The organism is Flavobacterium solisilvae, from assembly GCF_012911605.1.
GTDB classification, from domain to species: Bacteria; Bacteroidota; Bacteroidia; order Flavobacteriales; family Flavobacteriaceae; genus Flavobacterium; species Flavobacterium solisilvae.
On the sequence record NZ_JAAMPT010000208.1, the window covers coordinates 173014 to 230684 of the forward strand.

Genomic DNA, 57671 nt, shown 5'->3' on the forward strand with positions numbered 1-57671 from the left:
AAAACTGATTATAGAAACTGAACCAGGAAAGTATTTAGTTAAAGCTACAAGTCAAAAATACTACGAAGGAAAAATCGATATGACCAGTCGAAAAACAGGTTATTTTGTTTCTGATGAACTAGAAAATGACGTTTTTGTTCCTTTTGTAAACTTAAATCACGCTTTGGATGGCGATACCGTAAAAGCATATGTTTATGACCGAAGAAGTTCTAGAAAACCCGAAGCCGAAGTGCTTGAAATTTTGGAACGTGCCAAAGAAGAATTTGTTGGAGTTATTGATATTCAAAAGAATTTTGGATTTGTAACCACTGCAAATGCTAAAATGTACACCGATATTTTTATTCCAAAAAATAAATTAGCCGATGCTGAACATGGTGATGTTGTTTTAGTTAAAATGGAAGATTGGCCAGCAAAAGCTGATTCTCCTTTTGGTTCCGTGATTAAAGTTCTTGGAAAACCAGGCGAACATAATACCGAAATTCATGCGATTTTAGCCGAATATGGTTTGCCGTATGATTTTCCTATTGAAGTTGAAGCTTATGCTAATAAAATTGATACTTCGATAACTGCCGATGAAATAGCGAAACGACGTGATATGCGCGATGTTTTGACATTTACCATTGATCCAAAAGATGCAAAAGATTTTGATGATGCGTTGTCATTTCAGGTTTTAGAGAATGGAAATTTTGAAATTGGAGTTCATATTGCCGATGTTTCTCATTATTTGAAAGAAGGAACAATTTTAGACGATGAAGCTTATAAAAGAGCAACTTCGGTATATTTGGTTGACAGAGTTGTTCCAATGTTGCCTGAAGTTTTATCAAATTTTGCTTGTTCACTTCGTCCACATGAAGAAAAATATACGTTTTCGGCTGTTTTTGAATTAAATCCAAAAGCTGAAGTTGTCAATCAATGGTTTGGTCGAACTGTGATTTATTCTGATCAACGATTTGCTTATGAAGAAGCACAAAGTATAATTGAGACAAAATCGGACGTTATTCCGGCTGAAATTTCACTTACTGGAAGCAAATATCAAGTTCCAAAACCAATAGTTGAAGCTACTTTAAAACTGGATGAATTGGCTAAAATTCTTCGTAGAAAAAGAATGTCAGCTGGTGCAATTTCATTTGATAAAGTAGAAGTCAAATTCAATTTGGATGAAAATGCCGAACCTGTTGGAGTTTTCTTTAAAGTTTCTAAAGATGCTAATCATTTGATTGAAGAATTTATGCTTTTAGCCAATAGAAAAGTGGCTGAATTTATTGGGAAGCAAAAGAAAACTTTTGTGTATAGAATTCACGATGAACCTAATGAAGATAAGTTAATTAACCTTCAAACGGTTATTTCGAAATTTGGATATTCCATCAATATGAAATCCAAACAAGATATTTCAAAATCGTTGAATAATTTATTGAATGAAGTAAACGGTAAAAAAGAGCAAAATTTAGTTGATACATTAACTATTCGAAGTATGAGTAAAGCTAAATATTCTACAGATAATATTGGTCATTATGGATTAGCATTTGATTATTACAGTCATTTTACATCGCCAATTCGAAGATATCCAGATGTAATGGTTCATAGATTATTACAATTTTACTTAGATGGAGGAAAATCTGCTGATGCTGAAATTTACGAAGAAAAATGTGCTCATTCTAGTGATATGGAAGGTTTAGCTGCACAAGCCGAAAGAGATTCAATAAAATACATGCAAGTAAAATACATGCAAGATCATAAAGATCAGGAGTTTTTAGGTGTAATTTCTGGTGTAACCGAATGGGGAATTTATGTTGAAATCGTTGAAAATAAATGTGAAGGAATGGTTCGAATTCGTGAAATAAAAGAAGATTATTACACGTTTGATGAAAAACAATATGCTTTAGTTGGTCAAGCAACTCAAAGTATTTTACAACTTGGAGATGAAGTTTTTGTAAAAGTAAAAAGTGCCGATTTAGTTAAAAAACAACTAGATTTTCACTTTATTAGAAGAAATGAGTAAGTGGTATAAAATAGTTGGAATTATTACATTGGTAATTTTGTTTTTAGTTATCAATTTTTTATGGTTTTTATATGGAGCATCAAGTCATAAAATTCCAGAATATATACATGATAGATTTAAGATAACTAATGTAATCTTTATTTTAATTTTTGTATTTATAATCTACCTAAATAAAAAAAATAATGAAAAAAATAATTTATAGTTTATTAGTATTCAGTTCAATAGCATTTGGACAAACAGAAAAAAATGTGGGTGATTTTATTAAAGTTACTTCATTTGATCAAATAGATGTTTTCTTGGTTAAAAGCAATGAAAATAAAGCTGTAATCGATGGAAAAGGAGCAAACGAAGTGGAATTTGTGAATAAAAACGGCGAATTAAAAATCAGAATGCCTTTAAGTAAAATGCTGAAAGGTGATAATATTTCGGTAACACTTTATTATAAAAATATCGAAGCTGTTGAAGCTAATGAAGGTTCAAGAATTGCTTGTGGCGATGAAATCAAAACTGTTGCATTCGATATAAAAGTAAAAGAAGGTTCAGAAGTAAAATTGAAACTTGATGTTCAAAAATTAACAGCCAGAGTGGCAAACGGTTCAAAAATTGAAGTTACAGGAAATGCTGTAAATCAAGATGTTTTAGCTAATTCAGGCGGAATTTATGATGGTAAAGATTTAAAGACAAATCAAACTACTATTACTGCAAATGCTGGTGGTGAAGCCGATATTTTTGCAAGCGATTTTGTTGATGCAAAAGTCCGTGCTGGTGGTGATATTTCCATTTATGGAAAACCTAAACAAATTAACCAAAAAGTTGTTGCTGGCGGAAATATTTCAGAAGCAAAATAAGATAACTAAAGAGTAATTAGTGATTAGTAAATAGTTTTTTTAATTTTGTTTTTACATTAAATTTGCTATTCACTAACCACTTTTTACTAATTACTAAATAACAGTCACTTGATATTAAACGATATTTTATCTGCCATTCCGCTTGGTTTTCTACTTAGTTTTATGATTGGTCCGGTGTTTTTTGTACTACTGGAAACCAGTGTAGTAAAAGGATTTAGAGCTGCAGTTGTCTTTGATTTAGGAGTTGTTTTTGCTGATATTGTATTTATTTTAATAGCTTTTTTTAGTAGTTATCGATTGATACAAAGTATAAAAGATGATCCAGCATTGTTTATTTTTGGTGGATTAGTTATGCTTACTTATGGTATTATTTCATTTGTTAAAAATAAAAAAGAATCAAAGAAAAGCTTAGATGAAATTGACCCGAAAGAATTAGCAAAAACTAATTATTTTTCACTTTTTATCAAAGGTTTTTTCCTGAATTTTATCAATATCGGAGTACTTGGGTTTTGGTTGGCAATTCTAATTACAATTGGTCCACAATTGGAGTTAAAAGCATCTCGAATGATTACTTTTTTCTCTACATTAATTGTTAGTTATTTTATTACTGATATTTTTAAAATATTGTTAGCTAAACAATTACGTAATAAATTAAACCCAAAAAACATTCTTTTAATCAAAAAATTTATCAGTATTGTTTTGATTATTTGTGGTGTAGTTTTACTATCACAAGCTTGGTTTCCACAAGAAAGAAAGATTGTAAATTCTGCTTTTGAAAACTTAGAACAGAAGAAATAATATTTTTTTTTGTCATTCCGACGAAGGAGGAATCTTATCATTATTTTAAAATCAAAATTACTTAGTAAATGAGATTCTTCGTTCCTCAGAATGACAATTTTACAGCTAAATATTTAACTTTAATTAATTTTTACTAAAAATTAAAAACAAAAAAAACCTCCTAATTTCTTAGAAGGTTTTTGAGGCATCGTCCGGATTCGAACCGGAGTATACGGTTTTGCAGACCGGTGCCTAGCCGCTCGGCCACGATGCCAGTTGGACGGCAAATATATAAAACAATTAATAATTAATAATTAAAAATTAAAAATTAATTTCGATATTCTTCCATTTCAATAGTAACTGCTTCAACATCACCTCCGATTGGTGGATTTAGTTTTGAAACCGCTAATAGAATTCTAGAAACAGAAGGTATTTCATCAAAAATTCTTTTTATAATTCGATGCGCAACATGTTCTAATAATTTAGAACGAATTGCCATTTCTTCTTCCACAATTTTGTTTAAAAGCACATAATCAACGGTATCTTTTAACTCGTCTGATAATGCAGATTTTCTCAAATCGGTTTTAATTTCAAGATCAACGCGATAGTCTGAACCTATTCTTCCTTCTTCTTCCAAACAACCATGAAATGAAAAAGTTCGTATGTTTTGTAGTTTAATTGTTCCCATTTTTTTAGTTTTCAGTCTCAGTTTTCAGTCTCAATTACAAGTTTATAAAAGAAAACTATAAACTGTAAACCGAAAACTGTAAACTTTTTTATCTTTGCTAAAATTACAAAATATCTATGTCAACAGAAGAAAAATCACTGAATTTCTTAGAACAAATTATCGAGGAAGATTTGAAAAATGGTTTATCAAATGATAAGCTGCGTTTTCGTTTTCCGCCGGAGCCAAACGGTTATTTACACGTTGGTCATGCTAGTGCAATTTGTTTAAATTTTGGTTTAGGAATTGATTATCAGTCACCTGTAAATTTACGTTTTGACGATACCAATCCAGCTAAAGAAGAACAGGAATATGTTGATGCTATCAAAAAAGACATAGAATGGATGGGTTATAAATGGGCAAACGAATGTTATGCTTCCGATTATTTCCAACAATTATACGATTGGGCTGTTGAATTTATCAAGAAAGGAAAAGCCTATGTTGATAGCCAATCTTCTGAAGAAATGGCAAAACAAAAAGGAACGCCAACGCAAGTTGGAACCGATTCACCTTATAGAAATCGTTCTGTTGAAGAAAATTTAGACCTTTTTGAACGCATGAAAAACGGCGAATTTGAAGAAGGAACACATATTTTACGTGCTAAAATTGATATGTCACACAACAATATGTTGATGCGTGATCCAATTATGTATCGTATTTTGAAGAAACACCATCATAGAACAGGAAATGATTGGTGTATTTATCCAATGTATGATTGGGCACATGGCGAAAGTGATTATTTGGAACAAATTTCGCACTCGTTTTGTACACTTGAATTTTTGCCTCACAGAGAATTATATGATTGGTTTTTAGATCAAGTTTATGATGATACAAAAGTTCGTCCAAAGCAAAGAGAATTTGCTCGAAGAAATCTTTCTCATACCGTAGTTTCTAAACGAAAATTATTACAATTAGTTGAAGAAAAGCATGTTAACGGTTGGGATGATCCACGAATGAGTACGATTTCAGGAATGCGTCGTAGAGGTTATCCGCCAATGGCAATTCGTAATTTTGCTAAAACTATTGGTATTGCAAAACGAACTAACTTGATTGATGTTTCACTTTTAGAATTTTGCGTTCGTGAAGAATTGAACAAAACAGCGCCAAGAGTTATGGCAGTTTTAAATCCGGTGAAATTGGTAATTACTAATTATCCTGATGGTCAAGAAGAATGGCTTGAAGCCGAAAACAATCCGGAAGAAGAAGTAATGACGTACAGAAAAGTACCTTTTTCTAAGGAATTATATATTGAAAGAGAAGATTTTCAAGAAGAAGCAAACAAGAAATTTTTCCGATTGACATTAGGAACAGAAGTACGTTTAAAAAATGCGTATATCATTAAAGGTGAAAGTGTTATCAAAGATGAAAACGGAAATATTACCGAAATTCATTGTACGTATGATGTTGATTCTAAATCGGGTAGTGGAACCGAAGCTTCACAACGAAAAGTAAAAGGAACCATTCATTGGGTTTCAATAAATCATGCTATTCCGGCTGAAGTTCGTGTATATGATCGCTTATTTACCAATGAAAATCCGGATGGAAACAAAGAAATTGATTTTAAAGAATTTATCAATCCAAATTCTTTAGAAATTATTACCGGATATGTTGAACCAAGTTTGCAATCGGCTAAAGATTTAGACCAATTTCAATTTCAACGTTTAGGATATTTTTGTGTTGACAAAGATTCATCTGCTTCCAACTTAGTTTTTAACAAAACAGTTGGTTTGAGAGATACTTGGGCAAAAATTGAAAGTAAAGAATAAAAAAGTAAACTATAAGTTTTATAAATCAAAATCCCTAAATTTTTAGGGATTTTTCTATTATAGATATTTATGATTATTTTTTAAAAATCATTTTTATAAACTATTAAAAGTGACTTTCATATTTTGGATGTAATTGATTTTTAAAAATCGTTAAAGTGTTTTTACATAAATTTTATAAAGTTCTTTTATTTGGCTTTAAAATCAATTTTTACTCTTTAACGACATCTTAACAGCAAAAATTATATTTTTTTATTAACTTTAGTAAAATTTAAAATTCAAAGTTATGTCAGGAAGAAATAGTGAAAGCATTTTGGCACTTTTAGCTGGTGCAGCAATAGGAGTTGGACTCGGAATTTTATTTGCTCCGGATAAAGGTTCAAAAACGAGAGTAAAAATTAAAACAGGTTTTGATGATTTGAAAGATGAAGCCAAAGAAAAATTTTCGGGTTCCAAAGAAGAACTAAAAGAAGCCGTTGATAACTTACTTTCAAAATCAAGTTATAAAGCTGAAGAAGCAATTACTTTTTTGGAAGAGAAATTGGCCGAGCTTAAAAAACAAAATGCCAAATTGCAGAAATAATGCCTTTTGAAGAGTTAAAAGACAATGTAAACGATATTCAGGAAAATGCTAAAGCTTATGTAGAAACCAGTTTGGCTTACTACAAACTTTGGGGTTTTAAAGTTGCCATGAAATCTACAACAATGGTACTCAAGTTTTTCTTGATAGCCATTTGTTTAACTATTTTTCTGTTGTTTGTTTCGGTTGCCGGAGCTTTGTTTTTAGGTGAAATTTTAGACAGTTATGTACTTGGTTTTCTTAGTATTGCCGGAATTTATTTGGTTTTGGCAATATTAATTTATTTGGTAAAAGACAAAATTGTAGAAGGTACGATTTTGGAAAAATTCTCCGAAATATTTTTTAATGACAATGATTAAATATGGAAACTAAAAAATATACTTCGTATGCCGAAATCGACCGAGATTTAGAAATATTGAAGCTTGAAAGAGAAATTCAGTATAAAAAAGTTCAATTAAGTGTTGAAAAAATAAAAGATGATTTTTCACCTTCAAACTCCGTTTCGTTTGCTGGAAAATTATTCAAAAACACTTTTTCAGGAACATTAGGAACGGTTTTACGAATAGCAATTCCTTATCTAATTAATTGGTTAATAAATAGAAAAAGAGGCGATTAAGCCTCTTTTTTTTTTCTGATATAAATAAAATCTTAAACTTCTTCAGTTGGATTACTTGTATCATTCGGATTGTAATCAGTAGAAGTATGATCGTTTTTAGATTTAACTCGTTTTGGTTGATTTTTAATGGTTTCACCAATTTGGTTACTTGCCGTGAAACTTGCCACCATATTGTTTAACATATCACTTCCGGCTTGAGGTGAATTAGGTAACAAAATCAAGTTAGAATTAGTATCAGCACCAATCGCTTGTAATGTATCATAATGTTGCGTTACTACAATCAATGCCGAAGCTTCTTGCGAATTAATTCCAACATTGTTCAACACTTCAACACTTTCTACCAATCCGCGAGCAATTTCACGTCTTTGATCAGCAATACCTTGACCTTGAAGTTTTTTACTTTCGGCTTCGGCTTTAGCTTTTGCAACAATTCTAATTCTTTGAGCTTCCGATTCAAATTCAGCAGCTGTTTTTTCTCTATCGGCAGCGTTAATTCTATTCATCGCATTTTTTACTTGAATATCAGGATCAATATCGGTTACTAAAGTATTGATTATATCATATCCATAAGTTGTCATCGCATCGTTTAACTCACGTTTTACAGCAATAGCAATATCGTCTTTTCTAACAAAAACATCATCCAAAATCAGTTTTGGAACCTCTGCACGAACTACGTCAAATACATATGAAGTGATTTGGTCATGCGGATATTCTAGTTTATAAAATGCTTCGTAAACTTTCTCCTGAATAACTTTAAACTGTACTGAAACTTTCATTTTGATAAACACGTTATCTTTTGTTTTGGTTTCGATAACAACGTCAAGTTGCTGAATTCTTAAATTAACTCTTCCAGAAATACTATCGATAACAGGAATTTTAAGTTGTAAACCCGAGTTTCGAATACTGTGAAATTTTCCAAAACGCTCAACGACAACTGAACTTTGTTGCTTTACTGTAAAGAATGAAGCAAATAATAAAAACAGCCCGAAGACCATAAAGACAATAAAAATTACCATATTTATATTTTTTAATTGGTTATATTAGTTATTGTACGATAAAAATGTATGTTTGTTACAAATTAACAGTTATCATTTTATGAACAAAAAAATTAGTATCCTTTTATTGCTAGTTTCAACAATAGGTTACAGCCAATATGGTTACAGAGACGGAAATAGAATTGGTATTTCTGCAGGAGTTTCTCAAACAACTTTATTTACAGATAATTTTACTGCCAATCCTGAATTATGTTTTGCTGGCGGACTTTCGGTTCGTGGAAATTACTACAATAATTGGAGTATGATTTATGGCATGCAGTTTTTTTCTAATAATTTTTCATTGGAATCTAATTTTAATGAAAAAATTAAATACAATCTTCAAGGTGTAAAAGTTCGATTATTATTAAGTTATAATGTAGTGGAAGACCATGTTTCGCTTGATTTTGGACCAGTTTTACAAGTAAACGGGAAAATGAAAGTAGCAACTTCTGATGAAAATAAAATTCTAAAAGGAACATTGTTACAAGCAGACCAAATTGCAGATATTTCTACCGTAAGCGGAAACTTTTACCTTGGTGTTTCTGCTGGAAGTAGAACAATTAGAGCAGTTCTTTTCTACGAATACGGATTTACCAACATTCTGAACAAACTCAACAAAGACGATGCTTTAAAACTCTTGAATAACGGTGATAAATTCAAAGGAAACCTTGGATGTATAAATGGTCAAGTGATTATTAATTTGTAAAAAAATAAACCGCAAATTCACAAATTGATTTATCTTAATTTGCGAATTTGCGGTAAAATTTTTAAAAAGCTAACTATAAACTAGCAATCGCTTTTTCCAATCGCTTGATGGTTTCTTCTTTTCCGATTAATTCTACAATATCAAAAAGATGCGGACCTTTTAAAGCACCAACTAAACTCAAACGAAAAGGTTGCATTACTTTACCCATTCCAATTTCGTTTTGTGTCATCCAGTCTTTTACAATAGTTTCAATAGTTACTGATGTAAAATCTTCAATAGTTGACAAAACTGAAATTAATTGTTGCATTAATCCTGGCGTTTCTTCTTTCCAATTTTTTGTTGCTTTTTCATCATAAGATGTTGGCGCAACAAAGAAATAATCTGCTAAATTCCAAAATTCAGAAACAAAATTAGCACGTTCTTTTATCAAGGAAACGATTTTTGTCATTTCGACGAAGGAGAAATCACACTTGCCATTTTTCTCAATTACATTTTTTTCAAACGCTTCTGCCAAACTTTCATCGCTTTGCTTTTGCAAATACTGATGATTAAACCATTTATTTTTTTCTGGATCAAATTTTGCTCCAGCTTTATGAACTCTGTTTAAATCGAATTTTTCACAAAGTTCTTCCAATGAAAATATCTCTTGATCAGTTCCGTCATTCCATCCTAATAATGCCAAAAAATTAACAACAGCTTCCGGGAAAAATCCGTTTTCTCTATATCCAGACGAAATTCCTTCGTCGGTTTTCCATTCTAGAGGAAACACTGGAAATCCCATTTTATCGCCATCGCGTTTGGATAATTTTCCGTTTCCGATTGGTTTTAAAATCAATGGTAAATGAGCAAATTCCGGTGCTTCCCAACCAAATGCTTTGTATAATAAATGATGTAACGGTAAACTTGGCAACCATTCTTCTCCACGAATAACATGCGACGTTTCCATCAAATGATCATCCACAATATTCGCTAAATGATATGTTGGCATTCCGTCAGATTTAAACAAAACTTTATCGTCTAATAAATTGGTGTCAAATTTTATATTACCACGAATGATGTCTTTTAATTCTAAAATTTCATTCACAGGCGTTTTAAATCTAATTACATATTCTTCTCCTTCTGAGATTCTTGTTTTTGGATCTTTTCTAATACCTAAAGCATCTTTTTCAGAGAGATTTAATGAATTATCAAGTAAATTTCTGGTTTGCCAATTGTAAATAAAATTGCTACCACTTGCTTCGGCCATATTTCTTCTAAACTCAAGTTGTTGGTTTGTATCAAAAGCATAATAAGCCCAACCATTTTGAATTAATTGATCAGCATATTGCTTATACAAATGTTTTCTTTCGCTTTGACGATATGGACCAAATTTTTCGTTTTTCCCAATCGTTTCACTTGGAGCAATTCCAAGCCATTCCAACGCTTCAAAAATATATTCTTCAGCTCCAGGTACAAATCGATTTTGGTCGGTATCTTCAATTCTCAGATAGAATGTACCGTTATGTTTTTTAGCAAATAAATAATTGAATAAAGCGGTTCTAACGCCACCAATATGCAATGGTCCAGTTGGACTTGGAGCAAAACGAACTCTAACAGGTCTTGACATTTTTATTAAATTTTTGGCAAAGATAAACAGAAGTTAGAAGTCAGAAGTCAGAAGTCAGAAGTTTTTAAGATAGCTTTTTAAAATTGCTTTTTGAAATTGACTTTTGAAGTTGCTTTTTGAAGTTGTTTTTTGAAGTTGCTTTTTGAAGTTGTTTTTTGAGATTGAATTTGACTTTTTTTTAACGCTTTGATATTCGGGAAAAATTGTACATTTATCGGTTATTAACAAAAGAGTAGAAATTTTGAACAAATCGGGCATTATTTACGACAAACTGGAAGCTTTCATCAAAAAGTTTTACACCAATGAATTACTTCGTGGAACAATTTTCTTCGTTGGAATTGGATTGCTATACTTTTTGTTTACACTTTTTGTGGAATATTTTCTTTGGCTAAAACCAACAGCCAGAACCATTTTGTTTTGGTCGTTTATTGCCGTGGAACTTTTTCTTTTATTGCGATTTATCCTTTTTCCATTATTCAAATTGTTCAAACTCCAAAAGGGAATCGATTATAATGAAGCGTCAAAAATTATTGGAAATCATTTCAGTGAAGTAGGCGATAAGCTGACTAATTTTTTGCAACTTTCTCAAGATAAGAATAAATCAGAATTACTTTTAGCATCAATCGACCAAAAGGCAAATACGCTTCAGCCAATTCCTTTTAGTAATGCCGTTAATTTTGGCAAGAACAAAAAATATTTGCCTTTGGCGATTATCCCGATTTTGTTTTTCGCTTTTTTCTACATTTCTGGTAATAGTAATTTGATTACGCAAAGTTTAAATAGAGTTGTCAATTACAAACAACAATTTCTTCCGCCAGCGCCATTTGAATTTCAGCTTCTGAATTCAGTTTTGCAAACCGAACAAAACAAAGATTTTTTGGTAAAAGTGAAAACCGTTGGTAAAATCGTTCCCGAAAACACGATGATTTTCATTGGTAACGAAAGTTATTTTATGGAAAAAATCAATGCCGATGAATTTCAGTTTGTTATTCCGAAGCTTACAGAAGACACTGAATTTCATTTTGAAGCCAATGAAGTTTCGTCTCACGATTATGAATTGAAAGTAATCACAGTTCCGTCGATTGCTAATTTTGAAATGGTTCTAAATTTCCCAAGTTATCTCAATAAAAAGTCGGAAACGATTAAAGGAACAGGAAATGCTATAATTCCCGAAGGTACAAAAGTGACTTGGCGAATGAACACATTGGCAACGCAAAAAGTGGATTGGCTTGATACTAACGGAAAGCAAACATTCGCTAAAAATGACAATCTGTTCTCTTTTTCAAAAAATATTCTTCAAAATACTGAATATCAAATACTAACATCAAATAACAAAGTTCAGAATTACGAAAAACTAAACTATCAGATTTCTGTTATCAAAGATCAATTTCCAACAATAACGGTGAATAATGCGCCTGATAGCTTGAAAATTGGTAAAAACTATGTCTTAGGTCAAGTTTCAGACGATTATGGCTTATCGAAGCTGCAAATAGTCTATTATCCTAAAGATTTGCCAAGCAATGCCAAGCGTGGAACAATTGCTGTTAAGAAAGATATTTACGACCAATTTGTATTTGCTTTTCCAGCAAATCTTCCGGTTGAAGAAGGCGTGAACTATGAATATTACTTTGAGATTTTTGATAACGATGCCGTTCATAATTTTAAAAGCACCAAGTCAACAGTTTTCAGTGATAGAATTGCAACCGAAACAGAAAAGGAAGATGAAATTCTAAAGCAACAAAACGATAATATTAATTCGTTGGCCAAATCTTTAAAATCGCAAGAAAAGCAACTTTCTGAAATGGATAAGTTGAAAAAAATGGGTAAGGAGAAAGATAATCTCGAATATAAAGACCAACAAAAGGTAAACGACTTCATCCAACGTCAAAAGCAACAAGACGAATTGATGAAGGAGTTTTCAGAGAAGATGAAGGACAATTTGGAACAATTCAAATCAGATAAAAAAGACGAGAAAAAAGAATTGCTTCAAGAACGTTTAGAAAAGTCGCAAAAGGAATTGGAGAAAAATCAAAAGCTTTTGGATGAACTTCAAAAACTGAATGAGAAAATCAGCAAAGATGAACTTTTCGATAAAATGGAAAAGTTTCAGCAAAACAGCAAAAACCAAAAGAAGAGTTTAGAGCAATTGGTCGAATTAACGAAGCGTTATTATGTGGAAAAGAAAACACAACAAATCGCTGACAAGTTAAATAAATTGGCTGAGAAGCAAGAGAAGCTTTCTGAAAAAACTAACGAAAATATAACCGATAAGCAAGACGAAATCAATAAGGAATTTGATGAACTTCAAAAGGAATTAGATGAATTAGAGAAAGAAAATAAAGACTTGAAATCTCCAATGGATTTGCCTAAAACGGAAGAGAAAGAAAAAAGTATCAAAGAAGATTTGAATTCTGCCAAAGACCAATTACAAAAACAGCAAAAGGATAAAGCAAAACCAAAGCAAAAAAACGCATCTAAGAAAATGAAGCAAATGAGCCAAGACATGATGGAGATGATGGCTGGTGCTGAAAAGGAACAAATGGATGAAGATATTGCCATGTTGCGTCAAATTTTGGATAATCTTTTGGCCTATTCGTTTTCTCAGGAAGATGTGATGAACCAATTTAAAGGGTTGAAAAGAGGTTCGCCATCGTTCAATAAAAATCTAAAAAAACAGCAAGATTTAAAACAACAGTTCAAGCATGTTGACGACAGTTTATTTGCAATGTCTTTGCGTAATCCAAAAATTGCCGAAAACATCACAACAGAAATTGGGAACGTTCAGTACAATGTTGATAAAGCACTTGAAAATTTAGTTGAGATGAATATTTCAAAAGGAAATTCGCATCAACGTTATTCGGTTTCTGCATCTAATAAATTGGCTGATATGTTGAGCGATATTTTAAACAGTATGCAAAACCAAATGCAAATGTCGGGTTCAGGTATGGGCAAACCAAAACCAGGTCAAGGTCAAGGCGAAATGCAATTACCAGATATTATTCAAAAGCAACAAAGCTTGGGTGAAAAGATGAAGAAAGGTCAAAAGAAAGGTGAGAAACCTGGCGAAGGTGAAGAAGGCGAACAAGGTGAAAAAGATGGCGGAAGTCAAGGTCAAAAAGAAGGAAGTTCTGGTAAAGATGGAAAATCGGGTAAAGAAGGTTCAGGTAAGAACGGCAAAAATGGTAAAAGCGGACAAGGTGGCGGAAACGGAAATTCTCAAGGAAATCGTGATGGTGAAAATGGCGAAGATGGAGAAGGAAATGCTCAACAAATAATGGAGATTTACAAAGAACAACAACAACTTCGTGAGGCGTTGCAAAAAGAATTGAATAAACAAGGTCTTGGCGGAAGCGGTCAAAACGCATTAAATCAAATGAAGCAAATCGAGAAACAATTGTTGAACAAAGGTTTCAATAACGAAGTGATACAAAAAGCACTGAATTTGAAATACGAATTATTAAAACTCGAAAAAGCAATTCAAGAACAAGGCGAAGATAAAAAGCGTCAGTCCGAAACTAACAAAAAAGAGTTCAACAATCAAACCAATGCGTTACCGGCGCGTTTGCAAGAATATTTGAATAGTATTGAAATTTTAAATAGACAAAGCTTACCTTTGCGCTCCAATTTTAACCAAAAGGTTCAAGAATATTTTAAAACCAATGATTAGTTTTAATTACGAATTAGATTTTGCTCTCGAAAACGAGCAAGTATACGAAGATTGGCTTTCAGAAGTAATCACTTCTGAAAACAAAACTGAAGGCGAAATTAATTATATATTTTGTGACGACGATTATTTGCTCGAAATCAACCAGCAGTATCTCGATCACGACACGTTAACTGACATTATTAGCTTCGATTATTCTATAGGAAACGATTTACACGGTGATATTTTCATTTCTATCGACAGAGTGAAGGAAAATGCTCTAGATTTCAACGTTTCTTTTGAAGAAGAATTAAAAAGAGTTTTAGTTCATGGTATTTTGCATTATTGTGGTTATAAAGATAAATCCGAAAGTGATGAAAAATTGATGCGACAAAAGGAAGACGAAAAAATTAAAATGTTCCACGTGAAACATTGATTAAACAACTGAAAAATTTGAAGCTAAACGGTTCGGATTTTTTGTTGTCGTCTTTCCCGCTTTTCGTTTCAATCTGTCATTGCGAGAAATAAATCAATCACATTAAACTTGTTTTTTTGCAATGTCAGGATTTTCACTTCAATCGGGGCTAAAAGAAAAACTTGGTTGAGTTTTTGAATGTTCCGAGCATCGCGAGGAAAAAATAAAAGTTCCACGTGGAACAATTAATTATTCGGATATTAATATTTAATATTTGAAATCTAAAATTTAATATCAAATGTTTAACACATACGATGTAATAGTAGTTGGTGCAGGGCATGCAGGTTGCGAAGCAGCAGCTTCGGCAGCCAATATGGGTTGTAAAACTTTATTGGTAACAATGAGTTTGCAAAACATTGCACAAATGTCGTGCAATCCAGCAATGGGCGGAATTGCCAAAGGACAAATCGTTCGTGAAATCGACGCACTTGGCGGATATTCAGGAATTGTTTCTGATAAAACAGCTATTCAGTTCAAAATGCTTAATAAATCAAAAGGTCCGGCAATGTGGTCACCACGAGTTCAGTCAGACAGAATGCGTTTTGCGGAAGAATGGAGATTGATGTTGGAAAACACGCCAAATCTCGATTTCTATCAAGAAATGGTCAAAGGACTTTTGATAAAGAATAATAAAATCAAAGGTGTTGTTACTTCACTTGGAATTGAAATCAAAGCAAAAACAGTTGTCTTGACCAACGGAACATTTTTGAATGGATTAATTCACATTGGCGAAAAACAATTTGGCGGTGGACGAGCTGGCGAAAGTGCTGCGTTTGGAATTACCGAAGATTTGAAAAAAGTTGGTTTCGAAGCTGGAAGAATGAAAACAGGAACGCCGCCACGAGTTGATGGTCGTTCTTTAGATTATTCAAAAATGCGTGAAGAACCAGGTGACGAAGTTCCAGATAAGTTTTCTTATTCTGATGAAACGAAACCGTTAATTCATCAAAAATTGTGTCACATGACTTATACTTCATTAGATGTTCACGATATTCTTCGTGAAGGTTTTGATAGAAGTCCAATGTTCAATGGAAGAATAAAAAGTATCGGACCAAGATATTGTCCATCTATTGAAGATAAAATCAATCGATTTGCAGATAAAGAAAGGCATCAGCTTTTTGTAGAACCAGAAGGTTGGCATACCGTTGAAGTTTACGTCAACGGATTTTCTACTTCTTTACCAGAAGATATTCAATATAAAGCATTGAGTTCTGTTGCCGGATTTGAGAATGTGAAGTTTTTCCGTCCAGGTTATGCTATTGAATATGATTATTTTCCGCCAACGCAATTAAAACATACGTTAGAAACCAAATTAGTGGACGGATTGTATTTCGCTGGACAAATAAATGGAACAACGGGTTATGAAGAAGCCGCTTCTCAAGGTTTAATGGCTGGAATTAACGCCGCATTAAAGGTAAAAGAGCAAGAACCGTTGATTTTACGTCGTGATGAAGCGTATATTGGCGTTTTAATTGACGATTTAATTACAAAAGGAACCGAAGAACCATATAGAATGTTTACTTCTCGTGCCGAATACCGAACATTATTGCGTCAAGACAATGCCGATTTCCGTTTAACGCCAAAATCGTTCCAAATTGGTTTAGCATCCGAAAAAAGAATGCGAAGAATGGAGTATAAGTTCAACGAAAGCGAAAAAATGGTTGATTTTTTCAAAGAAACGAGTATTACGCCACAAGAAACTAATCCGATATTGGAAGAAAAAGAAAGTTCACCAATGACACAATCGGATAAGATGTTTAAAGTTTTTTCGCGTCCGCAAATTGATTTGAATGATATGTTGAAGTTTGAAAAAGTTCAAAACTACATTCATGAGAATAATTTAGACAAAGAAATCATCGAACAAGCCGAAATTCAGGTAAAATATTCAGGTTATATCGAAAAAGAACGAAATAATGCTGAAAAATTGATCCGTTTAGAAGATATTAAAATCCCGACCAACTTTGATTATCATAAAATCAAGTCCATGTCAATAGAAGCAAAGCAAAAATTATCGGCGATTCGTCCAGTGACAATTTCCCAAGCTTCCAGAATTAGCGGTGTTTCTCCAGCTGATATATCCGTTTTATTAATCTATATGGGTAGATAGAATATGAAATTTTTGATTTTAAACATTAAATATTGAAGTTTTTTAGCAATACATTTATATCTAATATTTAAAATCTAATATCTAATATTACCTTGTTCCACGTGAAACTAACCTTGTCAAGTCCTATAAATAAAGAGATTTATGAGTTTTCAAAATAACATTTTTTACAATAAAGTAGTAGATCATTCCGTATCAAAAGAAGTTTTTGATTTGCATCACAATCCCGAATTTGATATGCTAATTACGTTTCCTAAACCAAGTTTGGAAAAATTACCAAGCTATTACGAAAGCGATGATTATATTTCGCATACTGACGGAAAACGTTCGCTTTTTGAAAAAATGTATCATTTTATTAAAGGAATTGCGTTAAAAAACAAGTTGAAATTAATCAATTCACAAGGTGTAAAAGGAAAGCTTCTCGATATTGGTGCTGGAACAGGAGATTTTTTAGCGGTAGCAAAAAGTGATGGATGGCAAACTGTCGGCATTGAGCCAAGTGCAAAAGCCAAAGAAATTGCCATAAAAAAAGGAGTAAACTTCGCTCAGGATTTAGCTTCGCTTGAAAGCAATTCATTTGATATTATTACAATGTGGCACGTTTTGGAACACGTACCAAATTTAGAAGAATACATTTCGGAACTAAAAAGATTGATAAAACCATCTGGAACAATAATTATAGCTGTACCAAATTTCAAATCCTATGATGCAAAATATTACGGTGAATTTTGGGCAGCTTTTGACGTGCCGAGACATTTGTGGCATTTTTCAAAAACAGCAATTCAAAAATTATTTGCCAAAGAAAATTTAAAATTAGTTGAAGTTTTACCGATGAAATTTGACAGTTTTTATGTTAGCTTACTTTCTGAAAAATACAAAAATGGAAAAATGAATTTCCTTAAAGCTTTTTGGATAGGTTTCAAATCAAATCAGTATGGAAACCGTAAAAAAGAGTACTCTTCACATATTTATGTGATAAAAAGTGAATAAAAGCTTGGTTTTTTGCGTTCTCAAACTAAGTTATAAACTTGTACCAAAGAAAATTAAACCTCGCTCAAATCGCTTTATTTGAAGTCGATTTTGATAATTAATTATTATGATTGTTTAAAAAACTATAAATATTGCTAATACATGAAAAATCACTACTTTTTTTATTCGTTGGAATACTTAAAGTTTATTTTTTTACTTTTGAGCCCAAGAACTAAAAAACGAATTACAATTAATAAATTATACATGAAAAAAACAGTTATTCTTTTTGCATTGGCTATTTCAATTTTGTCATGCAACAAAACATCAGAAACAAAAGAGTTTAAAACAGCTTATATCGATACCGCTAAATTGATGGAAGAAAGTACAGAAGCTAAAGATATCGAAGCAAAATACAAAGACAAATCTAAAGTAATGGGAAATCAACTAGAGGTTGAAGTGGCTAGATGGAAATCGGATGCAGCTAATTTCCAAAAAAATGCACAAGCAAACGGAATGGCTTGGGCACAACAAAAAGGTGCTGAATTACAAAAAAGAGAGCAAGAATTATCTTACGCACAAGAAGCAATGTTACGTCAATTACAACAAGAAAGTGGCGTTGAACTTGACTCTGTTATCAAGACATACAAAAACACCATCAAAGAATATGGTAAAGAAAAAGGTTATGACTATATCTATGGAACAGGTGAAACTGCAACCGTTTTGTATGCAAAAGATAGCTATGATATTACCAAAGATATTATCAAAATTGTAAACGATAAATATAAATCATCGGCTAAAAAAGAAGAAAAAACTGAAGATAAAGCTGAAGCAAAAAAATAATTTGATTTATTACAAATCGATAAAACGTCTTCATTTTTGAAGGCGTTTTTTGTTTGTATATTGAATAACAATCACTTATATTTGTTTTTCTAAACTATAAGCCATGGAATTTATCTCAGCCGAAGCAAAATATGTTTTGCAATTCATCAACCAAACCAATCGTTCCGTTTTTCTAACTGGAAAAGCTGGAACCGGAAAAACCACGCTTCTCAAAGAAATTATCCAAACAACGCATAAAAATTGTGTCGTTGTGGCACCAACCGGAATTGCGGCGTTAAATGCTGGTGGCGTTACTATTCATTCGATGTTTCAGTTGCCGTTTGGTGGATTTCTTCCCGATAATTCGGTGGCACAATTCAATGAAAATTCTAAGTTTGAAAGTAGAGCAACGCTTCGAAGACATTTTAGAATGAGTGGCGTGAAAAAAGCGGTAATCCGTAACATGGAATTGCTGATTGTTGACGAAGTCAGTATGTTGCGCTCGGATTTGCTTGATGCAATGGATTTCATGTTGCAATCGGTTCGAAAACGAAACCAACCTTTCGGTGGCGTTCAAGTACTTTTTATTGGCGACTTGCTTCAACTTCCGCCAGTAATTCGCGATGATGAATGGCGTGTTTTACGAAATTATTACACCGGAAAATTCTTTTTTCATGCGCATGTGGTACAGCAAAATCCGCCGTTATATATTGAATTATCTAAGATTTTTAGACAAACTGACGATCGATTTATTTCGGTGTTGAATAATCTCAGAAACAATACAATTAGTCAAAATGATATTTCAATTTTAAACGAATTTGTCAAACCAAATTTCGATTTAAAAGCAAATAAAGGTTACATCACTTTAACAACGCATAATGCCAAAGCCGATACGATAAACCAAAAATCGCTCGAAGATTTAGAAGGAAATTCGAGGTTTTACAAAGCTGAAGTTACAGATGATTTTCCCGATAAAATTTATCCGATTGAAGAAAAATTGGAACTCAAAGTCGGAGCTCAAGTCATGTTCATAAAAAATGATTTGTCTTTTGAAAAAAAATTCTTCAACGGAAAAATGGGAATTATCCAATCGCTTTCCGAAAGGGAAATTTGGGTACATTTTCCGGATGAAAATAAGTCGATTGAAGTGGAAAAATACGAATGGCAAAACATTCGATACACCGTAAACGAAAACACCAAGGAAATCGAAGAAGAAGTTTTAGGAACTTTTGTGCATTATCCAATCAAATTGGCTTGGGCAATTACCGTTCATAAAAGTCAAGGTTTAACTTTTGACAAAGCTGCGCTCGATGTTTCGCAAGTTTTTCTTCCCGGACAAGCCTATGTTGCGCTTTCGCGTTTGCGTTCGTTAAACGGCTTAATTTTGCTTTCTCCGTTGCAAATGAATGGCATTTCGAACGATCAAGATGTCATGAACTATTCCGAAAATAAAGCATCAACTGAATTTTTGGAAAATACGTTGCAAAAAGACACCAAAGATTTTATACTTAACTTTTTGATTTCCAGTTTCGATTGGACTGATTTGTCTCAAGAATGGCGAAATCATCGATTTACGTACAATGAAAAATCGGAGATTTCAGAAAAATCCAAGCATGCTATTTGGGCTAAAAAATGCGCGGACGAAATGGAAAAACTGATTGATCCGTCACAAAAATTCATTCTTCAACTGCGAAAATTATTTGCTGAAAACCCTGATTTACAGTTTGTAAACGAGCGAATTCAAGCAGCGTTCAATTATTTTTTGTTGCCAATGGATAATTTGGTTTATGAAATTCTTTTTAAACTCGAAGAAGTAAAACGCATCAAAAAAGTAAAAGCATATTATGACGAATTATTGGTTTTGGAAGAATTGCAAATCAAAGCCGTTTTACGATTGATGAAAGCTAAATTGATGATTGAAATTTTGGTTAAAGGCGAAACTATTTCCAAAGAAAAATTGTCTTCGGATGAAATAAAATACTACCGAATTAACAAAATGGAAACCGTTACTCAGGAATTCAAAAAAGTGAAAATTACACTGATAGATGACGAAGAAGATATTGACCGTTATGCTAAAAAAGAAAAAAAGAAAGAACCTAAAAAATCAACAATTCAGGAAACTTTTGAACTTTGGCAACAACAACTTTCCGTTGCAGAAATTGCGGCTATCAGAAAATTGACTGTGCAAACCATCGGCGGACATTTGGCAAAATTAATCGAAGCAAAATCCATCAAAATTTCTGAAGTTTTACCCGAAGATAAAATCATAGAATTAGCCGAAGCTTTCAAAGGTTTTGAAGGAAATTCGGTTACGGAATTAAAAGAAAAATATGGTGAAAAATTCTCTTGGGATGAATTGAAAATGTTTAAAGCGAGTTTGTAGTTATTCTAATTTTGAAATTATCTGTAAAATTTTTTCTTTAAGGTTAGGAAGATTAATTTTTATGACATTCCAAATGGTAATATCATCAATTCCAAAATATTCGTGAACTACAAGATTTCTTAAACCAATTATTCTCGCCCAAGGTATATCGGTATTATTTTGAAGTAATTGTTCTGATAATCGGTTGCTTGCTTCACCAATAATTTCTAGTTGACGTAAAGTTGCATTAAACATCATCGAATTTTTAACAAAATCGTCTAATGACACATTTTCTGTATAAATTTCAATTTCATTTATCGCATCGATGATATGAAATAATCGAACTTTATCTCCTAATCTATCTAGCATAAATTAGTTTTTTTTCTTTGTCTAAAATGGGTTTTATATATTTTGAAATTCCACGAGCAGAAACTAAATCTACTTTTTTAGACAATAGGTTTTGTAAGTCAATTTGCATTTGAATAAACTCTAAACCAATTGGTTGAGAATAATCTAATTCAACCAATAAATCAATATCACTATTTTCATTTTCATCACCACGAACATAAGAACCAAAAAGATATGCTTTCAAAACAGGTTGTTTTGAAAAAAAATCCTTTATAATATTAATTTGATTATTGCTTAGTTTCATTGATTTCTAAAAGAATAGAGTAAAAGTAAAAAAATATTTTCAAAAAATTGATTTTGGAGCAGTAATTTAACTCAACCAATACACTGCTAAAACTGCCGGAACAAAATAAATAGCAATCGTTCTTGCTCCATCATAATCTTTGGCTAATCGTTGACCAAGAAGTAAAAATATCAAGGTAATACAAGAAATAACGGCACCATAAAAACCAAAAGTTTTTCCACCGTTAATGAATAATTCTGCGCAACCTGATAAAGACAAAATTCCTGCTGCAAGTTCTAAAATCAAGATGATTCCCAGAGCTAATGGAACATTGTTTTTCAAAATAGTATTGGCAAAATGACCTTTTAGCCATTCCACATTTCCTTTCCATTCAAAAACTTTATCATAAGCAGATTGGATAAAGGTTACGGCAAGAAATACTAAAACCAAAATGGAAGCTGGATTGTTCATAATCTTAATTTTTATGGATTAAACGGGTTAGTTTTATAGATAAATCAGTGAGAATAATTTTGGCATTTCCGTTTCTTTCAATGTGATAAATAGCGTCGGAAAGTGCTTCAAAAATCTCGGTAATATTTTCGCCAGTGACAAACGGAGCAAATTTATCAAAAGTAAAATTTTCAACTTTTGGTTCAAGATAAACCAAGTTTTTTGCTTCATAATTTTGTAACAACGCTTGTCGAAACATCGTGATACAAAAATTTAAAAACTGTTTTTGACTTTCTCTTCCAATGCCAGCAATCGTCTCGCTCCAGGAAAGCAATCCGTTGATAGCTGCAGCATTTCCTTTGGCACGAAAAGCAGTTCGAACCCAATCTACAAACCATTCTTCAAAAGGCAATTCATCTTCATCGGATTGTAAAAGATGCAAAGCATTATTGAAATTTCCTTGTGATTGATGCGCGATTTTTTGTGCCAAATTGTGTTCCAAATTCAAAGAAGACATCAATTTTTCGGCAATTACTTTTTCTGACAAAGCCGGAAAATGAACTACTTGACAACGCGAACGAATGGTTTGAATAATATCTTCTTCGTCTTCGGAAATTAATAGAAAAAGTGTTTTTTCTGGCGGTTCTTCTAATAATTTCAACAATTTGTTTGACGCAGCAATATTCATTTTTTCTGCCATCCAAACAATCATGATTTTATAACCGCCTTCGTAGGATTTCAATGCCAATGATTTTAAAATATCCTGTGCATCATCAACGCGAATTTCGCCTTGTTTGTTTTTTACGCCAAGATGTTTGTACCAATCAAATAAACTTCCGTAAGGATTTTTTAATACAAATTCTCGCCATTCGGCAATAAAATCAGCACTTTTTGGTTTCGATTTTACATCATCATTCGTCACATTTGGATAAATAAAATGCAAATCGGGATGCGAAAGATTTTGAAATTTCAGATTACAACTTTCGTTTCCACCCGAATTTTCGTTTCCTAAATTTTGGCATAAAACAAATTGAGCATAAGCAATTGCCATCGCTAAAGTTCCGCTTCCTTCTGGACCAACAAAAAGTTGCGCATGAGGAATTCGTCCTTCCAAAGCGCTTTTGGTCAGATGGTTTTTGATATAATCTTGTCCTAAAATTTCAGAAAACTGCATAAAGCAAATATAAGTCAAAAACTGGATTAGTATAAATATTCCTAAAACTGATTTTGTCAAATGGATTTTATTTTTTTTAAATCATTTTCAATGAATTGATACTAAAAGATTTATAACTTAATTTTTTCTTAAAAACCATCGATAAACACACAAAAAATAACGATAAAATTTAATTTTGTTATATTTGCAATGATTCCTAAAAATGTCACAATCAATGAAAACAATCCAAGATTTCGATTTCAAAAACAAAAAAGCCATTATCAGAGTTGATTTTAATGTTCCTTTAGATGAAAATTTTAATGTAACCGATGCCAATAGAATTGAAGCTGCAAAGCCAACTATTGATAAAATTTTAGCCGATGGTGGAAGCGTAATTTTGATGTCACATCTTGGAAGACCAAAAGGGAAAGAAGATAAATATTCACTTCGTCATATTGTAGAAACAACAGCGCAAGTTTTAGAAACTGCTGTAACTTTTGTTGACGATTGCCGTGGACAAGTTGCTCAAAATGCAGTTAAAAATATCCAAAGCGGTGATGTTTTACTTCTTGAAAATCTTCGTTTTTATGCCGAAGAAGAAGCTGGCGATGTTGAATTTGCCAAAGAATTAGCTTCGCTAGGCGATATTTATGTAAACGATGCTTTTGGAACAGCTCACAGAGCGCATGCTTCAACAACCATAATTGCTCAGTTTTTTCCAAACGATAAATGTTTTGGCACACTTTTAGCCAAAGAAATTGAAAGTTTAAATCGAGTATTGAATAATTCAGTAAAACCTGTAACAGCAGTTCTTGGCGGTTCAAAAGTTTCGTCAAAAATTACGGTTATCGAAAATATTTTAGACAAAGTAGATCACATGATTATTGGTGGCGGAATGACATTTACTTTTATCAAAGCGTTGGGCGGAAATGTTGGCGATTCAATTTGTGAAAATGATAAATTGGATTTAGCATTGGAAATTTTGTCAAAAGCCAAAGCAAAAAATGTTCAAATTCACATTCCAGTTGATGTGGTTGCAGCTGATGCTTTTTCAAATGATGCTAATACACAAATAGTTGACGTTCGCGAAATTCCTGATGGATGGCAAGGTTTAGATGCTGGACCAAAATCGTTAGAAAATTTTAAAGAAGTAATTTTGAAAAGCAAAACTATTCTTTGGAACGGACCATTAGGCGTTTTTGAAATGGATAATTTCGCCAAAGGAACAATTGCACTTGGTGATTTTATTGCTGAATCTACTGAAAACGGAGCATTTTCTCTTGTTGGCGGTGGCGATTCGGTTGCTGCTGTGAAACAATTCGGTTTTGAGGACAAAATGAGTTACGTTTCCACTGGTGGCGGAGCAATGCTGGAAATGCTAGAAGGAAGAGTTTTACCAGGAATTGCAGCTATTTTGGAATAAATCTTTTGCTAATACAATAAATTACAATTATTTACGTTAGTAAACTTATACAAACAAAAAACAAACGAAACTTTAATAAAATAAAGTTATGATTTTAAAAAAAATAACATCACTTGCAGTAATCTTTGTTTCTGCGGCAACTTTTGCTCAAGACACGATTATTCCTGCTAAAATTGAAAAAGTTCCATTAACGAAAAGGCAATATCTAGATTCAATCAAAGCTACTTTTGTACAAGACAACTTGGCTTTGTGCATCGACAGTATGTGGATGAAAGAATTAGCGAGTTTGGATTTGTACAACGAATTGACATTGGATATCAAAAATATCAATGTCGATGAAAAGGTTGATTATGAATTACCTACAGAATTATTGAAAGAAAGATTGAAAAAACTTGACGAAAAATCTCCTTTCAATATTGAGTACAACCAAGGATTGGAAAACGTAATCAAATCGTTTTTGAAGAATAGAAAAAGAGCTTTTGAACGCTTGATGGGAATTTCTCAATTCTATTTTCCACTGTTTGAAGAATCGTTAGCAGCACAAAATATTCCGTTGGAAATTAAATATTTGGCTGTTGTAGAATCGGCATTAAATCCAAGAGCAGTTTCTAAAGCTGGCGCAACAGGTTTATGGCAATTTATGTACCAAACCGGAAAACAATATGGCTTGAAAATCGATACTTATGTTGACGAAAGAAGCGATCCAATGAAAGCTAGTAAAGCGGCAACGCAGTATATGAAAAACATGTATAGCATTTTTGGCGATTGGGATTTGGTTTTAGCGTCATACAATACTGGACCAGGAAATGTGGCTAAAGCCATTCGTCGTTCGGGCGGAAAACAAAATTATTGGAATATTCGACCATATTTACACAAAGAAACGCAAGGTTATGTTCCAGCTTTCTTAGCTACGATGTATATTTTTGAATATCACAAAGAACACGGAATTGTTCCTCATAAACCAGTTGCGAATCATTTTGCAACCGATACAGTTCAAGTAAAAAGAGCTTTATCGTTTAAGCAAATTGCTGATTTATTGGATGTTTCGGTGGCAGAATTACAATTTTTAAATCCTTCGTATAAAAGAGAAGTTGTTCCATCAATTACTGGAAACGACTACTATTTGAGATTGCCTTTGGATAAAATTGCACTTTTTGCTTCTAACGAAGAAAAAATTTATGCTTATGCTAATTACGAAGAAAGTTTAAGAGAGAAACCATTTGATTCAAGATTTGCTTCAGCAGTTGCTTCAAGTGATTCAACTACAAAATTGAAATATCACAAAGTTAGACGCGGCGATAGTTTGGGCGAAATCTCAGATAAATATGGTGTTACCGTTGCGCAGTTGAAAAAATGGAACAGGTTAAAAAGTAATTCGGCACCATTAGGCAGAAATCTAAAAGTGTATACGAAACAAGCCATTCCTCAAGAAAATACAGCTGTTGCTGAAACTAAAGTTGCTAAACCAAAAGCCGATACAACTTCGGTTAAAGAAGCATTAGCGTCAAATTCTGCTAAAGTTTTCAAAGAAGAAAAAATAGTTACTTATAAAGATGTTACCAAAACTCACAAAGTGAAAAAAGGTGAAAATCTTGGAGAAATTGCAAACAAATATGATGTTTCTGTTGCCGAAGTAAAAAAATGGAACAAGCTGAAAAGCAATAACATTATGCTTGGTGCAAATCTAAAAATCGTTAAAAACGAACGTGTTGTTACAACCGTTAGAAAAGAAGTTAAACAACCAAAAATTGTTGAAACCGTTGAAAATGATGCGATTGCTTCTAACTCAACTAACGAAGATGCAAAACAAAATCCAAGTGATTATTATGAAGTTCAAAAAGGTGATAACCTTTATTACATCGCTAAGAAATTCAATGTTAGCATCGAAGATTTAAAGAAATGGAACAACATTGAAGACGGAAACGTTCGTTTGGGTTCAAAATTGGCTTTAATGAATTTGAATACAGATGAAAACGAACCAGTTGTTGCTGAAGTAAAAACAGAAACAAAAATCGTTGAATATGTTGTAAAAGCCGGTGACAATCTTGGAAACATTGCAAAAAAATATAACGCAGCAGTTTCTGATTTAAAAGATTGGAATAATCTTGAAGATAACAACATAAAAGTGGGCGAAAAATTAGTGGTTTCTAAAAAACTTTTTGCTGTAAATGATGCAAAACCAAGTAAAAAAGAAACTTTTGCCAACAACGAAAAAGAAAAAGTAAAACATTACTACGTGAAAAAAGGCGATTCGCTTTTTAGCATTGCCAAAAAACATCCTGGCGTAACGGTTGCCGACATTAAAAAATGGAACGGAATCAACAGCGAAAGCTTAAAACCAGGTATGAAACTTAAAATTAGCGGTTAATCCGAAAATGTTCTATAAATTTGGGTTTTATTTCATAAAAATGAATAAAACCCTTTTTTTATTTCTATTGGTTTCTGTTTTGGTTTCTTGTCAAAAGAAAACCGATACACTCAACCAAGAAAATGCTAGCGATATCAATACCATTTCGGTGATTATCGATGATCAACTATGGAATTCAGAAGTTGGCGATAGTATTAGAAATAAGTTTGCTTCACCCGTTCTTGGATTGCCACAAGAAGAACCGCTTTTTACCATAAAACAGTTTCCGTTAAAACTTTTTGAAGGATTTTCTACTGGAAGCCGAAACATGATAATCGTTAAGAAAAACGATAAAAATTTGTTTCAAATCAAAGCAAACGAATTTGCCGAAACCCAAAATTCTTTTCATATTTCGGGGAAATCAACCAATGAAATTCTTTTTCTGTTAGAAAAACATTTCGCCGAAATTATCAAGCGAATGAGAGAAACAGAAATTAAAGCCAATCAATTGATTCTTTCTGATTCACTTCAAAATACTGATAAAATCAAAAAAAAATTCAATGTTGATTTGTCTATTCCAATCGAATATGACTACGTTAGAAGAAGAAAAAATTTCATTTGGCTCAAAAAAGAAATTACCAGCGGCAACACGAGTATTTTAATTTATCAAATTCCATACAACAGTATTCGCGATAAAAATGCGGTAAACGATATTGTAAAAGTGAGAGATTCAATAGGAAAATTGTACATTCATGCTAAAAATAACAATGCAAAAATGATGACGGAAGAAGCCTATTTTCCTTATTTTTCAAAAATTAAATGGAACGAATATGACGTTTATGAAACCAAAGGAACTTGGGAAATGAACAATGATTTCATGTCTGGACCATTTGTAAATTATGCTATAAAAGACAAAGCCAACAATAGAATTTTAGTTCTTGAAGGATTTTGTTATGCACCATCAAAAGAAAAACGCGATTTAATGTTTGAATTAGAATCAATCATAAAAACCATCCGAATTCCCAAAAAATAAAAACCATGTTGCTAGAATGGAAAACAAAGCGATTTGAGACACTTTCTTCGCTTGAACTATATGAATTGTTAAAGCTGCGTAGCGAAGTCTTTGTCGTGGAGCAAAACTGCGTTTATCTCGATATTGACGGCAAAGATGAGAAAGCATTACATCTTCTTGGAACGTTTGAAGGCAAAATTGTGGCGTATGCACGATTGTTTAAACCAAATGATTATTTTGCCGAAGCATCAATTGGAAGAGTTGTAACGCATCCCGATTTTAGAGAGCGAAAAATTGGTCATATCTTGATGCGAGAAGCTGTTGAAAGCATCCGAATTTATTTTGGTGAAAGCAAAATCACCATTTCGGCGCAATTGTATCTGAAAAAATTCTACGAAAGTCATGGTTTTATTCAAACCAGCGAAATGTATTTAGAAGACGATATTCCGCATATTGAGATGAAAAGAAGTTAAAAATTTTAGTTTTTTGCCGTTATCGGCAACAAAATTGCTAAATTTGTCGTTTTCAAAATCATTTTTTGCCGATAATTAATTTTTAGCACATGAAGTTTGTTTCCGTTAGTCAATTTGCCAAAGAAAGAAATTTATCCGAAAGAACCGTTCGACACTATTGTGCTACTGGAAAAATTGAAGGTGCATTTCTTACCGGAAAAACGTGGAATATTCCTGGAGATTTTGAATTTCAGAAAAAAAAGACCAATCAAAAAACGAATCAAAACCAGTTGCTTCATTTCTTGAAAGAACAAAAAGAAATGAATCTGAAAGGCGGAATTTATCACAGAACTCAAATCGATTTAACGTATAATTCCAATCGAATTGAAGGAAGTAAATTAAGTCATGAACAAACGCGGTTTATTTTTGAAACAAATACTATTGGTTTAACCAAAGAAACAGTAAATGTTGATGATATTATCGAAACGTTAAACCATTTTAAATGTATCGATTTAATTATTGACAAAGCAAATACTAAACTTACTGAATCAATAATAAAAGAATTGCATTTTTTGTTAAAATCGGGAACTTCAGATAGTAGAAAATCTTGGTTTAATGTAGGCGAATATAAAAAACTGCCTAACGAAGTTGGAGGAAATGAAACGGTTTCTCCAAAAGAAGTTACACAAAAAATGAAGCAATTGCTTGTAAATTATAATAAGATTGAGCAAAAAACAATTAATGATATTGTTGAATTTCACTATAATTTTGAAATTATTCACCCTTTTCAAGATGGAAATGGCCGAGTTGGACGTTTAATTATGTTTAAAGAATGCTTAGCAAATAATATTGTTCCTTTTATAATTGATGAGGAATTGAAGTTTTACTACTATCGCGGATTGCAAGAATGGAACAACGCAAAAGAATATTTGACAGAAACTTGTTTAACGGCTCAAGATAATTATAAATTGATTTTGCAATATTTTGAAATTGATTTTTAAATCTTCGTAATCACCAATTCAACTCTTCTATCATATTCCGCACCTTTTCCTAGCGGAACCGTATTTCCATAACCTTTGAAAGTCATTCGGTTTTTTGGAATTTTTTTAAATGCTAAATATTTAAAAACAGATTCAGCTCTGTTGGTTGAAAGTGCTCTTTTTCGAGTTTCTTTATCAATCGCTTCTTTTTGATATGGTGGCGTACAACAAACGTGACCTTGAATTTCAAAATGAAGGTTTTTGTATTTATGCAAAAGCTTAGCAACTTTATCCAATTCGGTTTTAGCCTTGAAGGTTAATTTACTACTTCCGCGGTCAAAAAGAATGTTATCTAGGTAAATATGATCGCCAACGATATGATTTTTTTGAATGGAATTATAAAAACCCGGAATTTCAATTTTTGGCAACGGTTTTAAATTGATAACAATATCAACACGACGATTTTTAGAGCGTTTTTCGGGAAGATTTTCAACAATATCATCGTCAATAAGAATTCTGCCTTTTCCTTCAATAGTAACGATAATTTTGTTTTTAATACCGCTTTCAATCATTTTTGTTTGAATAACAGAAGCTCTTTTTGTTGATAATTTAAAATTATAAGCTTCTTTTCCAACATCATCTGTATATCCAAAAATTTCGATGGATTCAATTCTAGTAGAGTCGGTTTTTTTTATGAAAGAAATAAGTTCTTCTCCTTGTTTTTCACTTATGGTTGATTTATCAAAATCAAAATATACCGAATGAACTGCTTCTTCCTGAGCGTGAAGAAATCCAAATGTGAATAGCAGTAAAAGTTGTAAAAATCGCATTCTTAAATTTTTAGGATTTTGTTATACTCTGCAATGTTATTGAATAAAGTGACAGCTTTCTTAATTTCGCTGTTGTTTTTTGTGTAATATTGATACAAACCTTCTTTGTATTGGTATCTTTTGATGATTTCGTCTAGCAGTAAATTCTTAATTTCTTTACTGTTTTTATCAATTAAGCTTTCTTCACTTTTTTGCAAAGCAGTTAAAAGGTTTTGATATTCAGTGGCAATACTAGCATCGATTTTTTCTTTTTTGGCTTTTTCTAAAGTAGTTTTCAGTGCCAATTCAGTTTCGGTATCAAAACTAATTTTTTCTTTTTTGATGAAAGTTTTAAAATCAGCAATATCGGTATCAGTCAATGCAGGGATTTTATTTCCAAGCGCCGGATTTTTGTAATAATAATTGGTTACATAATTAAAAATCGCATCGTTTTTTTGCAAAGCTTCGGCAATCGAACTTAGTTTTGTTTCTTCCAATTCTACATCGGGTAAAATTCCGCCACCATCATAAACGGTTCTTCCGTTTCGGGTTTTGAATGCGTTAAAATTTTTCTCGTCGGTTTTAGTTGCTTTTCCGTTTTTGTCTTTTTTGCTGTAATTCAAGGCTTGAATGCATCTTCCCGATGGTGTGTAATATCTTGAAATCGTAACTTTTACTTGCGTTCCATACGTTAAATCAAACGGACGTTGCACCAATCCTTTTCCAAAACTTCTGCTGCCAACAACAACTGCTCGGTCTAAATCTTGTAACGCGCCGGCAACAATTTCTGAAGCCGAAGCACTTTTCCCATCTACAATTACCACAATTGGAATTTGAGTGTCAATCGGTTCGCGAGTAGTTTTATAGGTATTGTTATGTTTCTCGTTTTTGGATTTTGTGGTTACAATAACTTCGCCTTTTGGCACAAATAAATTACAAATATTTACGGCTTCGTGAAGTAAACCACCAGGATTTCCGCGGAGATCAAGAATGATTTGAGTTGCGCCTTCATTTTTTAGTTTTTCAAGAGCTTCTTTAGTTTCGGAAGTTGCTTTTTTATTGAATTGAGATAAAACGATATAACCCGTTTTTTCGTCAATTTTTCCAAAAAAAGGAACGGCTTTAATTTCTACTTCGTCCAATGTTATTTGGGTTGACATTGGTTTTCCCTGACGCAGGTATTTAACATCGATTTTGGTGTTTTTTGCACCTTTCATCAACTGCGAAGCATCGTCTTTGAAATCAGAAAGCAACACATCGCCAATTTGGGTAATTTCGTCACCAGCTTTCAGTCCAGCTTTGTCGGCAGGAAATCCTTTGTATGGTTCTTTGATGATAAGTTTGTCTTCTTTCCTGGTAATCATAGCACCAATTCCAGTATATTCGCCAGTATTGTTTATTTTGAATTTGATTACGTCTTGTTCGTTGAAATAATTGGTGTATGGATCAATATCGGCTAGCATGCTTTTAACCGCTTTATCCATTAATTCGGACGGATTGGTTTCGTCAACATAGTTTTGGTTAACGGTTTTAAAAATGCTGGTGAAAATCTCTATTTGTTTGGCAATTTCAAAAAAATCTTCTTTGAAACTTACTCCAACAAAGAAAAATCCGCTCAAAAGAACGGTGATGATATGTCGTTTTTTAATTTTTGAAAACATGAAAATGTATTTTATAAATGCTTATTTCTAACGAAATTAGTTATTCTCTTCTTCTTTTTTTCTTAATGAAAGTACAAATTTTTCAAAAAGCTGAATCGTTTTTTCGTTGATTTCCTGATAACTTAGTCTTTCTTTGGTTTGATAGAAAAACATTAGGCAATATTTTTGGTCTAAATTTTCAATCAAAATGTGTTTGTTTAATCGATAACATTCGCGAAGAATACGCTTAAAATAGTTTCGGTCAACGGCTTTTTTGAAATATTTTTTGGAAACCGAAACTCCCATTTTTAGTGGAACATCATCTTCAAAATTATCTTGAATAAAAACCAATCGCAACGGATATTTTCCAACCGATTTTCCTTCGGTAAAAAGAGAATCTATCGTTTTTTTACTCTTTAGTTTTTCATTTTTTGGATATTTAAAATCCATTTTTTAGTCATTGTATATGTTGTAAACAAATTTTACTTCGTTGTAATTGATGTAAAACTGCATTCGGTTATTTTCTTTTTTCTTAGTGATAATGAGGATTTGACATTTGGAAAATTTGTTATCCATACATTCAAAAGGAACAATGTTTACCTCATCATTATCAATAATTTCGCCGTAAGATTTAATTTTAAAAGATTGTACTTCTTGCGAATTTATAGTAATTGTATTTTTCTTAGCATCCAGCGTAATTAAGACATTAGCATTTACAAAATCAGACCATTCATTCCAACTGCCGTTTGCTTTTTTATCAGTAAAACTGACACTGCTGGTTTTAAAACGAATAGGTTGCGAATAGCTTTTTTGAACAGTAAAGCTAAATAGTAAAAACAAAGAAAGAAGTTTAAGGTATTTCATAATAGAGAAAATATTTGTGGTAAATCTACAAATTCTATTCCAAATGTTGTTAAATCGGTCTTTTATCGATTAAATAATCTGGAAGCGGAACAAATTTAGTTTCATTGGCAACTTTTGGAAAACGTTGATGGATCCAATCTTGTTTTGCCTGCTCAATTCTATCCCGACTTGAACTAACAAAATTCCAAAAAATAAAACGTTGTTCTTCAAAAGGTTCGCCGCCAAAAATGTAAACTGTGGTGTTTTCTTCCATTTCAAAATGACAGAGCTTTGCATCTTTTGCAATTAAAATTTGTTTTGATTCATAACGATGATTGTCATCAATTATTGCGCCTTCTAAAATATATAAAGCGCTTTCGCCATATAGAAAATCGCCAATTTTTAGAATGGTTTTTTGCTTACTTTTTATTTCCAAGAAATAGAGTTTGCTATGAACAGGAACGGGAGATTTTTTGTTAAAAGCTTCGCCGGCAATTAGTTTAATGTCACATTCGTTTTCTTTCCATGATGGAATATCTTTGGCTTCAATATGATAAAAAGAAGGTTCCATTTCTTCCAAATGTTTTGGCAAAGCAACCCAAATTTGTAATCCGTGAAGAGATTTTTCGGTAGTTCGAAGATATTCAGGAGTTCGTTCAGAATGGGTAACGCCTTTTCCTGCCGTCATCCAATTTACAGCGCCAGGTTGAATTTCAATTTCAGAACCAATGCTATCGCGATGCATAATTGCGCCTTCAAACAAATAGGTTAAAGTTGATAAGCCAATATGCGGATGAACATCTACATCGAGATTTTGATAATCTTTGAGTTTCGCTGGTCCCATGTGGTCAATAAATACAAATGGTCCAACAGAACGTTTTTGTTTAAACAGAAGCAATCGTCCAACCATAAAATTTCCAATATCTGCAGCTCTTTCTTCTATGATAAGTCCAACATTTGACATAATTTCCTGTTTTTTGAATGAATGCTAAATTACATAAAAAAATCCGCAAAAGAGTTCATCAGTTGCGGATTGTATTTTTTGGAAAATGGAAATTTTATTTCACTTCCAATGTATTATTTTCTGGTTTCACATCGGCTAGAAAACCACTTGGATCAATAGTTATTTTTTTAACGGATGATTGATTTGAAATAGGAAAACTATACGATGGTTGCGCCCAAGTCCAATCTTTTAAAACGGTTCGTTTGATGTTAGCATTTGGATTTTCTTTCACGAAATGCATCATTTGTAATGGTATGTAAAAACTTTCTTTGGAACCATCGGTATATTCTACTAAAATATCTATCGGCATTGGCATTCTTCCTATTCTTTCTAGTGTAATTGTATTATTTTCAAACGATTTTATGGCATAATCAATCGTGTTTGTGGTTTTTGTCCAATCGGTTAAATACCAATCGAGTTGCGCTCCCGAAACACGTTCAGCAGTTCGTTTTATATCATTTGGCGTTGGATGTTTAAATTTGAATTCAGAATAATAGCGTTTTAGCGTTTTCATTGTGTTTTCTTTACCAATTAAATAGATTAACTGAGTTAAAAACAATTCGCCTTTGCTGTAAGAACCAACACTGTAGCTTTTATTCTCGTCAAATCGGTCGGAATGGGTTGTTAATGGTTGTTCTTTTCCCGAATTAGCCAAGGCAATATAACCTTTATACGAACTTAAAAATGGATTTTCTACTTTCTTCACTGAAAGTTCATTTACAGCTAAATCTTCTATAAAAGAGGCAAATCCTTCGTCCATCCATCCGTGTTTACTTTCGTTAGAAGCCAGAACGTGTTGAAACCAAGAATGACCCATTTCATGAGCAATTAGTCCAACAAAACCGTCTAATTTTCCTTCGCCTAAAACTAAAGTACACATGGCATATTCCATTCCGCCGTCGCCACCTTGTATCACAGAATATTGCTTGTAAGGATAATTTCCAACATAGGAGTTGAAATAATCCATAATTTTTGAAGTTAACGGTTGTGCTTTTTTCCAAACATCAAAAATTTTCGGATTGTTTTTGTATAAAAAATGTAGTGTTACACCATCAGAACGAACGAGTTTATCGTGAATATATTCTTTATCGGCTGCCCAAGCAAAATCGTGAACATTTGGCGCAATAAAATGCCAGGTTAACGATGGATTATTTGGGTTTTTGGTCACTTTTTTTCCTTTATCTTCATAGCCAAAACCAACTTCGTTGTTGTTTTTAATGTTTCCTGTTCCACCAAGAATATAGGCTGCGTCTATGGTAATTTTTACATCATAATTTCCCCAAACACCATGAAATTCTCTGCCCAAATAAGGCGATGTATTCCAACCTTCAAAATCAAATTCGCACATTTTCGGATACCATTGTGTCATAGAAAATTCAACACCTTCGCTATTATTTCTTCCCGAACGGCGAATTTGAACTGGAACTTGACCATCAAAATCAAGTGTGAAAGTTGTTTTTTTACCGGGTAAAATTGGTTTTGAAAGTGTAACTTCTAATATTGTTCCAACTTCTTTTGTAGCAGAAATTTTTCCGTCTTGCTTAAAATTGGAAATTTTTAAATACCCAATTTCATTCGGTTTTAAGTTGGCAATTCTACTTTCTTTAACTTCTTTTCCGTCTTCGGTTTTTGTTTTAGTAACCATTCTTGCATCGGGATCGACAATGTTTTGGTTTCTAAAATCCATTTCGCTTCCCGGTTGAAAAGCGTTGTTAAACAAGTGATAAAAGACTTTTTTTAGTGTATCGTTGGAATTATTAGTATAAACTAACGTTTGTTTTCCTTTGTATTGATAGTTTTTTGTGTCAACCGAAACTTCCATTTTGTAATCGGCTTTTTGTTGCCAGTAACCTTTATTTTGTGCATTACAAAAAAGTGTTCCGATAAGTAAACTAAGTGCAAAGGGTAATCTCATTTTAAATTTTTTATGTTTTTATTTTCTTCTCCAATGTTGGCTGTTTGGATATTTCTTCTGCCATTTTTAAAGCATTGTAAGCATTCACTATTTTTCCCGAAACTGATGCTTCGGAGAAATTTCTTTTTTCGCCATTTTCGCCAACATTTACAACCATATCAATTGGTGTTCCTGATTGCATGATGATTTCTTTTACCTGCGAAGCTTTTAAATTTGGGTAATGCGAACGAATTAAAGCCGCAACTCCAGCTGCATTTGGCGAAGCCATTGATGTTCCTTGCAAGTATTTATATTTTCCGTTAGGCAAAGTGGCGTAAATTTTAACTCCAGGCGCAAAAATATCTACGTTTTTGGTTCCGTAATTAGAAAAATCAGCGATAATTTTTTCGCCATATTCATAGTTTAAGGCACCAATTTGTAGAAAATTTGAAACAATTTCAGTGTTTTTGTCTTTAGAATCTGTTGGGAAATTTGGCTCAACATCAATATCTTTTCCGTCATTTCCAGCAGCGTGAACAAAGAGAACATCTTTACTTTCGGCATATTTTAATGCTTCCCAAACCCATTCGGCATGAGGCGAGAAATCTTTACCAAAACTTCCATTAATGACTTTTGCACCGTTATCAACTGCATATCGAATGGCTAGAGCAATGTCTTTGTCATATTCGTCGCCATTTGGAACAGCACGAATAGCCATGATTTCTACATTATCGGCAACGCCATCGCCACCAATATTGTTGTTTCTTTTTTGGGCAATAATTCCAGCAACATGCGTTCCGTGTTCGGTGTTTTCTTTATTTGAACCATAAACTTTGTTGTTTCCATATTTTCTGTCGTTGAAATCTTCAGGATTGTCGCCAACTACTTTTCTGCCATCAAAATCTTTGTTTAGTTTGTAGTTTAAATTACCATAAACATGGTCTTTAAAAGATTTTAATTCTTCTCTGAATTTTTCGCCAACATCAGCGGCATAAGACAACAACATCATTTTGCTTTGGTACAATTTATATTTTACCGAAGCTACATTTTTTAATTCTTCTAGGGTATAATCGTCTTTTTTTAGTTCTTCGCGAATGGTTTTATCAGCTTCATACAACATATCAACAGGTTGTTTGTAGCTCATCATTTTTTTGTATTCTGCAGTATGATCGGCTAATGCTTTTTTATACGTTTCTGAACCATCATCGCCTTTTTTCAAAATTCTAGTCATTTCTAGCGTTTCATCATAAGAATCGCCAAGAAAATTCCAACCGTGAATATCATCAACATAGCCGTTTTTATCGTCGTCTTTTTTGTTGTTGGCAATTTCTTTTGGGTTGGTCCAAATTGCACCTTTCAAATCGGGATGATCAATATCAACTCCTGAATCGATTACGGCAACGATAATTTTTGCTCCTTTTTTGTCTTTTAAAAGCTCTGAATATGCTTTGTCAACACTCATTCCTGGAATTGAATCCTTTTCTAAATCGAGATGACTCCAGCGTTGAAGCTCGTTTTCGGTTAAAGGAATCTTTTTTGTGTATCGAGAAGTTGTATCTTGAGCAACTGCTGATATCGAAAAAGTAGCAATAAGTGAATAAAATAAGACTTTCATTTTTCTAAAAATTTATTGAATGGTTGTAAAAATAATTTCTTTTCCATCAACAAATAAAAGCATTAACAATTTTTTAGTATCAAAATTGAGAATTCATCAAAAATAACACAAAGCTAGAATATGAAATAATTTAACACTTTTGATTTTAACGAATTTTAGAAATGTTATTTTCTGATTTTTTAGCAGAAGTGTTGCTGTTTAAAAGGGTTTTACCAACATAAAGTATATAAATCCAAGCTTTTGTAAGCAAGGATTTATCTCAGTTGTAGTATAATTGTAATAGTAAATTTAGACAGAAATTACATCCTGAATTTCAAATCGTTCTTTTAATCGAACACCTTTTTCGGTCATTTCTACCGTAATAATCGGATTGTGTGCATCGTGTTCAAGCCAAAGAAAATAATTGTTTTCGGCTGCGGAAGTCAAAAATTTTGATTTTTCGGGCATTGTCAATAAAGGTCGCGTGTCATAACCCATAACGTATGGCAAAGGTAAATGTCCAGCCGTTGGAATTAAATCAGCGCAAAAAACAATCGTTTTGTCTTGATATTGAATATGTGGAATCATCATTTTTTCGGTATGACCATCAACGTAATAAATTCCGAAATTCATTTCTTCCGAAAAATTAAAATCATCATTTGGTCTTTTGATAAAATTCAATTGACCGCTTTCTTGCATTGGCAAAATATTTTCAGATAAAAAGGATGCTTTTTCGCGATTATTAGGTTTCGTTGCCCATTCCCAATGATTGTCATTGGTCCAAAATTTCGCATTTTTGAAAGCTACTTCATAATCAGTTTTGTTGGCGTTCCAATTTACACTTCCGCCACAATGGTCAAAATGCAAATGCGTCATGAAAACATCAGTCACATCATCACGATGAAAACCATATTTAGCCAAAGATTTATCCAGAGAATCATTTCCCCAAAGCGAATAATAACCAAAAAATTTCTCCGATTGTTTGTTTCCCATTCCGGTGTCAATCAATATAAGTCGGTTTCCGTCTTCGATAAGCATGCAACGAGCTGCAATATCAATAAGATTATTTTCGTCTGCTGGATTGGTTTTGTTCCAAATGGTTTTTGGCACAACGCCAAACATCGCTCCGCCGTCAAGCTTGAAATTTCCGGCTTCTATAGGGTAGATTTTCATTTTTTACGATTTTTTACAAATTTACAGAATTAAAAATCAATTTTTTCTATTTCATCATTCGTTATAAAAATGTTAGTTTATGTTGTAAAATAGTCAACATGCAGTATCTTTGCAGTTAATTTAGACAAAATCAAAATAGATTATGATACAAGTTTCTGAATCAGCAAGTAAAAAAATCGTTTCCATGATGGAAGAAGACGGTTTCAATGCTGCTACCGATTATGTTCGTGTTGGCGTAAAAAGTGGCGGTTGCTCAGGTTTGTCATATGAATTAAAATTTGACAAAGAAATAGGAGAAAACGATAAAGTTTTTGAAGATAATAATGTAAAAATAGCCGTTGAAAAAAAATCATTTCTCTATTTAGCAGGAACAATTTTAGAATTTTCTGGCGGATTAAACGGAAAGGGATTTGTTTTTAACAACCCAAATGCGAGTAGAACTTGCGGTTGTGGAGAAAGTTTTTCTTTATAAAAATCTAAAAAATTTAATTATTTAAACCATTAAGAAATTAAGTTGCATTAAGTCTTAATCTCCATTATTTTCTTAATGGTTTTAAACAAATAAAATGGCAAAATATACTGAAGACGACTTAAAAGTCGAATTAGAAAATAAAGAATACGAATATGGATTCTACACCGAACTCGAATCGGAAACGTTTCCTATTGGATTAAACGAAGACATTGTTCGTGCGATTTCAAAGAAAAAAGAAGAACCACAATGGATGACCGATTGGCGAATTGAAGCCTTTCGCGCTTGGCAAGAAATGGTTGAACCAGAATGGGCAAATGTTCAGTATGAAAAACCAGATTTTCAAGCGATTTCCTATTATTCTGCACCCAAAAAAGCCGATCCAAACAAAACTCTTGACGATGTTGATCCTGAACTTTTGGCAATGTACAAAAAACTCGGAATTTCTATCGATGAGCAAAAGAAAATGAACAATATCGCTATGGATATTGTAGTCGATTCGGTTTCGGTGGCAACGACATTCAAGAAAACTTTGGCGGAAAAAGGAATTATTTTCATGAGTATTTCCGAAGCCATTCGCGAATATCCAGATTTGGTTCAGAAATATTTAGGAACGGTTGTGCCTCAAAAAGATAATTTTTATGCTGCTTTGAACTCAGCAGTTTTCTCCGATGGAAGTTTCTGTTATATTCCAAAAGGAGTTAAATGTCCAATGGAATTATCAACGTATTTCCGTATCAATCAAGCTGGAACAGGACAATTTGAAAGAACACTTCTTATTGCCGACGAAGGTAGTTATGTGTCTTATTTAGAAGGTTGTACAGCGCCAAGTCGTGACGAAAACCAATTGCACGCAGCGGTTGTTGAATTAATTGCAATGGAAAATGCCGAAATTAAATATTCAACGGTACAAAATTGGTATCCAGGAAATAAAGAAGGAAAAGGTGGTGTTTTTAACTTCGTTACCAAAAGAGGAATTTGCGAAAAAAATGCAAAAATCTCGTGGACACAAGTAGAAACAGGTTCGGCAGTAACTTGGAAATATCCTTCAGTAGTTTTGAAAGGCGATAATTCAATAGGTGAATTTTATTCGATTGCTGTGACTAATAATTTCCAGCAAGCCGATACCGGAACGAAGATGATTCATTTAGGTAAAAATACCAAATCGACTATTATTTCCAAAGGAATTTCGGCAGGAAAATCACAAAATAGTTATCGTGGTTTGGTTAGAATTAGCGCCAATGCCAATAATGCTCGAAACTTTTCCCAATGCGATAGTTTGTTGATGGGAAATAATTGTGGTGCGCATACTTTTCCTTACATTGAAAGTAAAAATTCAAGTGCTAAAATCGAACACGAAGCAACGACTTCAAAAATCGGTGAAGATCAAGTATTTTACTGTAATCAACGCGGTATTCCAACCGAAAAAGCTATTGCATTGATTGTGAATGGTTTCAGTAAAGAAGTTTTGAATAAACTACCAATGGAATTTGCTGTTGAAGCACAAAAATTATTAGAAATTTCATTGGAAGGTTCAGTTGGATAATAAAATTAAAAGTTATGGATATAATTTTAAAAAACGTAAAGAAAAAAGATTTTCCAGTGTTAAAATCATTGGCAAAATCGCTTGGTTTTGAAATTGTTGAAAAAGAAAAACCATATAATCCAGAATTTGTAAAAGAAATTTTGGAAGCTGAAAAAAGCATCAAAGAAGGTCGAGGAACCAAAATCACAATGGAAGAATTGAGAGAATTATGCAAATAGAATTTTCGGAAAAAGCTAATGCAGATTTAGATTTTTGGAGAAAGTCTGGAAAGAAAGGAATATTAAATAAAATATTTTCCTTGATTGAAGATATTCAATTGCATCCATTTGAAGGAATTGGAAAACCTGAACCTTTGAAACACCAGCTTTCAGGAAAATGGTCACGAAGAATAAATCAAGAACATCGAATTATTTACCAAGTAACCGAAGAAAATACAATTGAAATATTAGATATTTTGTCATTAAAAGGACATTACGAATAAACAAAACAATAAAATGTTAAAAATTAGCAACTTACACGCTTCAGTAGAAGACAAAGACATATTAAAAGGAATTAATCTTGAGATAAAAGCAGGAGAAGTTCATGCGATTATGGGACCAAATGGTGCCGGAAAATCAACACTTTCATCCATCATTGCAGGAAACGAAAACTATGAAGTTTCGGAAGGTGAAATCTTTTTAGAAGGTGAAGATATTTCAGAATTAGCGCCAGAAGAAAGAGCACACAAAGGTGTTTTCTTATCGTTTCAATATCCAGTAGAAATTCCGGGAGTTTCTGTTACGAATTTCATCAAAACGGCAATAAACGAAAAGAGAAAAGCAAATGGCGAAGAAGAAATGCCGGCAAACGAAATGCTGAAGTTAATTCGCGAGAAATCGGAATTATTAGAAATGGACAGAAAGTTCTTGTCGCGTTCGTTAAACGAAGGTTTTTCGGGTGGAGAAAAGAAACGTAACGAGATTTTCCAAATGGCAATGTTAGAGCCAAAAATCGCCATTCTAGACGAAACGGATTCAGGATTGGATATTGACGCACTTCGTATCGTTGCCAATGGTGTAAATAAACTTAAAAACGAAAACAACGCTGTATTAGTAATAACGCATTACCAACGGTTGTTAGATTATATCATTCCTGATTTTGTTCACGTTTTAATGGATGGAAAAATCGTTAAAACAGGCGGAAAAGAATTAGCTTACGAATTAGAAGAAAAAGGATACGATTGGATAAAAAGTGAATTAGTTTAAAAAGTTATCAGTTGTCTGTTATCGGTTTCGTGCTGACAACAAAAACAACTGACAACCGACAACAAAATTATGGATTTAAAAGAAAAATTAGTATCGTCTTTCATGGCATTTGAAGAGCAAATTGATGTTCATTCAGAGCTTCATGATGTGCGTACTTCGGCTATAAAAAACTTTGAAAATAAAGGTTTCCCAACTAAAAAAGAGGAAGCATGGAAATATACTTCGTTGAACGCCATCTTAAAAAATGACTTCACCGTTTTTCCAAAGCACGAAAATTCAATTGAATTTGCTGAGGTAAAAAAGTATTTCTTACACGAAATTGATACGTATAAAGTGATTTTTGTGGACGGAAAATTCTCTTCGTTTTTATCGTCAACAACGCACGATGGATTGGATGTTTGCTTAATGTCATCAGCATTAACAAAACCAAAATACAAAATCGTAATTGATGAATATTTCAATAAAATTGCCAGCAAAGACGAGACTTTAACCACGTTGAATACCGCTTTTGCTTGCGAAGGTGCATACATCAACATCCCAAAAAGTAAAGTAGTTGAAAAACCAATTGAAATCATTTATTTCTCAACAGGAATTGAAAATGCTTTGATGGTTCAGCCCAGAAATTTGGTAATCGTTGGCGAAAATGCGCATGTTCAAATTATAGAAAGACATCAATCGTTGAATGAAAATCCAGTGTTAACCAATTCGGTAACTGAGATTTTTGCACAAAAACGCGCTATTGTTGATTATTACAAAATTCAAAACGATTTGCAATCGGCAAACTTGATTGATAACACTTATATTTCTCAAAAACAAGAAAGTAGAGTTTCGGTTCACACATTTTCTTTTGGTGGAAACATCACAAGAAACAACCTGAATTTCTATCATTTTGGCGAAAGAATTGACAGCACATTAAAAGGAATTACCATTATTGGCGATAAGCAACACGTTGATCATTACACATTGGTAAATCATGCAACGCCAAATTGTGAAAGCCACCAAAACTATAAAACGATTTTAGCTGATAGCTCAACAGGTGTTTTCAACGGAAAAATATTTGTAGAAAAAGAAGCTCAAAAAACCGATGCTTTTCAGCAAAATAACAACATTTTATTAGGAGATAAAGCAACGATAAATGCAAAACCACAGTTAGAAATTTTCGCCGATGACGTAAAATGTTCACACGGTTGCACGATTGGACAATTAGACGAAAGCGCGATGTTCTATATGCAACAACGCGGAATTCCAAAGAGAGAAGCCAAAGCATTATTGATGTATGCATTTACCAACGAAGTCATCGAAAGCATCAAAATACCTGAATTAAAACAACGAATTACTAAAATTATCGCGATGAAATTAGGCGTCAATTTAGGGTTTGATTTATAAAAATTAGAAGCGAATGGTTTGGGCATTTTTGCCATCCATTTTCCCGCTTTTCGTTATAATAAAAAAGCTTTCCAACACGGAAAGCTTTTTTATTTTCGCTACAATCGGGTCTATTTTAGTGATTGTATTGAGTAAATTTATTGAGATTTAGAAATAATTATCTTAAGCTTTAATTCTTCACTAAAGTCATGCTCATAAAGAATTGAAGTTATTATTTCATGTAGCAAATCTTTATCAATTCTATTATCAGCAACATCTACCGAATAATTTTCCATTTGATCAATAAATCTTGGTATTATAAAACCACAATTGTTTATTTCTAAAAAATAGGCAGTAAGTGCTATCGAAGCTCTCTTGTTTCCATCATTAAAACAGTGATTTTTATTTATTGAGAAAAACAAATGTGTTAATTTATCTTCTAAGTTTGGATAATAAAGGTCATTTTTTATGTGTTCAATAGAACTTTCAATTAATCCTTGATTAATTATACCTAGAATTCCACCAGAATTTATTATTATTTGGTCATGAACAAATATTGCATGTTCAACATTGAAATAAGTATATTCAAACATGATTATCTGTCTTTAAGTCTTTTAAAAACATCAAGTAATTGTTCATCTTCCATAACTCTTTCAATTAGAGTTTTACTTTTTTCTCCTAAAAAACGATTATAATCTTCATTATTTAATGAATTTATATATGGTTTTAATCGTTCATGAATAATATTCCTAAACCCATAATCTCTACAAGCCATTTTAGTTCTTACGTCTTCAATTTGAGGTATCCAAAATCGGTTATTTGAAAATTCAATAATAAGCTCATCAAGTTCTTTAGGAATTAATTTTCTTTTTAATAACTCAAATTTTTTCTTCATTTCATCAGCAATTCCTATTTCAAATGAAGCAATTAATTTTAACACTTCAGAGTACATTGTGTCTCGAGGGTTTTCCTTTTCTTCTAACTGAAGTATTTGTTTGTATTCTTTAGAGTTTTCATGAAATATTGCCTCATAAATCTTATCAGTATACATTGAATACTTATAGTTTCCCATATCAAGATAAAGATTTAAAGCATTAGTAAATTCTTTTCTATAAATAGGTTCTCTCATAATTGCAACCAAAAAATCCTCATCTCTTTGATTGATGTATTTTGTAGAACCACCAACTTTTTGGTTTAGTGTATCAATTACAATGTCCAAAATTACACTTCTTAAAGCTTTTGCCTTTTCACTCTCTGTTAATAGCATTCCAAGGTTTAAAAAGGAGCGAAAATTAAAAACACCTAACTGTGGAGCTTTTAAACCTTCTTGTAACATCCATCCAAATTCCTCTTTAAAATCTTTTAATGACTTGCCCTTTAAATTCTCATAGCCATTATGTTTTAATTCTTCTTCATTACTTGTTAAATATCGTTCAATTGTCGAAATATCAACTCCATAAAAATCAGCAACTTGAGACTTTGTAAATCTGTATTGTTCTTTGAAAAACATACCACTTACACCAATATATTCTTGAATTCCTTCTAAAGCGACTTTGTTATTTAGAATGTTTTGTCGATCAATAGCCGACATAGTCAAATCTTTTTTCATAAACAAAAATTGTTAATAACTTTTATTGTTTCCCTTACTTATGAGGGAAACAATTTTTAAATACCTGATTTTATTGGGGTTTACGCAACTTAAAAATATTAACAAAAAGTATTTTATTTCAGTTAGTAAAAAATAATCAGATTGTAAATGTACGTAAAAAGTTTGTTTATTTACCTCTTCAAACTCCCAACAACGCCACTCAACAAACCATTAAAATCAAATTCGGGATTTTCTTTTAAACCCATTCGAACAATCACCAAATCGTGACTTGGAAAAATTGCGACCATTTGTCCTTGAAAACCGCTGGCATAATACATGTCTTTTGGAGTATTTGGAAACTTTCCACTGGCATTTAACCAAAATTGTGCACCATAATTTCCGTTGGAAGTATTGGTTGGTGTGGAAACGTATTTTGCCCAACTTTCGTCAAAGATTTGTTCGCCGTTCCAATTGCCTTTGTGTAAATACAATAAGCCAAATTTTGCCCAATCGCGAGTAGTTGACCAACCATAAGACGAACCCACAAAATTTCCAGTCATATCAACTTCTGTTAAAGCCGAATGCATCCCAATTTTATCAAACAAACTGCTGTACCAAAAATCCAGATATTCTTGATGCGTTTTGAACTGTTTTCGCAAAATTCCACTCAATAAATTGGTTGTTCCCGATGAATAATTCCAGGTTTCATTCGGTTTTCCAACGAATGGTTTGTCGATTTGCGATTTGGTCATGTCTTCTTCAATAAAAAGCATTTTGGTTACATCCGAAATTTTGCCATAATCTTCTTCCCATTCCAAACCCGAATTCATTTGAAGTAAATTATTGATAGTAATGCTTTTGCGTTCATCGTTTTGCCATTCAGCAATTGGAGCTTTATCGTTAATATTGATTTTTCCTTGTTTTTGCAAAATGCCAAAAAAAGTTCCCGTTAAACTTTTTGTCATCGACCAACCTAAAATTCTAGAGTTTTTATCAAAACCATCGGCATATTTTTCGGCAATAATTTTGTCTTTGTAAATCACAATTACCGAACGAGTTCGTTTATTTTTTTCTCCTTTTTTGTCAAAAGCATTTTCAACAACAGTATTTAATTTGACATAATCAACATTGGAAAAAACAGTGTCTTTTGGTTCCAAGTTTCCATACGGAAAAGGCAAATTAGTATTGATTTTAGTTCTTTTTGGAACCAAATACGGTTTTGTAACATCAAAATCATCATTAATTAAAGTCGCGCCTAAACCTTCGCGATAAATAGCTTTTCGACTTTTTAATCCGTAAACTTTCGAAATCGCCGACTTTTCTTCTTTATTAATTTCATTAGTTGCCCAATTTACCTTGTCAATATCATTGTCGCCTTGTTGTATGGTTTCTAAGCTTCTTCCATCAATAAAATGACCGGAAGCAACACTTTTGGCAGAGAAACCCGAAATTAAATCCAGTTGCGGATAAATAGCAATTCGCAGATAAACTAAAAGTAATAGTAGTAAAACCGCGAATATTTTGAAGAATTTTTTCATTGTAAATAGATTTTATGCAATTTATAAAAATTGAAACATATAAGGTATTTAAGTACATATAAGAATTTGGTTAATTTTATTTAGTTGTACTCAAATTGGAAAATAGTAATAGTTAGTATATAAATTTGCTTTAACTTAAATGAACTTATATGACTTATATGGTTTGTAAAAACATTCAACAATTATTAACAAACGTTTGATAAAAAACCATTTCAAAATGTGTACTTTTGTATTTAGATTTTTTCTAAATAATTCATGTTAGACATACAAAAAATAAGAGCCGATTTTCCGATACTTTCGCAACACGTTAATGGTAAACCATTAGTCTATTTTGACAATGGTGCAACTTCACAAACGCCAAAGGTTGTGATTGATTCTATAGTGGATTATTACTCAAGATATAATGCCAATATTCATCGCGGTGTTCATACGTTAAGTCAAATAGCAACCGATGCTTATGAACAGGCAAGAACTAAATTGCAACATCATTTTAATGCGAAGCACAATTATGAAATCATTTTTACTTCAGGAACAACTGAAGGAATAAATTTGGTTGCCAATGGTTTTGCGTCTATTTTGAAAAAAGACGATGAAATTATTGTTTCAGCATTGGAACATCACAGCAATATCGTGCCTTGGCAAATGTTGTGCGAACATACAGGTGCAATTTTGAAAGTAATTCCGATGAATTATGACGGCGAATTACTGATGGATGTATACGTGAAAATGCTTTCGCCAAAAACCAAATTAGTGTTTTGTAATCATATTTCAAATGCGTTAGGAACGATTAATCCGGTTGAATTTATCATAGAAAAAGCACACGAAGTTGGCGCAGCAGTTTTAATTGATGGTGCACAAGCTGTTCCTCATCTAAAACCCGATGTTCAAAAGCTGAATTGTGATTTTTATGTTGCTTCGGCGCATAAAATGTGCGGTCCAACAGGCGTTGGAATTTTATATGGAAAAGAAGAATGGTTGCGAAAATTGCCACCATATAAAGGCGGAGGCGAAATGATTGCCACGGTTACGTTTGAAAAAACGACCTATGCCGATTTACCACATAAATTTGAAGCGGGAACGCCAAATATTTGTGGCGGAATCGCTTTCGGTGTAGCAGTTGATTATATGAACGGAATAGGTTTTGATGCCATTGCAAAGCAAGAACAAGAATTACTGGAATACGGAACAAAACGCTTGCAAGAATTAGAAAATATAGAAATTTACGGAACCAAAGATTTGTCTAAAAAAGCTTCGGTAATTTCGTTTAATATCAAAGGAATTCATCCGTATGACATTGGTACAATTATTGACAAACTAGGAATAGCAGTACGAACTGGACATCATTGTGCACAACCAATTATGGATTTTTATCAAATTCCTGGAACAATAAGAGCGAGTTTTGCATTTTACAATACTAAAGAAGAAATTGATATTTTTGTAGAAGCTGTGAAAAAAGCGCAAATGATGTTATCCTAAAAATAAAGAAAATGAAAACAATAGGAATGATTTTGCTTACCATTTTCCTTGGAAAAAGTTGTAGCAACGAAGCTCAAAACGATATTAATAATGCGGTGTTGCAATATTCAGCACATACACGTGGTTTTCATTTGAAGATTATCGTAAATAATCAAACGGCAACTATTTCCAAAGGAAGAACACCAGATTCCATGACACAAACGCAGACTAAAATATCTGATAGTGATTGGAAAGATTTGATTACATTGTTTGAAAAAACAAATTTGGAAGCTTTCCCAACGTTAAAAGATCCAACACAAAAACGATTTTATGATGGTGCGGCAATAGCTGACTTAAAGGTTCGTTATCAGGATAAAAACTATGAAACAGTTAATTTTGATCATGGTTTTCCACCAGCTGAAATTGAAAATTTAGTAAAAAAAATTGTGGCTTTGGCCGACGAAAAGGAGTAAAAGTAGATATAAATAAATGAGATTGCTTCGTGCCTCGCAATGACTATGACAATAAAAGAGATACAAGACGAAATCGTTGATGAATTTTCAATGTTTGATGATTGGATGCAACGCTATGAATACATCATTGAACTTGGGAAAACATTACCATTAATTGACGAACAATATAAAACCGAAGACAATATCATCAAAGGTTGTCAATCTAAAGTTTGGGTTCACGCAAACCAAGAAAACGATAAAATAGTTTTCACAGCCGATAGCGATGCGATTTTAACCAAAGGAATAATTGCGATTTTAATTCGTGCTTTTTCCAATCAAAAAGCTTCGGATATTTTGGATGCCAATACCGATTTTATTGATGAAATTGGATTAAAAGAACATTTGTCACCAACACGCGCCAACGGTTTGGTTTCAATGATTAAACAAATAAAAATGTATGCTTTGGCGTTTAGTGCTAAAAATTAACAATTAAAAATAAGTGAGATTGCTTTGCTTCGACTACGCTCAGCATAAACTCTCGCAATGACTTTATGGAAGAATTTAAAGACGATATCAATTTAGGAGAAAACGTAGTAAAGGTTTTAAAAGGTATCTATGATCCTGAAATTCCTGTTGACATCTACGAACTTGGATTAATCTACGATGTAATGATTAACGAAGACAACGATGTAAAAGTGTTGATGACTTTAACATCACCAAATTGTCCTGTTGCCGAAACGTTACCTCGTGAAGTGGAAGAAAAAATTACAAAGATAGAACACGTTAAATCTTGTGAAGTAGAAATCACTTTTGATCCACCTTGGAGCAAAGATTTAATGAGCGAAGAAGCTAAATTAGAATTAGGAATGCTTTAATTTAGTCTAAAGTCGAAAGGTATAAAGTCGAAAGGTTTTTCGGGTTGACTTTTAACTTTCGACTTTCGACTTTTAGACTTAAGAAATGGACGAAATTATCAATAAAGTTGCCAATTCATCGCTCGAAGTTTTCGATTTGGAAGATTATTATCCATCGGGAATTCGAATGCAAATAGACATTTCTCAATGGTTGTATGAAGGTTTTCTTTTGAAAGAAAAAGACTTTCGCGAAGCGTTGAAAAATCATGATTGGTCACAATATCAAAATCATCTGGTTGCCATTCATTGTTCTACTGATGCCATTTTGCCGGCTTGGGCAAGTATTTTGGTAACGACTTATGTTTCACCATTTGCTAAAAAAGTGGTTTTAGGAACAATAAATGATTTAGAAACAGCATTATACCAAGATATTTTATCCAAAATCGATTATTCGCAATATCAAAACAAACCGATTATCTTAAAAGGTTGTTCCAAAAAACCTGTACCAGAAAGTGCATATATCATAGCCATTCAAGAACTTCAAAAAGTTGCCAAAAGCGTGATGTATGGCGAAGCTTGTTCGGCGGTTCCGTTATTCAAAAAAGCTAAATAACTCGTTTTCAACATAAAATCAATTGATTTTATAAACCATTAAAAAATTAAGTTTCATTAAGTATTGTTGTGCTTAATTACCTTAATTTCTTAATGGTTTTAATTTTTTTATAAAATGGAACTATTTATTTTAGTTATTTAAAATCAATGATTTTAAAAAGCTAAGATCGAAATCATGTTAAATAATTAGTTGCCAAAAAGTTAGATTTTTGTAATATTTTGGTCAAGCCAAATGTATTCTTACCTTTGCACCCAAAATTTTAAATTTAATAAAATGAAGAAAATTTTACTTTCAATAACATTTGTGTTTGCTACAACAGCAGTATTTGCTCAGGTAAACGAAAAAGAATTGTTGCAAAAAAATGAAGAAGCTGAAAAAAAATCGAAGGAAGAAAAGCCAAACGGTTGGGTTAAAAAAGGAACTTTTACATTTTTGGCTAATCAGGCAACGTTCAATAACTGGCTTGCCGGTGGACAAAGCAATATCTCCGGAAATGTTGGTTTAAACTATGATTTGAACTACAAAAGCGATAAATGGAATTGGGATAACAAAATCATCGCAGGTTATGGTTTAACAAAAATCAAAGACCAAGACATGCAAAAGTCTGATGACCGATTAGTTTTTAACTCATTGGCAGGAAGAAAAGCAAGTGGCGAATGGTTTTACTCTTTGTTTTTTAATTTCCAAACCCAATTTGATTCAGGTATTGATTTAGCTTCGGGAATTAAAACATCACATTTCTTTTCTCCGGCATATTTCCAATTTGGACCAGGTATGTTGTGGAAAAAAAGTGATAATTTGAAAGTAAATATCGCGCCGGCAACATCAAAATTAGTTATCGTTCATCCTCATTTTACCGAACTTGGACCATCATTTGGTGTGGAACAAGGCGATTCTTCACGATTTGAATTTGGAGCAGCGATAAACGGTTATTATAAGTTTACGATAATGGAAAACGTTACTTTTGAAAACATCCTGAACTTATATTCTAATTATTTGGAAGATCCACAAAACGTTGATATCGATTATACGTTGAATGTTGTAATGAAAATCAACAAGTATTTAACGACTAATTTTGCGTTCCAAACCATTTATGACGACAATGCCTTTAGAGGTTTCCAAACGCGTCAGGTTATTGGTTTAGGAGTGAATTATGGGTTTTAATTGAAACCAATTTGATATAAAAAAGTCCCGAAATTTTCGGGACTTTTTGTTTTTTATACTTCTGAAAATCTATGATTCTATGTGGTTAAATTTTATCTAAACGCCTGTTCTAAATCAGCTAATAAATCATCAATATCTTCCACACCAACGCTTAAACGAACCAAATCATCAGTAATACCAACTTCAAGGCGTTTGTCTTCTGGAATGGAAGCATGCGTCATTGTGGTTGGATGATTTGCCAAACTTTCAACACCACCAAGCGATTCGGCTAAAGTGAAAACTTTTACTTTTTCCAAAAACGAAATCGCATCTTCTTTTTTTCCTGATTTGAACGTGAAAGAAACCATTCCGCCAAAACCGCTCATTTGTTTTTTAGCAATTTCATGAAACGGATGATCAGGTAATCCCGGATAGAAAACTTTGTCAACATCAGGATGATTCGCTAAAAAGTTGGCTACTTTTTCTCCATTTTCACAATGTCTTTGTACGCGTAAATGTAAGGTTTTGATACCGCGTAAAACCAAGAAACTGTCCATTGGACCAAGTGTTCCGCCAGTTGCAAATTGTTTGAAATGTAATTCATCGCCTAAAGCTTTATCTTTGATAACCAAAGCTCCGGCAATAACATCCGAATGTCCGCCAAGATATTTCGTAGCCGAATGCATTACGATATCAGCACCTAAATCCAAAGGTTTTTGCAAATAAGGTGTGGCAAATGTATTATCAACCGCAAAAAGTAAATTATGTTTTTTAGTGATTTTAGCAATTTCGGCAATATCCGCCAATTTCATCAACGGATTTGTTGGCGTTTCAACCCAAACCAATTTGGTATTTTCGTTAATCAACGATTGAAATTTCTCCAAATCGTTCATATCTACGAAGTGAAATTTAATGCCGCTATCTTTATACAAACGAGTAAAAAGACGGTACGTTCCACCATATAAATCGTCCATAGCAATGATTTCGTCACCAGCTTTGAATAGGCGAAGCAAACAATCAGTTGCTGCCAATCCTGATGCAAAAGCCAGTCCGCGAGCACCATTTTCTATTGAAGCTAAAGCATCTTCAAGAGCTTGACGCGTTGGATTTGCCGCACGAGAATATTCATAATCGCCAACAGGTTTGCCTGGCGAAACTTGAGCATAAGTTGAGGTTTGAAAAACTGGCGGCATTACAGCTCCAGTTACTTCTTCATGGTGTTGATTTCCGTGTATGACTTTTGTATTGAATTTCATTTGAGTTAAAATTAGGTTACAAAGGTATTAACTTCGGATGATTTTTTTTACTTTGCAAGATGGATTGATGTTAAAATTGAAATTTTTAACGTTCTTTTTTGATTATCTGTTATTGCTAATTCATGAAAAAAATACTGTTGGTTGAAGACGAAGCTCATGTGGTTTCATTTATTAAAAAAGGACTTTCCGAAGAAGGATTCGAAGTCAGCGTTGCTTTTGATGGTAAAACCGGTTTACAATTAGCTTTAGAAAACACTTTTGATTTAATCATTTTAGATATTATGTTGCCCGAAATGAATGGTTTGGAAGTTTGCAAAGCCATTCGTGTTGAAAATCAATTTGTCCCGATTTTATTTTTAACAGCGCTTGGAACGTCCGAAAATATTGTTCTTGGATTGGAAAACGGAGCCGATGATTATCTGGTAAAACCATTCAAATTTATTGAACTTGTTGCACGAATTAAAACACTGATTCGTCGTTCCAAAGGAAAAGAACCAAAATCTGAAAATAAAATTGAGGAAGAACACACTTATATTTTTGGCGATTTAAAACTTAATGATTATACCAAAACAGTAACGCGTGCCAACGAAGAGATTTCGCTAACAACTACCGAATATAAATTGTTGCTCAATTTTATGAAAAACAAGAACAAAGTATTGTCGCGAATGGATATACTCGAAGCCGTTTGGGGAGTTGATTATGATTTAGGAACCAATGTTGTTGATGTTTACGTTAATTATCTGCGAAAAAAAATAGATACAAAATCCGATGAGAAAATCATTCACACCATCATCGGAATGGGTTATGTATTGAGAGAAAACGAGTAAAAATTAAAATTGATTAGCTATGCAAATGAAAAGAAGTTCCAAAACGACTTTGTTGTTTTTAATTCCGTTTTTGGTAGTAATCTTCCTTTTCAGTTTGTTTATCTACTATTCGGTTTCTAATTATTCCGAAGATTATTTGTTTAAATTGCTGGAAGCCAGAGCAAATAAAGTTGCTCGCGAAAGAATTGACGGCGAAACAATTGGTAAAAGTCCGTTGCCGATTAATGAAACTTCTGAAAAATTGCCACACGAAAAAGACTTTTTTTTCCTGATAAATGAGGAACTAAACGTAAAATCGGAAGCTCAAAAAATAGGAATAAACGAGAAATTCTTCACCGATGCTATCCAAAAAGGAAGTGCCGAATTTGTTTCCAAGCAATATCTCTACAAAGGCATTCGTTATAAATCAAAATCGGGAGATTTTATCGTCATTACAGCCGCGGAAAATTATTTTGAGATAAATCAGGCAGAAAATCTCATCAAAACATTGTTGTTTGCTATGGGAATTGCTTCATTGATTTTACTTTACATAGCGATTTCCTATTTAACAGGAGCAATTTTTGCCGGATTTAGCTATGTTTACCTAAGCTTTAAAATGTTTTATCTCGCAAGTTTGGTTTTGGTTGTCATTATCTTTTATGATTTGTCAAAACTCCGATTAAAATTATATTGGCATCAAAAGAAATTGATAAAACTCAATTTGGATAATGTCATCAAAATAGAAAATGAAAAAGAAAAATCAGTAGTTTCCTAATGCAAACATCCCAAACCGAATATTTTGGGATGTTTTGTTTTTATAAAAATTTTCGAATGTTCATCATCATGCCAAGATGAATGCCTTCGTGATAATTACTGAATTCCATTGCATCTTTGAAATTGGCCAAATGAAATCCGGTTTTAGTTTGATATTCTGTATAATGCTGAAATTTTCCGGCTTCAAAATCGGCTTTGGTTTGTTGGGCTAAAACAATAAGCAAATGCTTAATTTCATCAACTTCTTCTTGCGTTGTTTTTCCGTCAGGACGCGAACCGTTTTTATATTTTTCGGTCATTTCATCGCTAACATTTACCGGCAAACCTGAAAGTCGGTAAATCAATCCTTGCTGACTTACAACGATGTGACCAATATTCCATATCAGGTTATTGCTGAAACCTTCGGGAATTTTGTTCAATTGTTCCAAAGTGTAACCTTCCAAAAATTTTAAATAAATATTTCGGCTGGTTTCCAAAATTTTAAAAGTTGCTTCCATAGTATTTATATTGGTTCAAAATCGGTTGTTTTAGGCATATTATTCATTACATCAACGGCGATTTGTGGTGTTGGATTGGCTATTTTTCGCAATTTAGTGTCTATCCAAGCACCATCGACTGAAATCGTAGCATAAAGTTCGTCGTTTTCATTTTTAAGTTCATGAACAATTGTCCATCGTGAAGCATCGGCTTTCATTTTCCCTATTTTGGTACTAATAAAAACCTTGCTGTTCAAGCGAATTTCTCTTCGAAAGACGCATTCTTCCCGAAATAAAACCGGACCAAAATGCTCCATTTGCATCGCTTTCATTGTTAATCCTAGTTGTTCCAAAATTTCAATTCTGTGTTGTGCGCCAAAATCATAATAAGCACTATGTCTTACATGAAAATTTGGATCTAAATCCGACCAACGGATGGATATTTCTTTAGTAAAAGTTCCCATTAAATTTTAATTTTTAATCAAATGTAAAGAGAATTATTTGCACTCAAATTCTGTTTGTGAAAATTAAACCTATTTTAACGTAATAGCGTATTTTTGCATAAAAAAAGATGCGAAAAATATATTTCCTAAAAACCTGTAGCACGTGTCAGCGTATTTTGAAATCCTTGCCAAATTTGGATACTTTTCAATTACAAGACATTAAAAATGAACCTATAACGGTAAAACAAGTTGAAGAAATGCAACAATTAGCCGGAAGTTATGAAGTGCTTTTTAGCAAAAGAGCGACACTTTATAAAGAAATGGGTTTAAAAGACGAAAATCTTAACGAAGCTGATTTTAAGCGATATATTTTAGAACATTATACCTTTTTATCACGTCCTGTGATTATAGCTGATGGTAAAATATTTGTTGGTAACAGTCCAAAAGTGGTTCAGCAAGCGATAGATTTTTTACAAAATGAGTAAACGTTTTTGGGCATTACTTGCCGCAACTTTAGTTTCCATTATTTACGGAGTAACGTTTACGATTGCCAAAGACGTAATGCCAAAATATGTGCAACCTTTTGGATTTATAACCTTGCGTGTTGGCGGTTCGATGCTGTTGTTTTGGCTAATTGCTCCATTTTTTTCCACTGAAAAAATAGAAAAAGCAGATTTTCCACGAATTATTGCTGCGGCATTTTTTGGCGTAGCTTTAAACATGCTTACTTTTTTTAAAGGATTAAGTTATACTTCGCCAATTATGGGTGCGGTTTTGATGGTTACAACGCCAATGATTGTGCTCGTTCTTTCGGCAATATTGATGAAAGAACGAATGAAAAAGCAAAAGGTTTTCGGTTTGATTTTAGGACTAATTGGAACGGTTTTTCTAATTCTTTATGGAAAATCTGTAATCAATGCCAGCAATGCAACTTTAGGAAATATTTTGGTTTTTATCAATGCGGTTTCCTATGGTTTTTATCTGATAATCGTTAAAAAATTAATGGATAAATACAATGCATTTGCTTTTGTGAAATGGATTTATACTTTCGGATTTTTGATGGTTTTGCCTTTTGGATGGAATGAATTTCAGGCAGTTGATTATGCAAATTTTCCAACCGATATTATTTGGAAAATTGGTTTTGTCGTAGTGTTTTCAACGTTTTTAACCTATTTGCTTAATTTGGTTTCCATGCGTGAATTAAAACCAACAACCGTTGCGGTTTTCATTTACTTGCAACCGCTTTTTGCCACTATTTTTGCCATAAGTTTAGGAAAAGACGATTTGGGTTGGGTAAAAATTATTTCGGCAATTTTAATTTTTACCGGAGTTTATTTAGTAACGCAGAAAAAGTAGGCAGTCGCAGTAAACAGTTGTAGTGAAAACTGCGACTGAAAACTGAACACTTTTTCATATATTTGAAGTCAATAAAACAAGCGAATGATACAATCAATGACCGGTTTTGGAAAGGCAACTTTGCAATTACCAACCAAAAAAATAACGGTAGAAATCAAATCCTTGAACTCAAAAGGTTTGGATTTGAATACCAGAATGCCATCTGTTTTTAGAGAAATGGAATTGGGTTTACGCAATCAGCTTTCGCAAAAATTAGAGCGCGGAAAAGTTGATTTTTCACTATACGTTGAGGTTACAGGCGAAGAAACTTCTTCAAAAATTAATGTGCCAATTGTAAAAGGTTACATCAATCAAATGAAAGCCGTAATTCCAAATGCCGATGAAACCGAACTAATGAAAATGGCAGTTCGTATGCCGGATGCGTTAAAAACCGAACGTGACGAAATTGATGAAAATGAATGGAAACAAATTCAAACGGTAATTGATGAAGCGTTGCAAAATATTATTCAATTTCGAATTGATGAAGGTGTTTCATTAGAAAAAGAATTTTTGCACAGAATTGCCAATATCATGACGTTAATGAACAATGCAGTTGCATATGATGCTGAACGCGTTGAAACAGTAAAAACGAGATTGCGCACCGCTTTAGATGAGCTAAAAGAAAACGTAGATGAAAATCGTTTTGAACAAGAATTGATTTTTTACCTCGAAAAATATGACATTACCGAAGAAAAAGTTCGTCTAGAAAATCACCTGAATTATTTCATCGAAACACTTGCTGGAACCGAAGCTAACGGAAGAAAATTGGGTTTCATCACTCAGGAAATGGGACGAGAAATTAACACGATGGGTTCAAAATCCAACCATTCCGAAATGCAAAAATTGGTCGTGATGATGAAAGATGAATTGGAAAAAATTAAGGAACAAGTTTTGAATGTTTTGTAAAGTATTAAGATCAAAGTATTAGGTATTAAGACTTTTTAGATTTTTTCAATTCTTTAGATAAAATAACTACACAACACAATGAATAAAGGAAAATTATTAGTCTTCTCAGCGCCATCAGGTTCGGGAAAAACAACCATAGTAAGGCATTTATTGCAACAAGACGATTTGAATTTAGAATTTTCGGTTTCGGCAGCAACTCGCGAGCCACGTGGACAAGAAGTTGACGGAAAAGATTATTATTTCATGTCAATCGAGCAATTCAAAAAACACATCAAAGCCGAAGATTTTGTAGAATGGGAAGAAGTTTATCGCGATAATTTTTATGGAACATTAAAAAGTGAAGTCGAACGCATTTGGGCAAAAGGCAAAAATGTAATTTTTGACATTGATGTTGCTGGCGGATTGCGAATAAAATCCAAATTTCCTCAGGAAACATTAGCCGTTTTTGTTAAACCGCCAAGCGTTGACGAATTAAAACGCCGACTAAAAGAACGTTCCACCGAAAGCGATGATAAAATCAACATGCGAATTGCAAAAGCACATGTTGAATTGGCAACTGCGCCACAATTTGACAAAATCATCAAAAATTATGATTTAGATATAGCAAAAGAAGATGCTTATCATTTAGTAAAGGATTTTATTAACACAAATTCGTGAAATTTATTTATTTTGAATTCGTGAAGATTTGTGAAATTCGTGTGTAAAAAATGAAAATTGGTCTATATTTCGGAACCTTCAACCCAATTCACGTTGGTCATTTGATTATCGCTAATCATATGGCGGAATATTCTGATTTGGAGCAAATTTGGATGGTTGTAACGCCACATAATCCGCACAAGCAAAAGAATACCTTGCTTGACGATTATCAACGTTTGCATTTAGTCAATTTGGCAACCGAAGATTTCCCAAAAATCAAATC

General features: G+C 32.8%; 59 protein-coding genes and 1 tRNA gene (2 of these 60 only partly in view). 38 read left to right on the forward strand and 22 right to left on the reverse strand.

Features of this window, described 5'->3' with window-relative positions; genetic code table 11:
• The 3 genes from rnr to G6042_RS11130 all read left to right on the forward strand — a co-directional run.
• Positions 1 to 1999 carry the 3' portion of a ribonuclease R gene (rnr, locus tag G6042_RS11120; RefSeq protein WP_169524509.1) on the forward strand. Its footprint begins 182 nt before the window's first position, so only the last 1999 of its 2181 coding nucleotides appear in the window; the start codon falls outside the window, past its left edge; its stop codon occupies positions 1997 to 1999.
• 182 nt (positions 2000 to 2181) lie between these two features.
• Positions 2182 to 2847, forward strand: coding sequence for a head GIN domain-containing protein (locus G6042_RS11125; RefSeq protein WP_169524510.1), 666 nt, complete (start codon positions 2182 to 2184; stop codon positions 2845 to 2847).
• 111 nt (positions 2848 to 2958) lie between these two features.
• Positions 2959 to 3645: a LysE family translocator gene (locus G6042_RS11130; protein ID WP_169524729.1), complete on the forward strand. Its 687-nt coding sequence runs from the start codon at positions 2959 to 2961 to the stop codon at positions 3643 to 3645.
• A 182-nt stretch (positions 3646 to 3827) separates the two neighbouring features.
• On the opposite strand, the gene G6042_RS11135 is transcribed toward G6042_RS11130, so the two are convergent.
• Together G6042_RS11135 and folB are read right to left on the reverse strand one after the other, a co-directional pair.
• Positions 3828 to 3898: transfer RNA gene (locus G6042_RS11135), tRNA-Cys, on the reverse strand.
• Positions 3899 to 3952: 54 nt separating this feature from the next.
• Positions 3953 to 4312, reverse strand: coding sequence for a dihydroneopterin aldolase (gene folB, locus G6042_RS11140; protein WP_169524511.1), 360 nt, complete (start codon positions 4310 to 4312; stop codon positions 3953 to 3955).
• Positions 4313 to 4428: 116 nt separating this feature from the next.
• Here folB and G6042_RS11145 point away from each other — a divergent pair, with 116 nt between their 5' ends.
• From G6042_RS11145 to G6042_RS11160, 4 genes are all read left to right on the forward strand, one after another.
• Positions 4429 to 6114, forward strand: a complete 1686-nt coding sequence (locus G6042_RS11145) for a glutamine--tRNA ligase/YqeY domain fusion protein (protein WP_169524512.1) — start codon at positions 4429 to 4431, stop codon at positions 6112 to 6114.
• 283 nt (positions 6115 to 6397) lie between these two features.
• Positions 6398 to 6694, forward strand: coding sequence for a YtxH domain-containing protein (locus tag G6042_RS11150; protein ID WP_169524513.1), 297 nt, complete (start codon positions 6398 to 6400; stop codon positions 6692 to 6694).
• Positions 6694 to 7050 carry a competence protein gene (locus G6042_RS11155; RefSeq protein ID WP_169524514.1) on the forward strand — a complete coding sequence of 119 codons (357 nt, stop codon included), beginning with the start codon at positions 6694 to 6696 and terminating at the stop codon, positions 7048 to 7050. The genes G6042_RS11150 and G6042_RS11155 overlap by 1 nt, the downstream gene beginning before the upstream one ends.
• A gap of 2 nt (positions 7051 to 7052) precedes the next feature.
• Complete coding sequence (locus G6042_RS11160; RefSeq protein ID WP_169524515.1) at positions 7053 to 7307, forward strand: DUF6327 family protein; 255 nt, start codon at positions 7053 to 7055, stop codon at positions 7305 to 7307.
• Between the two features lie 32 nt (positions 7308 to 7339).
• On the opposite strand, the gene G6042_RS11165 is transcribed toward G6042_RS11160, so the two are convergent.
• Positions 7340 to 8323 carry an SPFH domain-containing protein gene (locus G6042_RS11165; RefSeq protein ID WP_169524516.1) on the reverse strand — a complete coding sequence of 328 codons (984 nt, stop codon included), beginning with the start codon at positions 8321 to 8323 and terminating at the stop codon, positions 7340 to 7342.
• 79 nt (positions 8324 to 8402) lie between these two features.
• Here G6042_RS11165 and G6042_RS11170 point away from each other — a divergent pair, with 79 nt between their 5' ends.
• Positions 8403 to 9047: a PorT family protein gene (locus tag G6042_RS11170; RefSeq protein WP_169524517.1), complete on the forward strand. Its 645-nt coding sequence runs from the start codon at positions 8403 to 8405 to the stop codon at positions 9045 to 9047.
• A 73-nt stretch (positions 9048 to 9120) separates the two neighbouring features.
• Here the strand turns inward: G6042_RS11170 and gltX are convergent, their stop codons facing one another.
• Positions 9121 to 10653: a glutamate--tRNA ligase gene (gltX, locus tag G6042_RS11175; RefSeq protein WP_169524518.1), complete on the reverse strand. Its 1533-nt coding sequence runs from the start codon at positions 10651 to 10653 to the stop codon at positions 9121 to 9123.
• Between the two features lie 241 nt (positions 10654 to 10894).
• Between gltX and G6042_RS11180 the strand changes: the two genes are divergently transcribed.
• The 6 genes from G6042_RS11180 (at position 10895) to G6042_RS11205 (ending at position 21046) form a co-directional block, all read left to right on the forward strand.
• Positions 10895 to 14320, forward strand: a complete 3426-nt coding sequence (locus G6042_RS11180; RefSeq protein WP_169524519.1) for a DUF4175 family protein — start codon at positions 10895 to 10897, stop codon at positions 14318 to 14320.
• The gene (gene ybeY / locus G6042_RS11185) at positions 14313 to 14732 is read left to right on the forward strand and encodes an rRNA maturation RNase YbeY (RefSeq protein WP_169524520.1); all 420 of its coding nucleotides are present in this window, start codon (positions 14313 to 14315) and stop codon (positions 14730 to 14732) included. The genes G6042_RS11180 and ybeY overlap by 8 nt, the downstream gene beginning before the upstream one ends.
• Positions 14733 to 15009: 277 nt before the next feature.
• Positions 15010 to 16878, forward strand: a complete 1869-nt coding sequence (gene mnmG, locus G6042_RS11190; protein WP_169524521.1) for a tRNA uridine-5-carboxymethylaminomethyl(34) synthesis enzyme MnmG — start codon at positions 15010 to 15012, stop codon at positions 16876 to 16878.
• Positions 16879 to 17019: 141 nt separating this feature from the next.
• Complete coding sequence (locus tag G6042_RS11195) at positions 17020 to 17865, forward strand: class I SAM-dependent methyltransferase (RefSeq protein ID WP_169524522.1); 846 nt, start codon at positions 17020 to 17022, stop codon at positions 17863 to 17865.
• Between the two features lie 243 nt (positions 17866 to 18108).
• A complete protein-coding gene (locus tag G6042_RS11200) occupies positions 18109 to 18684 on the forward strand; it encodes an OmpH family outer membrane protein (RefSeq protein WP_169524523.1) in 576 nt (191 codons plus the stop codon).
• Between the two features lie 103 nt (positions 18685 to 18787).
• Positions 18788 to 21046 (forward strand): helix-turn-helix domain-containing protein, encoded by a 2259-nt coding sequence (locus G6042_RS11205; RefSeq protein WP_169524524.1) that lies wholly within the window; start codon positions 18788 to 18790, stop codon positions 21044 to 21046.
• On the opposite strand, the gene G6042_RS11210 is transcribed toward G6042_RS11205, so the two are convergent.
• The 4 genes from G6042_RS11210 to G6042_RS11225 form a co-directional block, all read right to left on the reverse strand.
• Positions 21047 to 21394 (reverse strand): HepT-like ribonuclease domain-containing protein, encoded by a 348-nt coding sequence (locus tag G6042_RS11210; protein WP_169524525.1) that lies wholly within the window; start codon positions 21392 to 21394, stop codon positions 21047 to 21049.
• Positions 21384 to 21677, reverse strand: coding sequence for a nucleotidyltransferase family protein (locus tag G6042_RS11215; protein WP_169524526.1), 294 nt, complete (start codon positions 21675 to 21677; stop codon positions 21384 to 21386). Before G6042_RS11215 ends, G6042_RS11210 begins: the two co-directional genes overlap by 11 nt.
• A gap of 66 nt (positions 21678 to 21743) precedes the next feature.
• The gene (locus G6042_RS11220) at positions 21744 to 22127 is read right to left on the reverse strand and encodes a DoxX family protein (RefSeq protein ID WP_169524527.1); all 384 of its coding nucleotides are present in this window, start codon (positions 22125 to 22127) and stop codon (positions 21744 to 21746) included.
• 4 nt (positions 22128 to 22131) lie between these two features.
• Complete coding sequence (locus G6042_RS11225; RefSeq protein ID WP_169524730.1) at positions 22132 to 23280, reverse strand: DNA polymerase III subunit; 1149 nt, start codon at positions 23278 to 23280, stop codon at positions 22132 to 22134.
• A gap of 214 nt (positions 23281 to 23494) precedes the next feature.
• On the opposite strand from G6042_RS11225, the gene G6042_RS11230 reads away from it, so the two are divergent.
• The 5 genes from G6042_RS11230 to G6042_RS11250 all read left to right on the forward strand — a co-directional run bounded on the left by G6042_RS11230 (position 23495) and on the right by G6042_RS11250 (position 29494).
• Positions 23495 to 24682, forward strand: coding sequence for a phosphoglycerate kinase (locus tag G6042_RS11230; protein ID WP_169524528.1), 1188 nt, complete (start codon positions 23495 to 23497; stop codon positions 24680 to 24682).
• Positions 24683 to 24770: 88 nt separating this feature from the next.
• The gene (locus tag G6042_RS11235; RefSeq protein ID WP_169524529.1) at positions 24771 to 27050 is read left to right on the forward strand and encodes a LysM peptidoglycan-binding domain-containing protein; all 2280 of its coding nucleotides are present in this window, start codon (positions 24771 to 24773) and stop codon (positions 27048 to 27050) included.
• Between the two features lie 40 nt (positions 27051 to 27090).
• On the forward strand, positions 27091 to 28062 hold the full coding sequence (locus G6042_RS11240; protein ID WP_169524530.1) for a DUF4837 family protein: 972 nt from the start codon (positions 27091 to 27093) through the stop codon (positions 28060 to 28062).
• Between the two features lie 5 nt (positions 28063 to 28067).
• Positions 28068 to 28514 carry a GNAT family N-acetyltransferase gene (locus G6042_RS11245; RefSeq protein WP_169524531.1) on the forward strand — a complete coding sequence of 149 codons (447 nt, stop codon included), beginning with the start codon at positions 28068 to 28070 and terminating at the stop codon, positions 28512 to 28514.
• Positions 28515 to 28603: 89 nt separating this feature from the next.
• Complete coding sequence (locus G6042_RS11250; protein ID WP_169524532.1) at positions 28604 to 29494, forward strand: Fic family protein; 891 nt, start codon at positions 28604 to 28606, stop codon at positions 29492 to 29494.
• Here G6042_RS11250 and G6042_RS11255 read toward each other — a convergent pair.
• From G6042_RS11255 to G6042_RS11290, 8 genes are all read right to left on the reverse strand, one after another.
• Entirely contained in the window at positions 29491 to 30303 is an 813-nt protein-coding gene (locus tag G6042_RS11255) for an OmpA family protein (RefSeq protein ID WP_169524533.1), read from the reverse strand. The genes G6042_RS11250 and G6042_RS11255 overlap by 4 nt on opposite strands.
• A 2-nt stretch (positions 30304 to 30305) precedes the next feature.
• The gene (locus G6042_RS11260; protein WP_169524534.1) at positions 30306 to 31943 is read right to left on the reverse strand and encodes a S41 family peptidase; all 1638 of its coding nucleotides are present in this window, start codon (positions 31941 to 31943) and stop codon (positions 30306 to 30308) included.
• 36 nt (positions 31944 to 31979) lie between these two features.
• Positions 31980 to 32372, reverse strand: a complete 393-nt coding sequence (gene rnpA, locus G6042_RS11265) for a ribonuclease P protein component (RefSeq protein ID WP_169524535.1) — start codon at positions 32370 to 32372, stop codon at positions 31980 to 31982.
• Between the two features lie 3 nt (positions 32373 to 32375).
• Positions 32376 to 32786, reverse strand: coding sequence for a hypothetical protein (locus tag G6042_RS11270; protein ID WP_169524536.1), 411 nt, complete (start codon positions 32784 to 32786; stop codon positions 32376 to 32378).
• A gap of 49 nt (positions 32787 to 32835) precedes the next feature.
• Positions 32836 to 33729 carry a pirin family protein gene (locus G6042_RS11275; RefSeq protein ID WP_169524537.1) on the reverse strand — a complete coding sequence of 298 codons (894 nt, stop codon included), beginning with the start codon at positions 33727 to 33729 and terminating at the stop codon, positions 32836 to 32838.
• 94 nt (positions 33730 to 33823) lie between these two features.
• Complete coding sequence (locus G6042_RS11280; protein ID WP_169524538.1) at positions 33824 to 35683, reverse strand: M1 family metallopeptidase; 1860 nt, start codon at positions 35681 to 35683, stop codon at positions 33824 to 33826.
• A 10-nt stretch (positions 35684 to 35693) separates the two neighbouring features.
• Entirely contained in the window at positions 35694 to 37277 is a 1584-nt protein-coding gene (locus tag G6042_RS11285; RefSeq protein WP_169524539.1) for a S8 family peptidase, read from the reverse strand.
• A 288-nt stretch (positions 37278 to 37565) separates the two neighbouring features.
• The gene (locus G6042_RS11290; RefSeq protein WP_169524540.1) at positions 37566 to 38429 is read right to left on the reverse strand and encodes an MBL fold metallo-hydrolase; all 864 of its coding nucleotides are present in this window, start codon (positions 38427 to 38429) and stop codon (positions 37566 to 37568) included.
• Positions 38430 to 38571: 142 nt separating this feature from the next.
• Here G6042_RS11290 and G6042_RS11295 point away from each other — a divergent pair, with 142 nt between their 5' ends.
• The 6 genes from G6042_RS11295 to sufD all read left to right on the forward strand — a co-directional run bounded on the left by G6042_RS11295 (position 38572) and on the right by sufD (position 43074).
• Complete coding sequence (locus tag G6042_RS11295) at positions 38572 to 38901, forward strand: HesB/IscA family protein (protein ID WP_133532390.1); 330 nt, start codon at positions 38572 to 38574, stop codon at positions 38899 to 38901.
• Positions 38902 to 38995: 94 nt separating this feature from the next.
• Positions 38996 to 40444: a Fe-S cluster assembly protein SufB gene (gene sufB, locus G6042_RS11300; RefSeq protein WP_169524541.1), complete on the forward strand. Its 1449-nt coding sequence runs from the start codon at positions 38996 to 38998 to the stop codon at positions 40442 to 40444.
• Positions 40445 to 40458: 14 nt separating this feature from the next.
• Positions 40459 to 40662 (forward strand): DUF2683 family protein, encoded by a 204-nt coding sequence (locus G6042_RS11305; protein ID WP_169524542.1) that lies wholly within the window; start codon positions 40459 to 40461, stop codon positions 40660 to 40662.
• Positions 40653 to 40925: a Txe/YoeB family addiction module toxin gene (locus G6042_RS11310; RefSeq protein WP_169524543.1), complete on the forward strand. Its 273-nt coding sequence runs from the start codon at positions 40653 to 40655 to the stop codon at positions 40923 to 40925. Before G6042_RS11305 ends, G6042_RS11310 begins: the two co-directional genes overlap by 10 nt.
• Positions 40926 to 40938: 13 nt before the next feature.
• Positions 40939 to 41688 carry a Fe-S cluster assembly ATPase SufC gene (gene sufC, locus G6042_RS11315; protein WP_169524544.1) on the forward strand — a complete coding sequence of 250 codons (750 nt, stop codon included), beginning with the start codon at positions 40939 to 40941 and terminating at the stop codon, positions 41686 to 41688.
• A 69-nt stretch (positions 41689 to 41757) separates the two neighbouring features.
• Positions 41758 to 43074: a Fe-S cluster assembly protein SufD gene (sufD, locus tag G6042_RS11320; protein WP_169524545.1), complete on the forward strand. Its 1317-nt coding sequence runs from the start codon at positions 41758 to 41760 to the stop codon at positions 43072 to 43074.
• Positions 43075 to 43211: 137 nt separating this feature from the next.
• Here the strand turns inward: sufD and G6042_RS11325 are convergent, their stop codons facing one another.
• The 3 genes from G6042_RS11325 to G6042_RS11335 all read right to left on the reverse strand — a co-directional run bounded on the left by G6042_RS11325 (position 43212) and on the right by G6042_RS11335 (position 46179).
• Positions 43212 to 43646 carry a type II toxin-antitoxin system death-on-curing family toxin gene (locus tag G6042_RS11325; protein WP_169524546.1) on the reverse strand — a complete coding sequence of 145 codons (435 nt, stop codon included), beginning with the start codon at positions 43644 to 43646 and terminating at the stop codon, positions 43212 to 43214.
• A 2-nt stretch (positions 43647 to 43648) separates the two neighbouring features.
• Positions 43649 to 44662: a DNA-binding protein gene (locus G6042_RS11330; RefSeq protein WP_169524547.1), complete on the reverse strand. Its 1014-nt coding sequence runs from the start codon at positions 44660 to 44662 to the stop codon at positions 43649 to 43651.
• A 170-nt stretch (positions 44663 to 44832) separates the two neighbouring features.
• On the reverse strand, positions 44833 to 46179 hold the full coding sequence (locus G6042_RS11335) for a serine hydrolase domain-containing protein (protein WP_169524548.1): 1347 nt from the start codon (positions 46177 to 46179) through the stop codon (positions 44833 to 44835).
• 255 nt (positions 46180 to 46434) lie between these two features.
• Here G6042_RS11335 and G6042_RS11340 point away from each other — a divergent pair, with 255 nt between their 5' ends.
• From G6042_RS11340 to G6042_RS11365, 6 genes are all read left to right on the forward strand, one after another.
• The gene (locus tag G6042_RS11340) at positions 46435 to 47655 is read left to right on the forward strand and encodes an aminotransferase class V-fold PLP-dependent enzyme (RefSeq protein WP_169524549.1); all 1221 of its coding nucleotides are present in this window, start codon (positions 46435 to 46437) and stop codon (positions 47653 to 47655) included.
• Positions 47656 to 47666: 11 nt separating this feature from the next.
• Positions 47667 to 48107, forward strand: coding sequence for a hypothetical protein (locus G6042_RS11345; RefSeq protein WP_169524550.1), 441 nt, complete (start codon positions 47667 to 47669; stop codon positions 48105 to 48107).
• Positions 48108 to 48152: 45 nt separating this feature from the next.
• Positions 48153 to 48572: a SufE family protein gene (locus G6042_RS11350; RefSeq protein WP_169524551.1), complete on the forward strand. Its 420-nt coding sequence runs from the start codon at positions 48153 to 48155 to the stop codon at positions 48570 to 48572.
• A 65-nt stretch (positions 48573 to 48637) separates the two neighbouring features.
• The gene (locus tag G6042_RS11355; RefSeq protein ID WP_169524552.1) at positions 48638 to 48961 is read left to right on the forward strand and encodes an SUF system Fe-S cluster assembly protein; all 324 of its coding nucleotides are present in this window, start codon (positions 48638 to 48640) and stop codon (positions 48959 to 48961) included.
• An 85-nt stretch (positions 48962 to 49046) separates the two neighbouring features.
• Positions 49047 to 49553, forward strand: coding sequence for a DUF2480 family protein (locus G6042_RS11360; protein WP_169524553.1), 507 nt, complete (start codon positions 49047 to 49049; stop codon positions 49551 to 49553).
• A 273-nt stretch (positions 49554 to 49826) separates the two neighbouring features.
• Positions 49827 to 50717: a DUF3078 domain-containing protein gene (locus G6042_RS11365; RefSeq protein ID WP_169524554.1), complete on the forward strand. Its 891-nt coding sequence runs from the start codon at positions 49827 to 49829 to the stop codon at positions 50715 to 50717.
• Between the two features lie 92 nt (positions 50718 to 50809).
• On the opposite strand, the gene G6042_RS11370 is transcribed toward G6042_RS11365, so the two are convergent.
• A complete protein-coding gene (locus G6042_RS11370) occupies positions 50810 to 51952 on the reverse strand; it encodes a cystathionine gamma-synthase (protein WP_169524555.1) in 1143 nt (380 codons plus the stop codon).
• Positions 51953 to 52074: 122 nt separating this feature from the next.
• Here G6042_RS11370 and G6042_RS11375 point away from each other — a divergent pair, with 122 nt between their 5' ends.
• Both G6042_RS11375 and G6042_RS11380 read left to right on the forward strand, forming a co-directional pair.
• Positions 52075 to 52779: a response regulator transcription factor gene (locus G6042_RS11375; protein ID WP_169524556.1), complete on the forward strand. Its 705-nt coding sequence runs from the start codon at positions 52075 to 52077 to the stop codon at positions 52777 to 52779.
• A gap of 19 nt (positions 52780 to 52798) precedes the next feature.
• The gene (locus tag G6042_RS11380; protein ID WP_169524557.1) at positions 52799 to 53533 is read left to right on the forward strand and encodes a hypothetical protein; all 735 of its coding nucleotides are present in this window, start codon (positions 52799 to 52801) and stop codon (positions 53531 to 53533) included.
• A gap of 40 nt (positions 53534 to 53573) precedes the next feature.
• Here G6042_RS11380 and G6042_RS11385 read toward each other — a convergent pair whose 3' ends face one another.
• Positions 53574 to 54029 carry a DinB family protein gene (locus tag G6042_RS11385; RefSeq protein ID WP_169524558.1) on the reverse strand — a complete coding sequence of 152 codons (456 nt, stop codon included), beginning with the start codon at positions 54027 to 54029 and terminating at the stop codon, positions 53574 to 53576.
• Between the two features lie 5 nt (positions 54030 to 54034).
• The gene (locus G6042_RS11390; RefSeq protein WP_169524559.1) at positions 54035 to 54472 is read right to left on the reverse strand and encodes an acyl-CoA thioesterase; all 438 of its coding nucleotides are present in this window, start codon (positions 54470 to 54472) and stop codon (positions 54035 to 54037) included.
• 107 nt (positions 54473 to 54579) lie between these two features.
• Between G6042_RS11390 and G6042_RS11395 the strand changes: the two genes are divergently transcribed.
• The 5 genes from G6042_RS11395 to nadD form a co-directional block, all read left to right on the forward strand.
• Positions 54580 to 54936 (forward strand): arsenate reductase family protein, encoded by a 357-nt coding sequence (locus G6042_RS11395; protein WP_169524560.1) that lies wholly within the window; start codon positions 54580 to 54582, stop codon positions 54934 to 54936.
• The gene (locus tag G6042_RS11400; RefSeq protein ID WP_169524561.1) at positions 54929 to 55807 is read left to right on the forward strand and encodes a DMT family transporter; all 879 of its coding nucleotides are present in this window, start codon (positions 54929 to 54931) and stop codon (positions 55805 to 55807) included. Before G6042_RS11395 ends, G6042_RS11400 begins: the two co-directional genes overlap by 8 nt.
• 84 nt (positions 55808 to 55891) lie before the next feature.
• Complete coding sequence (locus tag G6042_RS11405; protein ID WP_133532406.1) at positions 55892 to 56752, forward strand: YicC/YloC family endoribonuclease; 861 nt, start codon at positions 55892 to 55894, stop codon at positions 56750 to 56752.
• A 78-nt stretch (positions 56753 to 56830) separates the two neighbouring features.
• Entirely contained in the window at positions 56831 to 57409 is a 579-nt protein-coding gene (gene gmk, locus G6042_RS11410) for a guanylate kinase (protein ID WP_169524562.1), read from the forward strand.
• A gap of 50 nt (positions 57410 to 57459) precedes the next feature.
• Positions 57460 to 57671, forward strand: the beginning of a protein-coding gene (gene nadD / locus G6042_RS11415; RefSeq protein ID WP_169524563.1) for a nicotinate (nicotinamide) nucleotide adenylyltransferase. 370 nt of this gene lie beyond the right edge of the window; the window shows 212 of its 582 coding nt (coding positions 1–212); its start codon is at positions 57460 to 57462; the stop codon falls past the right edge of the window.

What these genes read in the sequence shown, in the direction of transcription:
- G6042_RS11125 (WP_169524510.1), top strand. Translation starts at nt 2,182, where the DNA reads ATGAAAAAAATAATTTATAGTTTATTAGTATTCAGTTCAATAGCATTT.
- folB (WP_169524511.1), bottom strand. Translation starts at nt 4,312, where the DNA reads ATGGGAACAATTAAACTACAAAACATACGAACTTTTTCATTTCATGGT.
- G6042_RS11145 (WP_169524512.1), top strand. Translation starts at nt 4,429, where the DNA reads ATGTCAACAGAAGAAAAATCACTGAATTTCTTAGAACAAATTATCGAG.
- G6042_RS11150 (WP_169524513.1), top strand. Translation starts at nt 6,398, where the DNA reads ATGTCAGGAAGAAATAGTGAAAGCATTTTGGCACTTTTAGCTGGTGCA.
- G6042_RS11155 (WP_169524514.1), top strand. Translation starts at nt 6,694, where the DNA reads ATGCCTTTTGAAGAGTTAAAAGACAATGTAAACGATATTCAGGAAAAT.
- G6042_RS11160 (WP_169524515.1), top strand. Translation starts at nt 7,053, where the DNA reads ATGGAAACTAAAAAATATACTTCGTATGCCGAAATCGACCGAGATTTA.
- G6042_RS11165 (WP_169524516.1), bottom strand. Translation starts at nt 8,323, where the DNA reads ATGGTAATTTTTATTGTCTTTATGGTCTTCGGGCTGTTTTTATTATTT.
- G6042_RS11170 (WP_169524517.1), top strand. Translation starts at nt 8,403, where the DNA reads ATGAACAAAAAAATTAGTATCCTTTTATTGCTAGTTTCAACAATAGGT.
- gltX (WP_169524518.1), bottom strand. Translation starts at nt 10,653, where the DNA reads ATGTCAAGACCTGTTAGAGTTCGTTTTGCTCCAAGTCCAACTGGACCA.
- ybeY (WP_169524520.1), top strand. Translation starts at nt 14,313, where the DNA reads ATGATTAGTTTTAATTACGAATTAGATTTTGCTCTCGAAAACGAGCAA.
- mnmG (WP_169524521.1), top strand. Translation starts at nt 15,010, where the DNA reads ATGTTTAACACATACGATGTAATAGTAGTTGGTGCAGGGCATGCAGGT.
- G6042_RS11195 (WP_169524522.1), top strand. Translation starts at nt 17,020, where the DNA reads ATGAGTTTTCAAAATAACATTTTTTACAATAAAGTAGTAGATCATTCC.
- G6042_RS11200 (WP_169524523.1), top strand. Translation starts at nt 18,109, where the DNA reads ATGAAAAAAACAGTTATTCTTTTTGCATTGGCTATTTCAATTTTGTCA.
- G6042_RS11205 (WP_169524524.1), top strand. Translation starts at nt 18,788, where the DNA reads ATGGAATTTATCTCAGCCGAAGCAAAATATGTTTTGCAATTCATCAAC.
- G6042_RS11210 (WP_169524525.1), bottom strand. Translation starts at nt 21,394, where the DNA reads ATGCTAGATAGATTAGGAGATAAAGTTCGATTATTTCATATCATCGAT.
- G6042_RS11215 (WP_169524526.1), bottom strand. Translation starts at nt 21,677, where the DNA reads ATGAAACTAAGCAATAATCAAATTAATATTATAAAGGATTTTTTTTCA.
- G6042_RS11220 (WP_169524527.1), bottom strand. Translation starts at nt 22,127, where the DNA reads ATGAACAATCCAGCTTCCATTTTGGTTTTAGTATTTCTTGCCGTAACC.
- G6042_RS11225 (WP_169524730.1), bottom strand. Translation starts at nt 23,280, where the DNA reads ATGCAGTTTTCTGAAATTTTAGGACAAGATTATATCAAAAACCATCTG.
- G6042_RS11230 (WP_169524528.1), top strand. Translation starts at nt 23,495, where the DNA reads ATGAAAACAATCCAAGATTTCGATTTCAAAAACAAAAAAGCCATTATC.
- G6042_RS11235 (WP_169524529.1), top strand. Translation starts at nt 24,771, where the DNA reads ATGATTTTAAAAAAAATAACATCACTTGCAGTAATCTTTGTTTCTGCG.
- G6042_RS11240 (WP_169524530.1), top strand. Translation starts at nt 27,091, where the DNA reads ATGAATAAAACCCTTTTTTTATTTCTATTGGTTTCTGTTTTGGTTTCT.
- G6042_RS11245 (WP_169524531.1), top strand. Translation starts at nt 28,068, where the DNA reads ATGTTGCTAGAATGGAAAACAAAGCGATTTGAGACACTTTCTTCGCTT.
- G6042_RS11250 (WP_169524532.1), top strand. Translation starts at nt 28,604, where the DNA reads ATGAAGTTTGTTTCCGTTAGTCAATTTGCCAAAGAAAGAAATTTATCC.
- G6042_RS11255 (WP_169524533.1), bottom strand. Translation starts at nt 30,303, where the DNA reads ATGCGATTTTTACAACTTTTACTGCTATTCACATTTGGATTTCTTCAC.
- G6042_RS11260 (WP_169524534.1), bottom strand. Translation starts at nt 31,943, where the DNA reads ATGTTTTCAAAAATTAAAAAACGACATATCATCACCGTTCTTTTGAGC.
- rnpA (WP_169524535.1), bottom strand. Translation starts at nt 32,372, where the DNA reads ATGGATTTTAAATATCCAAAAAATGAAAAACTAAAGAGTAAAAAAACG.
- G6042_RS11270 (WP_169524536.1), bottom strand. Translation starts at nt 32,786, where the DNA reads ATGAAATACCTTAAACTTCTTTCTTTGTTTTTACTATTTAGCTTTACT.
- G6042_RS11275 (WP_169524537.1), bottom strand. Translation starts at nt 33,729, where the DNA reads ATGTCAAATGTTGGACTTATCATAGAAGAAAGAGCTGCAGATATTGGA.
- G6042_RS11280 (WP_169524538.1), bottom strand. Translation starts at nt 35,683, where the DNA reads ATGAGATTACCCTTTGCACTTAGTTTACTTATCGGAACACTTTTTTGT.
- G6042_RS11285 (WP_169524539.1), bottom strand. Translation starts at nt 37,277, where the DNA reads ATGAAAGTCTTATTTTATTCACTTATTGCTACTTTTTCGATATCAGCA.
- G6042_RS11290 (WP_169524540.1), bottom strand. Translation starts at nt 38,429, where the DNA reads ATGAAAATCTACCCTATAGAAGCCGGAAATTTCAAGCTTGACGGCGGA.
- G6042_RS11295 (WP_133532390.1), top strand. Translation starts at nt 38,572, where the DNA reads ATGATACAAGTTTCTGAATCAGCAAGTAAAAAAATCGTTTCCATGATG.
- sufB (WP_169524541.1), top strand. Translation starts at nt 38,996, where the DNA reads ATGGCAAAATATACTGAAGACGACTTAAAAGTCGAATTAGAAAATAAA.
- G6042_RS11305 (WP_169524542.1), top strand. Translation starts at nt 40,459, where the DNA reads ATGGATATAATTTTAAAAAACGTAAAGAAAAAAGATTTTCCAGTGTTA.
- G6042_RS11310 (WP_169524543.1), top strand. Translation starts at nt 40,653, where the DNA reads ATGCAAATAGAATTTTCGGAAAAAGCTAATGCAGATTTAGATTTTTGG.
- sufC (WP_169524544.1), top strand. Translation starts at nt 40,939, where the DNA reads ATGTTAAAAATTAGCAACTTACACGCTTCAGTAGAAGACAAAGACATA.
- sufD (WP_169524545.1), top strand. Translation starts at nt 41,758, where the DNA reads ATGGATTTAAAAGAAAAATTAGTATCGTCTTTCATGGCATTTGAAGAG.
- G6042_RS11325 (WP_169524546.1), bottom strand. Translation starts at nt 43,646, where the DNA reads ATGTTTGAATATACTTATTTCAATGTTGAACATGCAATATTTGTTCAT.
- G6042_RS11330 (WP_169524547.1), bottom strand. Translation starts at nt 44,662, where the DNA reads ATGAAAAAAGATTTGACTATGTCGGCTATTGATCGACAAAACATTCTA.
- G6042_RS11335 (WP_169524548.1), bottom strand. Translation starts at nt 46,179, where the DNA reads ATGAAAAAATTCTTCAAAATATTCGCGGTTTTACTACTATTACTTTTA.
- G6042_RS11340 (WP_169524549.1), top strand. Translation starts at nt 46,435, where the DNA reads ATGTTAGACATACAAAAAATAAGAGCCGATTTTCCGATACTTTCGCAA.
- G6042_RS11345 (WP_169524550.1), top strand. Translation starts at nt 47,667, where the DNA reads ATGAAAACAATAGGAATGATTTTGCTTACCATTTTCCTTGGAAAAAGT.
- G6042_RS11350 (WP_169524551.1), top strand. Translation starts at nt 48,153, where the DNA reads ATGACAATAAAAGAGATACAAGACGAAATCGTTGATGAATTTTCAATG.
- G6042_RS11355 (WP_169524552.1), top strand. Translation starts at nt 48,638, where the DNA reads ATGGAAGAATTTAAAGACGATATCAATTTAGGAGAAAACGTAGTAAAG.
- G6042_RS11360 (WP_169524553.1), top strand. Translation starts at nt 49,047, where the DNA reads ATGGACGAAATTATCAATAAAGTTGCCAATTCATCGCTCGAAGTTTTC.
- G6042_RS11365 (WP_169524554.1), top strand. Translation starts at nt 49,827, where the DNA reads ATGAAGAAAATTTTACTTTCAATAACATTTGTGTTTGCTACAACAGCA.
- G6042_RS11370 (WP_169524555.1), bottom strand. Translation starts at nt 51,952, where the DNA reads ATGAAATTCAATACAAAAGTCATACACGGAAATCAACACCATGAAGAA.
- G6042_RS11375 (WP_169524556.1), top strand. Translation starts at nt 52,075, where the DNA reads ATGAAAAAAATACTGTTGGTTGAAGACGAAGCTCATGTGGTTTCATTT.
- G6042_RS11380 (WP_169524557.1), top strand. Translation starts at nt 52,799, where the DNA reads ATGCAAATGAAAAGAAGTTCCAAAACGACTTTGTTGTTTTTAATTCCG.
- G6042_RS11385 (WP_169524558.1), bottom strand. Translation starts at nt 54,029, where the DNA reads ATGGAAGCAACTTTTAAAATTTTGGAAACCAGCCGAAATATTTATTTA.
- G6042_RS11390 (WP_169524559.1), bottom strand. Translation starts at nt 54,472, where the DNA reads ATGGGAACTTTTACTAAAGAAATATCCATCCGTTGGTCGGATTTAGAT.
- G6042_RS11395 (WP_169524560.1), top strand. Translation starts at nt 54,580, where the DNA reads ATGCGAAAAATATATTTCCTAAAAACCTGTAGCACGTGTCAGCGTATT.
- G6042_RS11400 (WP_169524561.1), top strand. Translation starts at nt 54,929, where the DNA reads ATGAGTAAACGTTTTTGGGCATTACTTGCCGCAACTTTAGTTTCCATT.
- G6042_RS11405 (WP_133532406.1), top strand. Translation starts at nt 55,892, where the DNA reads ATGATACAATCAATGACCGGTTTTGGAAAGGCAACTTTGCAATTACCA.
- gmk (WP_169524562.1), top strand. Translation starts at nt 56,831, where the DNA reads ATGAATAAAGGAAAATTATTAGTCTTCTCAGCGCCATCAGGTTCGGGA.